The 43,657-nt window shown below is 46.2% G+C and carries 39 protein-coding genes, 2 rRNA genes and 2 pseudogenes (1 of these 43 only partly in view); 20 read left to right on the forward strand and 23 right to left on the reverse strand.

Features of this window, described 5'->3' with window-relative positions:
- Nucleotides 1-831 carry a formate dehydrogenase accessory sulfurtransferase FdhD gene (gene fdhD / locus HYN51_RS15200; protein ID WP_108900793.1) on the forward strand — a complete coding sequence of 277 codons (831 nt, stop codon included), beginning with the start codon at nt 1-3 and terminating at the stop codon, nt 829-831.
- 187 nt (nt 832-1,018) lie between these two features.
- On the opposite strand, the gene HYN51_RS15205 is transcribed toward fdhD, so the two are convergent.
- Together HYN51_RS15205 and HYN51_RS15210 are read right to left on the reverse strand one after the other, a co-directional pair.
- Nucleotides 1,019-1,204: a hypothetical protein gene (locus HYN51_RS15205; RefSeq protein WP_108900794.1), complete on the reverse strand. Its 186-nt coding sequence runs from the start codon at nt 1,202-1,204 to the stop codon at nt 1,019-1,021.
- 87 nt (nt 1,205-1,291) lie between these two features.
- Entirely contained in the window at nt 1,292-1,624 is a 333-nt protein-coding gene (locus HYN51_RS15210) for a hypothetical protein (RefSeq protein WP_329958622.1), read from the reverse strand.
- Between the two features lie 388 nt (nt 1,625-2,012).
- On the opposite strand from HYN51_RS15210, the gene HYN51_RS15215 reads away from it, so the two are divergent.
- The 4 genes from HYN51_RS15215 (at nt 2,013) to HYN51_RS15230 (ending at nt 7,685) form a co-directional block, all read left to right on the forward strand.
- A protein-coding gene (locus HYN51_RS15215; RefSeq protein ID WP_108900795.1) for an IS3 family transposase occupies nt 2,013-3,117 on the forward strand; the annotation gives its coding sequence in 2 pieces (ribosomal slippage) (nt 2,013-2,266 and nt 2,265-3,117; 1,107 coding nt in all).
- 216 nt (nt 3,118-3,333) lie between these two features.
- On the forward strand, nt 3,334-4,968 hold the full coding sequence (locus HYN51_RS15220; protein WP_108900796.1) for a coiled-coil domain-containing protein: 1,635 nt from the start codon (nt 3,334-3,336) through the stop codon (nt 4,966-4,968).
- A gap of 15 nt (nt 4,969-4,983) precedes the next feature.
- A complete protein-coding gene (locus tag HYN51_RS15225) occupies nt 4,984-7,113 on the forward strand; it encodes an AAA family ATPase (RefSeq protein WP_108900797.1) in 2,130 nt (709 codons plus the stop codon).
- Between the two features lie 11 nt (nt 7,114-7,124).
- Complete coding sequence (locus HYN51_RS15230; RefSeq protein WP_157953059.1) at nt 7,125-7,685, forward strand: hypothetical protein; 561 nt, start codon at nt 7,125-7,127, stop codon at nt 7,683-7,685.
- Nucleotides 7,686-7,773: 88 nt separating this feature from the next.
- Here HYN51_RS15230 and HYN51_RS15235 read toward each other — a convergent pair whose 3' ends face one another.
- Nucleotides 7,774-8,706: a LysR family transcriptional regulator gene (locus HYN51_RS15235; protein ID WP_108900799.1), complete on the reverse strand. Its 933-nt coding sequence runs from the start codon at nt 8,704-8,706 to the stop codon at nt 7,774-7,776.
- A 157-nt stretch (nt 8,707-8,863) separates the two neighbouring features.
- On the opposite strand from HYN51_RS15235, the gene HYN51_RS15240 reads away from it, so the two are divergent.
- On the forward strand, nt 8,864-10,309 hold the full coding sequence (locus tag HYN51_RS15240; protein ID WP_108900800.1) for an MFS transporter: 1,446 nt from the start codon (nt 8,864-8,866) through the stop codon (nt 10,307-10,309).
- Nucleotides 10,310-10,385: 76 nt separating this feature from the next.
- On the opposite strand, the gene deoD is transcribed toward HYN51_RS15240, so the two are convergent.
- From deoD to deoC, 4 genes are all read right to left on the reverse strand, one after another.
- Nucleotides 10,386-11,099: a purine-nucleoside phosphorylase gene (gene deoD, locus HYN51_RS15245; RefSeq protein WP_108900801.1), complete on the reverse strand. Its 714-nt coding sequence runs from the start codon at nt 11,097-11,099 to the stop codon at nt 10,386-10,388.
- A 40-nt stretch (nt 11,100-11,139) separates the two neighbouring features.
- On the reverse strand, nt 11,140-12,363 hold the full coding sequence (gene deoB, locus HYN51_RS15250) for a phosphopentomutase (protein WP_108900802.1): 1,224 nt from the start codon (nt 12,361-12,363) through the stop codon (nt 11,140-11,142).
- A gap of 71 nt (nt 12,364-12,434) precedes the next feature.
- Nucleotides 12,435-13,199 carry a DNA-binding transcriptional repressor DeoR gene (gene deoR, locus HYN51_RS15255; protein ID WP_108900803.1) on the reverse strand — a complete coding sequence of 255 codons (765 nt, stop codon included), beginning with the start codon at nt 13,197-13,199 and terminating at the stop codon, nt 12,435-12,437.
- A 16-nt stretch (nt 13,200-13,215) separates the two neighbouring features.
- Nucleotides 13,216-13,893, reverse strand: a complete 678-nt coding sequence (gene deoC / locus HYN51_RS15260) for a deoxyribose-phosphate aldolase (protein WP_108900804.1) — start codon at nt 13,891-13,893, stop codon at nt 13,216-13,218.
- Nucleotides 13,894-14,170: 277 nt separating this feature from the next.
- On the opposite strand from deoC, the gene HYN51_RS15265 reads away from it, so the two are divergent.
- The 12 genes from HYN51_RS15265 (at nt 14,171) to HYN51_RS15320 (ending at nt 26,878) form a co-directional block, all read left to right on the forward strand.
- On the forward strand, nt 14,171-15,460 hold the full coding sequence (locus tag HYN51_RS15265; RefSeq protein WP_108900805.1) for a NupC/NupG family nucleoside CNT transporter: 1,290 nt from the start codon (nt 14,171-14,173) through the stop codon (nt 15,458-15,460).
- Nucleotides 15,461-15,550: 90 nt separating this feature from the next.
- Complete coding sequence (locus HYN51_RS15270) at nt 15,551-16,852, forward strand: pyrimidine-nucleoside phosphorylase (RefSeq protein ID WP_108900806.1); 1,302 nt, start codon at nt 15,551-15,553, stop codon at nt 16,850-16,852.
- A gap of 42 nt (nt 16,853-16,894) precedes the next feature.
- Nucleotides 16,895-17,290, forward strand: a complete 396-nt coding sequence (locus HYN51_RS15275) for a cytidine deaminase (protein WP_108900807.1) — start codon at nt 16,895-16,897, stop codon at nt 17,288-17,290.
- Nucleotides 17,291-17,801: 511 nt separating this feature from the next.
- Nucleotides 17,802-18,425, forward strand: a complete 624-nt coding sequence (gene sodA / locus HYN51_RS15280; protein WP_108900808.1) for a superoxide dismutase [Mn] — start codon at nt 17,802-17,804, stop codon at nt 18,423-18,425.
- 306 nt (nt 18,426-18,731) lie between these two features.
- Nucleotides 18,732-19,070, forward strand: coding sequence for a zinc ribbon domain-containing protein YjdM (locus HYN51_RS15285; RefSeq protein WP_108900809.1), 339 nt, complete (start codon nt 18,732-18,734; stop codon nt 19,068-19,070).
- Nucleotides 19,071-19,226: 156 nt separating this feature from the next.
- Nucleotides 19,227-19,907, forward strand: coding sequence for a 6-hydroxyaminopurine reductase (yiiM, locus tag HYN51_RS15290; protein ID WP_108900810.1), 681 nt, complete (start codon nt 19,227-19,229; stop codon nt 19,905-19,907).
- 97 nt (nt 19,908-20,004) lie between these two features.
- A complete protein-coding gene (locus HYN51_RS15295; RefSeq protein ID WP_108900811.1) occupies nt 20,005-20,739 on the forward strand; it encodes a FadR/GntR family transcriptional regulator in 735 nt (244 codons plus the stop codon).
- Between the two features lie 97 nt (nt 20,740-20,836).
- Complete coding sequence (locus HYN51_RS15300) at nt 20,837-21,733, forward strand: 2-dehydro-3-deoxygalactonokinase (protein ID WP_108900812.1); 897 nt, start codon at nt 20,837-20,839, stop codon at nt 21,731-21,733.
- The gene (locus HYN51_RS15305) at nt 21,730-22,380 is read left to right on the forward strand and encodes a 2-dehydro-3-deoxy-6-phosphogalactonate aldolase (RefSeq protein WP_108900813.1); all 651 of its coding nucleotides are present in this window, start codon (nt 21,730-21,732) and stop codon (nt 22,378-22,380) included. The genes HYN51_RS15300 and HYN51_RS15305 overlap by 4 nt, the downstream gene beginning before the upstream one ends.
- A gap of 340 nt (nt 22,381-22,720) precedes the next feature.
- The gene (locus tag HYN51_RS15310; protein WP_108900814.1) at nt 22,721-24,064 is read left to right on the forward strand and encodes an MFS transporter; all 1,344 of its coding nucleotides are present in this window, start codon (nt 22,721-22,723) and stop codon (nt 24,062-24,064) included.
- A gap of 202 nt (nt 24,065-24,266) precedes the next feature.
- On the forward strand, nt 24,267-25,976 hold the full coding sequence (gene ilvD / locus HYN51_RS15315) for a dihydroxy-acid dehydratase (protein ID WP_108900815.1): 1,710 nt from the start codon (nt 24,267-24,269) through the stop codon (nt 25,974-25,976).
- Nucleotides 25,976-26,878 (forward strand): dihydrodipicolinate synthase family protein, encoded by a 903-nt coding sequence (locus HYN51_RS15320; RefSeq protein ID WP_108900816.1) that lies wholly within the window; start codon nt 25,976-25,978, stop codon nt 26,876-26,878. The genes ilvD and HYN51_RS15320 overlap by 1 nt, the downstream gene beginning before the upstream one ends.
- Nucleotides 26,879-27,120: 242 nt before the next feature.
- Here the strand turns inward: HYN51_RS15320 and HYN51_RS15325 are convergent, their stop codons facing one another.
- The 14 genes and pseudogenes from HYN51_RS15325 to nrfA form a co-directional block, all read right to left on the reverse strand.
- Nucleotides 27,121-27,480: a YibL family ribosome-associated protein gene (locus HYN51_RS15325; protein WP_108900817.1), complete on the reverse strand. Its 360-nt coding sequence runs from the start codon at nt 27,478-27,480 to the stop codon at nt 27,121-27,123.
- Between the two features lie 196 nt (nt 27,481-27,676).
- Nucleotides 27,677-28,393: a DUF3053 family protein gene (locus HYN51_RS15330; RefSeq protein WP_108900818.1), complete on the reverse strand. Its 717-nt coding sequence runs from the start codon at nt 28,391-28,393 to the stop codon at nt 27,677-27,679.
- A 406-nt stretch (nt 28,394-28,799) separates the two neighbouring features.
- On the reverse strand, nt 28,800-29,501 hold the full coding sequence (dsbA, locus tag HYN51_RS15335) for a thiol:disulfide interchange protein DsbA (RefSeq protein ID WP_230513989.1): 702 nt from the start codon (nt 29,499-29,501) through the stop codon (nt 28,800-28,802).
- A 23-nt stretch (nt 29,502-29,524) separates the two neighbouring features.
- The gene (locus HYN51_RS15340) at nt 29,525-30,511 is read right to left on the reverse strand and encodes a serine/threonine protein kinase (RefSeq protein WP_108900819.1); all 987 of its coding nucleotides are present in this window, start codon (nt 30,509-30,511) and stop codon (nt 29,525-29,527) included.
- A gap of 59 nt (nt 30,512-30,570) precedes the next feature.
- On the reverse strand, nt 30,571-30,840 hold the full coding sequence (locus tag HYN51_RS15345; protein WP_108900820.1) for a YihD family protein: 270 nt from the start codon (nt 30,838-30,840) through the stop codon (nt 30,571-30,573).
- A gap of 65 nt (nt 30,841-30,905) precedes the next feature.
- A complete protein-coding gene (gene ccmI / locus HYN51_RS15350; protein ID WP_108900821.1) occupies nt 30,906-31,760 on the reverse strand; it encodes a c-type cytochrome biogenesis protein CcmI in 855 nt (284 codons plus the stop codon).
- Nucleotides 31,761-31,831: 71 nt separating this feature from the next.
- Nucleotides 31,832-32,215: pseudogene (nrfF, locus tag HYN51_RS15355) on the reverse strand (heme lyase NrfEFG subunit NrfF); the annotation flags it as partial.
- Nucleotides 32,215-32,766 carry a DsbE family thiol:disulfide interchange protein gene (locus HYN51_RS15360; protein WP_108900823.1) on the reverse strand — a complete coding sequence of 184 codons (552 nt, stop codon included), beginning with the start codon at nt 32,764-32,766 and terminating at the stop codon, nt 32,215-32,217. The gene HYN51_RS15360 and the pseudogene nrfF, both read right to left, overlap by 1 nt.
- Nucleotides 32,763-33,743 carry a cytochrome c-type biogenesis CcmF C-terminal domain-containing protein gene (locus HYN51_RS16670; RefSeq protein WP_407936356.1) on the reverse strand — a complete coding sequence of 327 codons (981 nt, stop codon included), beginning with the start codon at nt 33,741-33,743 and terminating at the stop codon, nt 32,763-32,765. Before HYN51_RS16670 ends, HYN51_RS15360 begins: the two co-directional genes overlap by 4 nt.
- A 111-nt stretch (nt 33,744-33,854) precedes the next feature.
- Nucleotides 33,855-34,678: pseudogene (locus HYN51_RS16675) on the reverse strand (heme lyase CcmF/NrfE family subunit); the annotation flags it as partial.
- A 23-nt stretch (nt 34,679-34,701) separates the two neighbouring features.
- Nucleotides 34,702-35,658: a cytochrome c nitrite reductase subunit NrfD gene (nrfD, locus tag HYN51_RS15370; protein ID WP_108900824.1), complete on the reverse strand. Its 957-nt coding sequence runs from the start codon at nt 35,656-35,658 to the stop codon at nt 34,702-34,704.
- Nucleotides 35,655-36,326 (reverse strand): cytochrome c nitrite reductase Fe-S protein, encoded by a 672-nt coding sequence (nrfC, locus tag HYN51_RS15375; RefSeq protein WP_108900825.1) that lies wholly within the window; start codon nt 36,324-36,326, stop codon nt 35,655-35,657. Before nrfC ends, nrfD begins: the two co-directional genes overlap by 4 nt.
- Nucleotides 36,323-36,883 carry a cytochrome c nitrite reductase pentaheme subunit gene (nrfB, locus tag HYN51_RS15380; RefSeq protein ID WP_108900826.1) on the reverse strand — a complete coding sequence of 187 codons (561 nt, stop codon included), beginning with the start codon at nt 36,881-36,883 and terminating at the stop codon, nt 36,323-36,325. The genes nrfC and nrfB overlap by 4 nt, the downstream gene beginning before the upstream one ends.
- A gap of 46 nt (nt 36,884-36,929) precedes the next feature.
- Nucleotides 36,930-38,291: an ammonia-forming nitrite reductase cytochrome c552 subunit gene (nrfA, locus tag HYN51_RS15385; RefSeq protein ID WP_108902092.1), complete on the reverse strand. Its 1,362-nt coding sequence runs from the start codon at nt 38,289-38,291 to the stop codon at nt 36,930-36,932.
- A gap of 556 nt (nt 38,292-38,847) precedes the next feature.
- Here nrfA and mobA point away from each other — a divergent pair.
- Together mobA and mobB are read left to right on the forward strand one after the other, a co-directional pair.
- Nucleotides 38,848-39,423, forward strand: a complete 576-nt coding sequence (mobA, locus tag HYN51_RS15390) for a molybdenum cofactor guanylyltransferase MobA (protein ID WP_108900827.1) — start codon at nt 38,848-38,850, stop codon at nt 39,421-39,423.
- 3 nt (nt 39,424-39,426) lie between these two features.
- Nucleotides 39,427-39,960: a molybdopterin-guanine dinucleotide biosynthesis protein MobB gene (gene mobB / locus HYN51_RS15395; protein WP_108900828.1), complete on the forward strand. Its 534-nt coding sequence runs from the start codon at nt 39,427-39,429 to the stop codon at nt 39,958-39,960.
- A 596-nt stretch (nt 39,961-40,556) separates the two neighbouring features.
- Here the strand turns inward: mobB and rrf are convergent.
- Together rrf and HYN51_RS15405 are read right to left on the reverse strand one after the other, a co-directional pair.
- Nucleotides 40,557-40,672, reverse strand: a 5S ribosomal RNA gene (gene rrf, locus HYN51_RS15400).
- Nucleotides 40,673-40,794: 122 nt separating this feature from the next.
- Nucleotides 40,795-43,657 (reverse strand): 23S ribosomal RNA (locus tag HYN51_RS15405) (it continues 43 nt past the right edge of the window).

Below are 43,657 nucleotides of genomic sequence, written 5' to 3' on the forward strand. Positions count from 1 at the left end.
GTGAAAACCGATATCCCTGTGCAAAACGACTGTTCTCAATCTGTTGTTGGCGTTAAGCAACTCGCTGTTCGCCGGCACAACGCTTTAAAAACATCAGAGCCAGACTGGGTTGCAGAGGAGGTTCCTGTTGCATTGAGCTATAACGGTATCGCTCATGTGGTGATGATGGCCACGCCAAAAGAGCTAGAAGAATTTGCTATTGGTTTCTCTTTGGCCGAGGGAATTATCGAATCACCGCAAGAGATTTACGGTATTGATGTCCGCAACGGTTGTAACGGTATTGAAGTCGAGATAGAGCTGGCTACCCGCCGCTTTGTGGGGCTGAAGGAGAGGCGTCGTGCGATGGCCGGTCGTACCGGTTGTGGCGTATGCGGCGTTGAGCAGTTGGGTGAGGTTTTACGTCCGCTTAAGCCGTTGCCGTTTACTCAACGGTTCGACCTGAGTTTGTTGGATGGTGTGTTGCCGCAGTTGAATAAGGTGCAAATCGTGGGTCAGTTGACCGGTTGTACTCACGCTGCGGGTTGGGTTTCTCCTGAAGGGCAGATGCTGGGCGGCTGTGAGGATGTGGGTCGTCACGTGGCACTGGATAAGCTGTTGGGTGTGCGGGCGAAGCAGGGTTGGCAGCAGGGTGCGGTGTTAGTCTCTAGCCGTGCCAGTTATGAGATGGTGCAGAAAGCGGCGATGTGTGGGGTTGAGATTTTGTTTGCGGTTTCGGCGACGACGTCGCTGGCGGTGAAGGTGGCGGAAGAGTGTAATTTGACGTTGGTGGGGTTTAGTAAGCCGGGGCGGGCGACGGTTTATACCTGTCCGGAGAGGATTATTGTTAGTTAGATTTTGTGGATATTCCGGCCGTAAATGCAATACGGACATATAACCATTGTGCTCGGCCGGTAGGGCCATGTACTTAGCTTTGGAGTGCGTCGGGCCTACCTTTCCTAGGGGCACTTCGTTGGCTTACGCCAAGTCGACCCCAACGGAAAGCTCTCCCGACGATTGGCTTTTAGGGCTAATAAAACCGTTATAGTTTGCCCTGAACTGTCAGCGTTTTTAGGGTATCCATTTGCTGGGTCATTTCATCATTATTAATAAACTCTGCCTTCCCTTCATCGTAGTAGCTGAATGCCTGATTTATCTGTTGTTCCAGCCAGTTATCATTAGTGCTGCTTTGTAGTTCTTCATCTATACGAAAATGTATTGTCGCCATAACACTTTTGCCTTTGTTGTTTCACTGGGATATCTGCATTTTGTTCTATTTAAAGGGATAGCTATGGCGATCCCTTTTTCGTATTGATTAACCGTGATTCACGTTTTGGTTCTGCATCTGAAATAGCTGGGTGGTTGATTGTTCGTATAGCTCAAGCAGTATGGGGATGATATGGGCGGAGGCTTTTAGCCATGCGCCGAGTTGTCCGAGGTTTTGTGGTTGGGGTTGAATTCCGTTTTCCAGTGACTCTCCTGTATGTAACAGCCCGTGGCATAACCCTTCGATGGATTCGGCGGCGATGCTGCTAAGGTCGTGTAGTTCGATGTCGCTAAGTTGAGTGTATTGCAGATCGGCGATTAGGGTGCGGAGGATGGTGATTGAGGTGTCGGGGGTGGTTTGGGTAAGGGTGTTAGTCATCATTAATATCTCGTGTAAGTAAGATTCAGATAACCACCCAAGACGCTAAACTCGGGTGGTAGCTCAGACAGGGTTAGCGTACCGGCTTACACGAATCCGGCGCTTCTTTCGAAGCCCCTGCCTGAGCCACCATTATTCGGGGTGAATCAAAGCGCATGACATTATCACATAATGTCATCGTGTAAGTCTCGGAACGCTAACTCCGGCTACGGATTTTGCCGTAGCGAGGTGACTATATTCCTGAGTTTTTGTGAATGAAATAGGTTGGGGGGATTTACATGGAGTTGTATGCGGGTATGGAATGTGTATCGCAGGAAATGGGGTGTCCACTTCCCTTAAAATGAGACAATTATAATTAGACTTTCTGCCTTACTTAACTGCAGGAGTATTTATGAAAAAGATCCGTTTTACTGAGACCCAAATTGTTAATATCTTAAAACTCGCTGATTCTGGGGTAAAAGTGGATGATATTTGCCGTCAAAATAGCATTAGTAGCGCAACCTATTATAACTGGAAGTCAAAGTATGGTGGGATGGAAGCGGCTGATATAAAAAGAATTAAAGAGCTTGAAGAAGAAAATACTAAATTGAAAAAGATGTTTGCTGATGTCAGTCTGGAAAATCATGCTATGAAGGAGCTCTTTGCAAAAAGGGTTGGTGATGACAGAGAAAAAATCCTGCGCAAAAATACTCGTTACCTCAGGATTATCTGTCATAAAAGCTTGCAAGATGACGGCATTAACACGCTCAGTTTATTATCGACAATGCATTGATTGGAAAGAAAAAGATAGTCAGGTGATTACAGCGATTCAATCAGTTTTAGCTAAATCGCCTCAAGCTGGTTTTTGGAAATGTTATTTTCGACTTCGCTTTCAAGGCTATTATTTTAATCATAAACGCGTTTATCGGGTTTATTGCCGTTTAGGACTGAATTTACGACGCCGGGTTAAAAAGATTCTGCCAAAACGAGAAAAACAGCCATTGTCAGTCGCTAAAATGGCAAATGCTCAATGGGCGTTGGATTTCATGCATGATGCTTTGCATTGTGGAAAACGCTTTAGAACATTAAATATTTTGGATGAAGGAACTCGGGAATGTTTAGCTATCGAAATTGATACATCGTTACCCGCAGAACGAGTTATTCGGGTTCTTGAACGTTTAAAAGAAGAGCGTGGGTTACCAAAGCAAATTAGGGTTGATAATGGCCCCGAGCTTATTTCTATTAACTTATTGAATTATTGTGAAGAAAACAATGTGAAATTAGTTCACATTCAGCCTGGGAAACCCACGCAAAATGGTTTTATTGAGCGATTTAATGGTTCGTTTCGTCGCGAATTTTTAAATGCCTATTTATTTGACTCATTAAGCCAAGTACGGGAAATGGCTTGGTTTTGGCAACAAGATTATAACGATGAAAGAACACATGAAAGCTTAGGAAATATGCCACCAACAGCTTATCGGAAACAACTGGAAAACTCTAATAACTTACTGTCCTAAATATAGGGAAGTGGACAATACACCCACGGTTGGAACAATACTGCTTTGATTTCTTATCTAGCCACACAAGCTTGATAAAAAGGCCATCTGATAACATAATGCGCGGCATTATCGTGTGAATGTGGCGTCTGAGGGACAACCTTCATCAGGTGAACTGTAACTATCTATTTTTAAGGCATATCTCATTGTGTCTAATATCTTCAAGGAAACGAAAATATGACCGAAGCTACAAGTAAAAAATTGGCATCTTCCGAGAAAGATGAGCTCTCAACCAGACCCCGAGTAAAAAACGCCCGATCAGAAACTACCTCTGCTGATATTAATGAAAACTCTTTCTTTAAGGTTGTTTTTTCAGATAATTTATCGCTTGAAAATAAAGTAGAAGAACTGACAAAAATACTGGAATTCACCAACGATAAAGAAAGTGACAGAGCCAGAATACAAGAATTCGATGCTTTCAAAGAGTATTTGCAATCCATTTCTGAGGAAATGTCCAAACAGCGCATTCAGATGACGGACACCGAAGTTTTCGCAGAATTACAAAAAGTCTATTCTGACTTTAATGATGATTTGAATAACTTTATTGAGCAAATTACTCCTCTCACAGAAATTACAGACGCTTTATATAAATTACGCCAAAGTGGTGAAACAAGAAATGCTCTGGCGCAGATCAAAGCCGATAAAGAATGGGAGACTGCAAAAAACGAACTCAAAAAGACACTAACCGAAGACATTGCGGCTATTGAAGTTCAGATAACTGAGCTACAAAATTCTATTTTTAGCCTGTCTCAGGATAAAAGCTTTTTCGGTTTTGGCCAGATCAAACCAACATCTAAAGCCCAGATTCTGTCCAATGAAGCTCTAATTGAAAAACTTCAGGCCGAAAGCGCAAGCAAACGAGCTGAACTTAACGCTCTTACTCAAGAAATCGCAGAACATATCTCTTTACGCTCCCAGTCCTTCGAAACTGAGAAACTGAAAGAATTATTGAACCTGACCTCTGATGAGCATACTCAGCGTCAGGCCAAAATGGTGGACTCTGCACTTAAGTTCGTCAATCAAGGTAAGGAGCGCTTCGGAACCATCAGAGGCCATTTAGAAAAAATGGTAAAACAGATAGAAGGCCTCGGAGACAACAACGGAAATATGGTTCAGATTTACGCCGTAATGAATGAAGCAACCAAAAAAGTAGAAGATATCCATCGGGAACGCAGAAAAGAGTTAGCCGAAGTTGATGCTGGTGACAATCTACTGGTATCCATGAAGCACGAAGAAACGTGCCGGAATCTGGATGAACACATTGATACGGTATCCACTGCAACCGTAGATACGATGCAGACTTATGGCGAGCTAACGACTGAAGCGATTAAAATCAGAAACATGCAGGCCTCAACCAAGAAGCAGGTAGAAAGCGCCAGAGCAATGCACTCCAGAGGTATTGCATCGGTCGCTTCCCAGCTCAGCGTGGTGGTTACCGCAGTAAACTCAGCAGCAATCAACGAAGCCCAATCGATGGCTGGCAATACTCTGGCGGAAATGGCCAAAGTAACCAATGATATTGCTAAAAATGAAGCTATCCGTATTGCTACGGGCCGTGATGATATTAATTACGATCTGGAAGCAATGCTGCAGAACTTGGCTGAATTCGGTGATACCCAACGTGAAGCGACTGAAATTACCCGCACAGCTCTTGAAACCATGAGAGCAAATCTCGAAGAAATAGAGAAAATGGCCAAAGATGTTCAAGCGGACACCAGAGACTTTGTAGCCGTAACGGGTGATGTTCTGTCTCAAAAAGCAGAGCCAGCAAAAACGACATCAACAGGTAGTACTTCTCCATTCAAGCTGTGATAAAGGGAATTTAGCATGCATTTAATAAGGGGACGTGAATATCTGGCCAGAATACAGAATTTTAAACTGTTGGGCCGGGAGCACGATCTTGAAAGAATTTCCTCTATTCTTATCAGGAAATCATCAAATTCTTTGCTGCTAACCGGGCCTGCTGGCGTGGGAGTTTCAATACTCCCACTTGGTTTGCAGGCAGCGAAAGAGTTACCAGATACACCTTTTGACATCATCGTAAAAAAACTATTCTGGTTAAACACCGACTCTTTATTTTCCAGCGGTGACAGCAACAAGATTAATGATGAATTCCAGAGGATGCTAAAAAAGCTGGTGCAAACACCAGAGTCTGTACTGATCATCACAGATACATACAATTTTTTAGAGGCGGCACATAACACTGGGAATTCCCACTTTATGAACGCCATAAATAATGCTGACAAATCTAAGGATTTTCAGGTCATTCTTGAGGTACGCGACGAGCATTTGAGTTCGGTGTTTAAATGGAACTCTGTCATTTCCGAGATGTACACGCTCTATGATGTGGCAGAGCCTGTCGGCGAAAATTTAACGCTGATTGTCAATCACGTATCTGAGTCACTCTCCATTCATCATAAAATTGCAATTGATGCGACGGCCATTGAAGAAGCTATTCACCTAACCAGCAAATATAGAGACAGCTTAGGTTTAGGCGGAGCACAACCACAAAGAGCCATTTCGTTGCTTGACCGCGCACTGGCAAGCTATCGTCAGTATGCGCATAAGCATCATCCTAAAATTGCCGATCTCACTGCTCGTATTGCCAATAGTACGGATGAAACGCAACGTCTGGAGCTGCAAAACCAGCTTAATATCTGGGAAAGAGACTGGGGAAATCTGAAAGCAGAAATCAGCAAAACATATCAGTACCAACGTGATGCAGAAACCTTACGTTTTCAGTTACAAGATGAGTTAGCTACCCTGCAAGAAGAGGAAAGTAACAACCTTTGTCCTGAATCATCTGCGGTCAAAACATTTGCACAATTAACGTCCAATGGTTTTGATTCTCCTGCGCAAGCCAATATTAAAGAGAAGATCCACCAGATAGAAAAAGAGATCGCGACCAACGCTGAACAGCATAAAAAGCTGGTTGCCTTGGCGAATAAAGATCTGATGCTAACCAGACAAGAAATTATTACAGAATTTAGTCAAATCTCAGGCATTCCTTCAACCAAATTGGATGAGAATGAAGTTGAGAATTTGATTAATCTGGAAGCAAATTTGTTATCTCGGATTTTTGGTCAAAATGATGCGGTAAAACATGTCGCTAACTCAGTCAAAGTGGCCAAAGTAGACACCATGCAAGAGTCTGGCCCGGCCGTATCGTACCTGTTCCTCGGTCCTTCTGGGGTAGGTAAGACAGAGATGGCCAAAGCGTTAGCTCAAAATATTTTTGGTGATGAAAAATCCCTGATCAGATTCGATATGTCTGAATACATGGAAAAGCATGCGGTGGCGAAACTCATTGGTGCACCGCCGGGCTATGAAGGTTTTGAAGCCGGTGGGATCCTAACTAACTCGGTCAGAAAAAATCCTATCGGTATTTACCTGTTCGATGAAATAGAAAAAGCCCATCCAGACGTATTCAATATTTTTCTTCAAATACTGTCAGATGGTCGGCTTACCGATAATATCGGTCGTACCGTAGACTTTTCAGACATCATTATCATCATGACGTCCAATATCGGTCAGCCTTATTATCTGAATCCAGGGTTATCGGACGAAGAAGCAAATAATCTGGCGACGGAAGAGCTTAACAATACATATCGCTCCGAATTACTTAACCGCTTTAATGGCCGCGAAAATATCCTTCATTTCAAGCGATTGCCACCAGAAGTCATTGAGAAGATTATTCGTAGAGAAATAACTAAGTTGAATGATTCCTATCAGACCAGAGGTCTGGAAATAGAGATGAAAGATTCATGTATTACCTGTTTCTGTAAGGATCATTATGACCTGATACGCGGAGCCAGAGGTTTGCCAGGTTATATCAAGACGAATATAAGACCGGTTATCGTGAATCACATTCTTAACAGTCCTAATGAGAAAGGAAAGTTTTGTGCCGTCTATAATACTGAGCGGAAAAACTTTGAAATATCCTTTATCAAGAAATGAGATAGGTGCATGTGAAAAGCAATAACAGTTTTTCTCAGAGAATAATCGCGGTGATTTCTTTTATAGGAACAAAAATCCGCAAGCTTTTTTCTTGGTATAAGGATTTATGGGTCAAATTCACACATAATAAATATGATGAATTTGTCTATAAAAGAGGGATTACTATGGCTGCCTCCACATTGGCGGTCATGGTGATCGTGCCCGTATTCATATGTCTTATTTTACAGACCACCTATTACTGGACGACCTATAAAAAAGAGACTATTTATCTGAGCCAGTCGGAAGAAATTTATCCGGATGATAATATTTGGGGCGTCAGGGGCTGCTATACCCGACATTGTGATAGCGACTCTTCCATCTATTTTAGAATCAAGCCGTCCTTGTTTCATCACCTTTGGAACCTTGGACATAACGGAAATGTATTCCTGCCCGATGTAATAGGCTCTAGCGTGCCTACAGGCTTAACACAGTGTGAAGTCATTTCTTATGGTATTCGTATGCGAATGACGATGTTGTTTAATGTCTACCCTAATATCTTAAAGGTCACTTGTGCAGGTGTAGAACCAAACTAATCGCATTTATGGGTTCCCAAACGAGGCCGTTTCAACCAAATAATGTTGGCGGCCTCAGTCATCCTTCCGTTTTTGCCTTATGAATTGATTACTCTGAACCACACCCCAACACCTGCCCCCGACAAACCCCCAACACCTCCCCCCGCAACCAACGATGCCCCGGATCCACCTCTGCCCGAGGATGCCACATCTGCGACACCGTGATGCCTTTGGTTTTTACCGGCAGCTCAAAAGCGCTGAGTGTCGCTGTCGCGCCGGTCATTGACTGATTAAGCAAAAAAGAAGCCGGAACCAACGCCACCAGATCCGACGCCTTAGCCACCGCCAACGCCGCCGGAAAACTGGGAACCACAGCCGCAACTTTGCGCTTTAAACCTGATTCCGCCAGCGCTTCATCCACCGGCCCGCTGATATGTTCACGGCGGGAAGCAACCACATGCCCGAAAGCCACATACTGCTCGACGCTAACGTTGGCTTCCATCTCAAGGGGATGCCCCTTTCTGACCACGCCCACAAACCGGTCTCTGAATAGCGCCTGCAAACGAATCTCTGGCCCCATCGCCCCTAATACGCCGATTTCAAGATCCACCAGCCCTTCACGTAAATATCGGGAACTCTTCTCTGGCTTGGCGACAAAACGCAGGCACACCAGAGGAGCAGCCAACGCAGCGGCGGCAATCAACGATGCGCCAAACGCCTCCACAAAACCATCGTTAGCCCGAATGGTGAAGGTGCGTTCCAGCGTGGATAAATCCAGTTCCGCTGACGAGGGGCGAAGTAATCCCCGCGCTTCAAATACGGCATTTTGAGTGCGCCCGCGAATCTGTTCAGCATAAGGGGTTAATACCATCTGACGCCCGGCCCGAACCAATAAGGGATCTCCGGTAGCGGCACGAAGGCGGCTGAGGGTTCTGCTCATTGCCGAAGCGCTTAGCCCTAGACGACGGGCAGCACTCGCCACGCTCCCTTCAGCAAGAAGCACATCAAGCGCAATGAGTAAATTAAGATCGGGTTCATTCATGCAGGCATAGTACTCTGAGCAGAGGGATAAGAGAAGGCGTCTGGTGCAGGTTATAAATGCAAATGCTGCGTCTTCCGCCATATCTCTAACAGGGTTATATTTCCTAAACTCATCTCAACTAACCCGCCAAAATGGCATTAACAAGAGCAACGCCTGAATGGAATTATTTTCTAACCAGCCTGATGATGAAGGGCTTCCCGGCCGCGAACGTTGTTTAGCCATGATGGCGGTCATGACCATGACGACCATGGCCGTATTCGACGGTTCGATGATTAATATCGCACTGCCGCAAATAGCGCATACTTTAGGTGTTTCCTCCAGTGAGGCTGTCTGGGTTTCTAACGGTTATCTGCTGTCGGCAGCGATGACGCTGGCGATATTTGCCGCGATTGCCAGCCAGATTGGTTTTCGGACACTGTTTGCCATCGGTTTAAGCGTATTTACGCTGGCATCGGTAGGCTGCGCCTTTTCGTCATCGCTGGAAATGCTGATTGTTATGCGGGTACTACAGGGCATTGGCGGCGCTGCAACATTGAGTATTGGCCCGGCAATCTTGCGATCTATTTTTCCCAACCGTTTATTGGGGCGAATACTGGGGCTGAATGCCTTACTGGTTGCCGCCAGCACCGCTATTGCTCCCGTTCTTGGCGGTACCATTTTATCCACCCTGAGCTGGCAGTGGCTGTTCGCCATTAATATTCCGTTAGGCATCATTGCCGTGGTGCTTACCCTGCGGGTTATTCCCGGCAAATACACCACCACGCGGGAGCCATTCGATATTGCCGGCGCGGTGCTGTCTGCGGTGATGTTAGGAGCGCTTATTATGGCTGCCGGGGCTTTTTCACGCCCTGAGGGTGTGGAATATTCATTTAGCCCACTGATAACCTCTATGGCCTACGGGCTAACCGCCATTGCTGCCGGGTTGGCTTTTATCTGGCGTCAGCGCCGTGCACCAAAGCCTCTGCTTCCCCTTGATATGTTTGCCTCTTCACGGTTTTCACTGGCGGCGTTAACTTCTCTGGCCTCTTTTGTCAGTCAAGGAATTACCTTTGTTGCGCTGCCGTTCTTATTCCAGAGCGTTTATGGCTACAGTGCATTTGTATCAGCGCTACTTTTCACCCCTTGGCCTATCGGTATTATTCTGGCTGCACCTTATGCAGGGCGACTGGCGGATCGCTATCCCGCCGCCATCATTTCTACCGTGGGGCTGTGCCTGTTCGCTGTCGGGCTTGCGCTGCTGGCATTGCTGCCCACTCATCCACAAGAATGGGATATTGGCGCTCGCAGTTTGCTGTGTGGTATCGGCTTCGGTTGCTTCCAAAGCCCGAATAATCGGGAAATGTTGTCGAATGCATCCCGAGAGAACAGCGGTTATGCATCCGGTGTACTGGCAATAATGCGGACTTTCGGCCAGTGTCTGGGGGCGGCGTTTGTGGGAGCCATTTTATCGGCCTATGCCCAATCCGGCAGCGAACCGCTAACGCTTGCGGTGCATGAGGCTCAGGCGGTGCGATTGAGCCTTTGGGTCGCGGTGGCTGCCACGATGTTGGCCATTATCATTAGCTACATGCGAAATGTTAACCGCTCTGAAAAGAAAGTCTAAATTCGAACCATATCAACAAAAGAAATAAGCATCGAGCTTTATGTCGTTCAGTAAAGCCCGGTGCTTAAACCCACGGTTAATCCCCTAACAGCACCGAATCCATCGCGATTTCTACCATCTGATTAAACGATGTTTGACGCAGTTCAGATGACAGTGCTTCTCCGGTACGGATATGGTCGGATACCGTGCAAATACATAGTGCTTTCGCGCCATATTCTGCGGCCACGCCGTAAATACCCGCCGCCTCCATCTCGATACCCAAAATGTTATATTTTTCCATTACGTCAAACATCTGCGGGTCTGGGTTATAGAACAAATCGGCGGAAAATATATTGCCAACGTGAACCGGCACCTTTTTCGCTTCCGCTGCTGTAACCGCATGGCGTAATAAATCGAAGTCGGCAATGGCAGAGAAATCATGGCCCTTGAAGCGGATTCGGTTGACGTTAGAATCAGTGCTGGCACCCATTCCTATCACGATATCCCGCACTTTTACCTGCGGTAACAGCGCACCACAGGAGCCAATACGGATAATCTTATCCACCTGATATTCGGTAATCAGCTCTTTGGTATAGATGGAGCAGGAAGGGATCCCCATGCCGTGCCCCATCACGGAAACGCGTCGCCCCTTATAGGTGCCGGTATAACCGAGCATATTTCTGACATCGGTGACTAATCGGGCATCTTGCAGCATGGTTTCTGCGATATGTTTGGCTCTGAGCGGGTCGCCGGGCATAAAGACAACATCAGCAAAATCACCCGGGTTAGCATTAATGTGTGGCGTCGCCATATCCATTTCCTTTCACAAAGTGGTTAACTGGTTAAGATTATTAAAATAATGTTTTGCCGTAATCCATTGCAGACAAATTGAAGTGCTTCGCTACTGTTTGTCCGATATCAGCAAAGGTATGCCGCAGCCCCAACGGGCCTGGCTTCACTTTCGGGCCATACACCAATACGGGGATATGCTCTCGGGTATGGTCACTACCAGCCCAAGTAGGGTCACAGCCGTGATCGGCGGTCAGAATCAGTAAATCGTCTTCACCCATCAGCGGCAACATTTCCGGCAGGCGACGATCGAAGTGCTCCAGCGCAGCGGCGTAACCGGCAACATCACGGCGATGGCCGTAAGAAGAGTCAAAATCAACGAAGTTGGTAAACACGATGGTGTTATCACCCGCCTGTTTGATTTCTCTTAACGAGGCGTCAAACAGCTCATCAATGCCGGTGGCTTTAACCTTTTTGGTAATGCCTTCATCAGCATAAATATCGGCAATCTTACCAATCGAGACAACCTGCCCCTGCTTCTCTTCTACCAGTTTGTTCAGTACGGTGGGTGACGGTGGTTTTACCGCATAGTCATGGCGGTTGCCGGTACGTTTGAAATTCTCCGGCTTATCACCAACGAAAGGACGGGCGATAACCCGGCCAATGTTATAGCCACCTTCCGTCAGTTCTTCACGCACCAAGGCACACAGCTGATAGAGGTTTTCCAGACCGTAGGTCTCTTCATGGCAGGCGATTTGAAAGACTGAATCCGCAGAGGTATAGAAAATCGGCTTACCGGTTTTCATATGCTCAACGCCCAGTTGTTCGAGAATGGCGGTGCCAGAAGCATGGCAATTACCCAAATAGCCCGGCAGTTTTGCCCGTTCTACCAGCCGCTGTAATAGCGCGGGTGGGAAGCTATTGTTCACATCGCTGAAATACCCCCAGTCGAACAAGACCGGTACCCCAGCAATCTCCCAATGGCCGGATGGGGTGTCTTTACCGGAAGAGAGCTCTTCTGCGTAACCATAGGCTCCAATAATCTCTGCCTGTGGGTCTAGCCCTGTGGGAAACTGGCCTGAAGCCTGTTCATTAGCCTTACCTAAACCCAACTGACTTAAATGCGGTAAGGTTAACGGGCCGCTGCGCCCAATATCCGCACTACCCTGTTGGCAGGCCTGTGCAATGTGGCCCAGCGTGTTTGAACCCACATCACCAAATTTATCAGCATCTCGCGTAGCGCCAATACCAAATGAATCGAGAACCATAATAAAAACACGTTTCATTGTTCATATCCTTCAGATAGTCGTCACTGGCGTTTTGACAAAAACCAGCCGTATGGCAGAGGCGCTCCGTGTTAGTACAGGAGTTTAGTTCCCTGCTGTTTAAAATAATGCAACCAATCGCTGTCAGGCTGACGGTCAGTTACCACACAGGTAAACGCATCTAGGGAAGCAAAGCGCCCTACTCTCACCTGCTCAAATTTATTATGGTCGGCAACCAAAATACTTTGTGAAGCCACCGCCATTGCCTGAGCCTTTAAAGCAATTTCATCGAGAATAAAGGTGGTAACCCCTTGCGTTAACGAAACGCCAGCGGCAGAAATAAAGGCCTTATGGGGGCGTAGATAATCCAGCTCATTATGACCACCAACGGCGGTAAAAATATGGGTGCTGATTTTAAATTCGCCCCCGCACAAGATCACCTTACAAAGCGGTTTTTCCTGCAGGGCCATAAAGGTATTCAGTGAGTAACAGATTCCGGTGAAATGGCGCTCATCCGGGATACTTTCAATGATAAACGGCACCGTGGTGCCCGAATCGAAAAGTATCACTTCGTCATCGGTAATCAGTTGAGCAGCGAGTTGACCAATGTGGCGCTTTTCATCAATATTCTTAAGCTGTTGTTCACAAAAGAAATATTGATTAGCGCCATTCATCTTCGGGTCGGTAACAATATATCCACCCAGTAATATAAGCGATGAAGGCTCTGCGCTCAGGTCACGGCGAATGGTCATTTCCGATACATTCAGCTGTTGAGCTGCATCACGCACATAGACTTTATCGGTATCTCTTAAAATCTGGGTAAGTTTATATATTCGCTCCGTCCGACGACTGCTCATTTATACTCCTGTCAGGTTAATAATCTTTCTTTTCGCCAGCCTGCCCCGACACAATACTGACACCCGAGCTGGTACCAATCCGAGTGGCGCCAGCATTGATCATCATGGTGGCCGTTTCCCGTGAACGTATACCACCAGATGCTTTCACACCCATCTTCTTCCCGACAGTGTTACGCATCAGAGACACATGTTCAACCGTTGCACCACCGCTACTGAACCCGGTTGATGTTTTGACGAACTCCACTTGCAAATCGCGACAAATTTCGCAAACTTTGACGATTTCTTCATCGCTGAGCAGACAGGTTTCCAGAATCACTTTTAGTGTGACCTCGCCACAGGCCTGTTTAACCGCGTTGATATCCGTAGTTACGTCATCAATCCAGCCACTTTTGAGCCAGCCCACATTGATAACCATATCAATTTCCTGCGCCCCGGCTTCAATCGCAGCTTTGGCTTCATATGCTTTCACCCAGGTCAGACTGGCACCTAATGGAAAGCCAATAACACTACACACTTTTACCGAGCTTCCGGTTAATTGACTGAACACTAATGGCACATAGCCTGAATTAACACACACCGAAGCAAAGTTATATTCCAACGCTTCGCGACAAACCTGAATAATTTGTTCTGCCGTCGCATTCATTGCCAGCAATGTATGATCAATATATTGCTCATAACGTATTGATTGACTCATTATTTTTACCTTTTTTATTCAGCCTGACAGGAGGGTTTTGCCAACATAACAATAAAATGTTATTTAAATAACATCACACAAAATCATTAAAATCAATAATATTGATATTTTCATATTGAGACAAATGTCACAGTAAAAGCATTTGTGAATAATTAATGTTACGCCACAAACAATAGACCATTTTAATACCGAGATCTCAATTTTCATTTATTGTGAAAATGTACCTCGGTGCTTATTCTACCCGCTTTATTGGCTATCGAGAATTACGGAGTGTTCTGTGAAATATCTTATTGGAATAGCAGGTATTATTGTTATTTTAGCGTTAGCGCTATTAGCCAGCAATAATCGTAAAAAAGTCAGATATCCCTATATTTTTATTATGCTTGGCCTGCAATTCTTATTGGCCTTTCTGCTGCTGAATACTAGCGGCGGCAGTATTCTTATTGGGGGAATCGCCAGTGTTTTTGATAAATTATTGAAATATGCGGCGGAGGGAGCGAATTTTGTTTTTGGCGGGTTGCTAAACGATAAGCAGTTTTCTTTCTTTATCATGGTATTAATGCCTATCGTCTTTATTTCTGCGTTAATTGGTATCATGCAATACATCCATTTACCGAACCGGATAATTCTTATTATCAATGCGTTAATGAGAAAATGTGGCTTAATTAAAAATAATGAATCCGCTTCTTTTTTAGGCCAGTCATTTCTGACGATGATTATTAAAGGGATCGGTATTTTATTAAGTAAAGTAAACGGCATGGGCAAGCTGGAATCTTATAATGCCGTGGCTTCTGCCATTCTCGGTCAGTCCGAAGTTTTTATTTCATTAAAAAAATCATTAGGCCTTCTTCCGCAACATCGTCTTTACACGCTCTGTACATCGGCAATGTCGACCATTTCCATGTCCATCGTCGGTGCCTATATGACGCTGTTAGATCCGGTTTACGTGGTAACCGCGATTGTATTAAACCTGTTTGGTGGATTTATTATTGCTTCCGTGATTAACCCGTATCGGGTCGATCCTGAGGAAGATGTTTTGGAGGTGGTTGCTGAAGAGAAACAGAGTTTCTTTGAAATGCTGGGGGAATATATCCTTGATGGTTTCAAAGTTGCCGTGATCGTGGGTGCCATGTTGGTTGGTTTTATCGCCATCATCGCCATGGTTAATGCTATCTTCAGCTATTTGTTTGGTATTTCTTTTCAGGATTTTCTGGGCTACGTTTTCTCACCTTTAGCCTTTTTAGTTGGCGTGCCATGGGATGAGGCAATTAGCGCTGGCAGCCTGATGGGTACCAAGCTGGTAAGTAATGAGTTTGTCGCGATGGATCAGCTTAAGCAGGGCTTAACCAGTGGAACCTTCCTGTTTTCAGAACATACTAAAGCTATTATTTCGGTGTTCTTGGTCTCTTTTGCTAATTTCTCGTCCATTGGCATTATCAGCGGTGCTATTAAAGCGCTGAACCCTCAACAGGGGAATGTAGCATCGCGCTTTGGTTTGAAATTGCTGTATGGTGCAACATTAGTTAGCTTCCTGAGCGCTGCCGTTGTAGGGCTGATTCACAATTAAAACGCTGTATTTTTGCCGGCCTAATAGCCGGCATTTGAATAATGTTAAACCGGTGTGTTAACCGTTTTACTGAACAAGAAGGTAAATACTATGAGAATCGTTGATCTGATTGCTAAAAAACGTGACGGCAAGGAACTTTCTACCCAAGAAATCGAATTCTTCGTCAAAGGCTATACCGAAGGCGCGATCCCTGACTATCAGGCCAGCGCCATGATGATGGCAATTTACTTTCAGGATATGACCGATCGCGAGTGTGCAGACCTGACGATGGCGATGGTTAACTCCGGAGACACCATTGATTTATCGGCGATTGACGGTATTAAAGTAGATAAACACTCCACCGGCGGCGTTGGTGATACGACGACGCTAGTGCTGGCTCCGTTAGTTGCCGCGCTTGATATTCCGGTGGCAAAGATGTCGGGTCGTGGCTTGGGGCATACGGGTGGTACTCTGGACAAGCTGGAGTCGGTAAAAGGTTTTCATATTGAAATCAATAAAGAAGAGTTTATCGATTTAGTCAATCGCCACAAGGTGGCGGTTATTGGTCAGTCGGGCAATTTAACCCCGGCAGATAAAAAGATGTACGCCCTGCGGGACGTTACCGGCACCGTCAATTCTATTCCCCTAATCGCCAGCTCGATTATGAGCAAGAAAATTGCCGCAGGTTCTGACGCCATTGTGTTAGATGTTAAAACCGGCGCGGGCGCATTTATGAAAACCGATGAAGATGCCATTGAGTTAGCCAAGTCGATGGTTCGCATTGGTAATAATGTGGGTCGGCATACCATGGCGGTGATTTCTGATATGTCACAGCCGCTTGGCTTTGCTATCGGTAACGCACTGGAAGTACAGGAAGCCATTGATACGTTGAGGGGCAAAGGCCCGGCAGACCTGACAGAGCTGACCTTGGTGTTAGGCAGCCAAATGGTAGTATTGGCGAAAAAAGCCAATACGCTGGAAGAAGCGCGCCAGATGCTGCTTGAAGTCATTAACAACGGCAAGGCGCTGGAGAAATTCAAAGCGTTTCTAGCCAATCAGGGCGGTGATGCCTCGGTTGTCGATCATCCAGAAAGATTACCTCAGGCTAAATATAAAATTGAAGTACCTGCCAAAACCTCCGGTGTAGTGGCAAATATTATCGCTGATGAAATTGGCGTTGCCGCAATGTTGCTGGGCGCAGGCCGCGCCACTAAAGAAGACGATATTGATTTAGCCGTTGGGCTGATGCTGCATAAAAAAATGGGTGATAGCGTTAAGGCCGGTGATTCACTGGTCACCATTTATGCCAACCGGGAAGACGTCTCTAGCGTGATGGATAAGATCTATCACAGCATAGCGATCGCCGAACACGGGCAGGCACCTAAACTGATTCATACGGTCATTACCCAGTAAGCCGCTGGTTTATCCGCCACCTTATATCACAAGGAAATCACCATGACTGATAATGAACTGATCGAATACGCTAAAAAAGCCCGCCAGTCGTCCTACAGCCCCTACTCTAAGTTTGCGGTTGGCGCAGCGCTGGTTGCCGATGACAATCAGGTATTCCTCGGTTGTAACGTTGAGAATGCCTCTTATGGTTTAACTAACTGTGCAGAAAGAACTGCCATATTCAAAGCGGTATCGGAAGGCAAGCGCCAGTTTAAAAAACTGGTGATTATCGGCGATACTGAAGGCCCAATTTCCCCTTGCGGTGCTTGCCGTCAGGTGATTAACGAATTCTGCGCTCCGGATATGCCGGTTTTGATGGTCAATATGAAGGGTGAAGTAAAGCATACGTCGATAGCCGAGCTACTACCTTACTCGTTTGGGCCAGAAGACCTAAGTTAACGCAGTGCCCTTGGCAGTTGCAGTTGGCAGTTGGCAGTTGGCAGTTGGCAGTTGGCAGTTGGCAGTTGGCAGTTGGCAGTTGACCTTATTTTTGCCCTTCTATAGAGCACTGGAATTCAGTTGACGATTGAGAGAGGCTAGCACAATCCGCAGGGATGCGGATTGAGGCGCAGTGACGCCGGGAGCGGCTCTGCGCCGGTGCGTTCAGGCCGAACGAATGAGGAAGGAAGTCGCCTAAGCGACCTGGATTCGGGTGCGAAGGCGCGGGGGTGCAGGGGGCGTTCGCCTTTTAACGCCCCTTGCTCGGCCACTCGCACAGTAGCCAATTCAGTCTCAGCACGATTAGTGGACGAAACTTACCCCAGACTAAACCATCTATCACACCAATCGGCAATACCCCCACAAATGATAATGATTATCAATTGATATTCAATGCTATACTGATAGCCCACCATGAAATTGAAATGAGCTGTCTTATACACAGCGTTAATGTCCTTTGAGGAGTGATACGATGAGTTATACCCTTCCTACCCTGCCTTATGCCTACGATGCTCTGGAACCTCACTTTGATAAACAAACCATGGAAATCCATCACAGTAAGCACCATCAGGCTTATGTGAACAATGCTAATGCTGCGTTGGAAACGCTGTCTGACGATCTGAAAAGATTGTCTGCTGAAGAGCTGATAGCTCAGTTAGATAAAGTGCCTGCGGAAAAGCGTACCGTATTAAGAAACAACGCCGGCGGTCACGCAAACCATAGCCTATTCTGGAAAGGTCTGAAAAAAGGTACCGCTCTACAGGGCGATCTGAAAGCGGCTATCGAACGTGATTTCGGTAGCATTGATAGCTTTAAAGAGAAGTTTGAACAAGCGGCGGCTACCCGTTTTGGTTCTGGTTGGGCCTGGTTGGTATTGAAAGAGGGCAAGCTGGCCGTGGTTTCTACCGCTAATCAGGACAGTCCTCTGATGGGCGAAAGCGTATCTGGTGCATCAGGCTTCCCGATTGTCGGTCTGGACGTATGGGAACATGCTTACTATCTGAAATTCCAAAACCGTCGTCCTGACTACATTAAAGAATTCTGGAATGTGGTGAACTGGGACGAAGCTGCCAAGCGTTTTGCTGACGCAAAATAATAGGCTAATTCTCTAATTTTCATATAAATAGCGGAGACCATAGTGAGTAACTCGCTATGGTCTCCTTAATAAACATTTCGTTATCAGCCTCTCAATTAAATTTCTTCACTTTTGTCCTGAAAAGATAATTATTCTTTCGATAAAACGTGAAATTTTTATCATGAAAAGTGATTTCTCTGATGATAACCCCTCTCTCTCCCGCTATCACCTTCATAAGCCGATGGTTTATCCATGTGATAAAAGTGGTCATTTGTAGTAGAATAGCGCCCTGATTTTATTCACATTCTATTTTTTAGGGAAATTGACATGAATTCTATTCCAGCCTGCCCGGTCTGTTCATCAGAAAATACCTATCCGGACGGAGACATGTTCATCTGCCCTGATTGTGCTCACGAGTGGAACTCTTCAGAGCCCGTGTCAGCAGATGGTGATGTAAGAGTAGTGAAAGACAGTAATGGTAACGTATTAGCTGACGGCGACTGCGTAACCCTGATTAAAGACCTGAAGCTGAAAGGCTCTTCAACCGTACTGAAAGTGGGTAGCAAATCTAAACCTATCCGTCTGGTTGATGGCGACCATGAAATCGACTGCAAAATCGATAACACCAGCATTATGCTGAAAGCCTGCTTCGTTAAGAAAGTCTGATAAGCAGAAATAAAGCCACCGTTTTCTGAAAGCCGTGGCTTTTTTCTCCATCACCGCAGGTTCCAAATTCACTGTCCCTAAATCAAAAACTGGATACACCTTGCCACAGTCAGTATGCTGAAATGACTTAGTTACTCAGTGAAACTGGCGGTTACCATGATCTATCCTTTCGTCTATATCGGCAAAATCAAACCCTACGATGACCACTCTCCCAGTGCCATAGACAAACGTGCAGTGGATGGTGAGCTGTTACTTACGCCGCTGGGTTTTGAAGGCGACCAACAGGCCGATACGCGCTATCACGGCGGTGCCGATCGCGCTTTATGCCACTATCCACAGGAACATTACGACTACTGGAAGCTACGCTTCCCTGAACAGGCCGATCGGTTTGCTGCACCACTGTTTGGAGAAAACCTCTCTACCCAGAGCCTAACCGAAGAAACGGTTTTTATCGGTGATATCTTCCGTTGGGGGCAAGCACTCATTCAGGTCACTCAGCCCCGTTCCCCGTGCTATAAACTGAATTATCATTGTAATATTAATAAGTTCGCTCGCATCATGCAGGACAGTGGACGCTGTGGTTGGCTCTATCGTGTGGTTTCAGCCGGTAAGGTTAATCCGAACCAACCACTTGAGCTGGTCAGCCGCAATAGCGATGTTTCCGTCGCCGAGGCGATTTCTATTGCTTTTAACTCACCGTTTGACGAAGAACAGTATCGTCGCCTGCTCTCAGCCAGTGGTCTGTCCGCCAGTTGGAGCAAAAATATGCAGATGAGAATACTGACTAAACATATTGAAGATATGGAGCGTCGCTTGGTGGGTGCTTCTACTGATTAACGAATGCATAATCCGTGTTACGATAGAGTGTATGGTCAGACTGCCAATGCCCTTTCGGCAGTACCCTATCTCTTTGTAACTGATGATGGATATGTTGATGACGAAAACCACTGCGCCTTCTATGGCTGAATCTCTGACGCGCGACCTTGCTATTCGGATTATGCGCGGTGATTTGTCTCAAGTGCCGTCTCTGCCGGGAGAAAACGAGCTGGCGCTGCAATATCAGGTTTCACGCACCACCATTCGAAATGCACTACAGGTTCTTTCGGCCAAGGGTATGGTCTCTATTCAGCCGAAGCGTCGTAGCGTTGTTACTCCCCGCGAGCATTGGAACTTCCTTGACTCAGAAGTCCTGCTCTGGCTGACGGAAGGCGGAATGGAGCAGGAGATGGTTGAACAGTTGATAGTGACCCGCCTGATCTTCGAGCCTAATGTCGCTGCGCTGGCGGCAACCAATGCCACCGGTCGAGATTTAGCCGCTATGGAAGATGCCTGCCATTTGATGTCCGATGGCCAGCAACAAAATTCTCGTGAATTATTTGAACGTGGCGATCTGGCTTTCCATCTTGCGCTGCTACGCGCCAGTCACAACCCTTTCCTGTTATCACTGAGTAATGCGCTCTCTTCTGCTATGTCGCTTTCTTTTAAACAGACTCTGGAAGATGATGTTCGCCTGACCAAAGAGGCTGTCACTCAACACGTTGTTTTACTGGATGCTATTCGTCTTAAACAGGTTGATACCGCTAAACAACGAATGCGTGACATCCTGTTAAAAGCAGCACGGAAACGACTACAAAGCCATCAACCAGAAATCTTTACTCATATCGACTGATTCCTAAATTTTTTCACAATAAGATCTGCCTCACAGATCGTAATTTCCTTTTGCTCTACGCTTCTTGTATTACAAGATTACAAAGGTTGTAATACTAATGAAGAAATGGATTGCTGTTGATTGGGGTACTACTAATTTCCGTGCATTTTTAATGCAAGGAAAAGACTGTATTGATCGTTGTGCTCAGGGACCGGGCTTACTGCAGATTGAACAAGGAAATTTCGAACAGGAGCTGCTGCGTTTATTGCAGCCATGGTTTGATGTTGCTCCTTATCCGGTTGTTATGGCCGGTATGGTTGGTTCACAGCAAGGATGGCATGAAGTGCCCTATGTTGAAGCGCCCTGTACATTCTCGTCACTGACAGAGCAGGCTTACGCTTTCACTACCCGTTGGTCAAGCCCGATATGGATCATTCCCGGCGTTCGTTGCTATAGCCCTTACCAGCAACCTGATGTCATGCGTGGGGAAGAAGTACAATTAGCTGGGCTTTCAGCTATCAATGGCCCTGGCGAGTATCAGGTTATTTTACCCGGCACCCACAGCAAACATGTATTGATGGATAACCAGTCCATTTCTCACTTTTCTACCTATATGACGGGTGAACTGTTCGCTTTACTGAGCCAGCACTCTATTCTCGGCAGAGCACTACCTCCACAAGAGGATAGCTTGGAAGTTTTCAATTCCGCTATTGAAGTCGCCCAGCGTAAAACACCGCTCAGTCACCAGCTGTTTTCTGCTCGTACTTATCGTTTAAACAAAGAAATAGCAGAGCAGCATATTCACAGTTACCTTTCAGGCTTGCTGATTGGCGCTGAATTGGCTACCTGCACATCGACACAGTCGATATGGTGCGTGGGTTCAACCAAGCTCACAGAAAACTACTCACGGGCCGCAAAATACCTAGGAATTAACCTCCATACCATTGATGGTGATGAGTGCTTTATCCGAGGAATTAGTCATCTGTACCAACATATCGCAGGAGAAAAGCAATGACCGCTGAACAATTTCACAATCAATTACGCCAGAGCGAATTACCGCTGATCGCCATTTTGCGTGGTATCACACCGGATGAAGCTCATGATGCTGCCCAGTTGCTAGTGGAATGCGGTTTTCGCTTCCTTGAAGTTCCGCTTAACAGCCCACAGCCGTTAAAGACGGTGAAGATCATGCTGGATGCCGTAGCCGGAAAAGCGCAGGTGGGGGCCGGTACCGTGTTAACGTCTGAGCAGGTTAAGCAAGTCCATGACGTTGGTGGTCAGCTCATCATTTCACCAAATTTTTCTCCTGCCGTCGTCAAAGCCAGCGTGGAACTCAAGTTAACCAGCTTGCCTGGCGTAGCAACACCGTCAGAAGCTTTTGCTGCCATTGAGGCCGGGGCTTGTGGTTTGAAACTCTATCCCGCTGAAATGATCCCTGCCTCAGTGATGAAAGCAATGCGTGTAGTACTGCCTAAAAACATTGCTTGCCTGCCGGTTGGTGGTATTCAGGCTGATGCCATACAAATGAAAACGTATTGTCAGGCCGGTGCCGATGGCTTTGGCTTGGGTGGCGGGCTTTATCAGGCAGGAATGACAATGAAAACGCTGGAAGCTAATGCATTACGTTATCGTGATGCTTGGGTAAACAGTCTAAAGATGTAATCAGTATTTTGGCTAATGAGAAAAATAAAGTGTTTACCGCTTTATAACAGATGAAGTGCCTTCTGAGGTTTAACAGAAGGCAATATCCAAAATAATTCAAATTGCATCATGGCGGCAAGTGAATGAATCCCAATGAGCTTATATAAGTCAGTGAGTTGGGTGAGCAAATGCAACCAACAAAGAGGCGAATTGAAGTATGACGGATATATTTATCTTATTGATATGACGTAGTAATAAAAACAAACGATTCGTTTCTTAGATCTTAAGAAAAAAGGGCAACCGTTTTTCTTTTTTAGGCAGGAATCGTAATATTTAACTAAAAATACAACAAGGACAACCTATGTCTGAAATCACAATAGAACAGACGCAATCTGCTGCTTTAGCAGAAAAAAGCGTTTACCAAAAAATAACCCGAAGGCTAATCCCTTTTCTGATTTTATGTTATTTCTTTGCTTATTTAGATCGAGTCAACGTCGGTTTTGCTAAATTGCATATGCAGGATGCCCTAAACTTCAGCAATACAGTTTATGGCTTAGGTGCAGGTATATTCTTTCTGGGTTATTTTTTATTCGAATTACCCAGCAACCTATTAATGCAGAAATATGGGCCACGTTTTTGGATTGCCAGAATTATGGCAAGTTGGGCCATCATTTCAGCCGCAATGATGTTTGTTAATACACCAACATCATTCTATGTTTTACGTTTCCTACTGGGTATCGCAGAAGCGGGCTTTTTTCCTGGCATCGTTTTCTATCTCACACTGTGGTTCCCATCATGGCGTTCAGCTAGAACCCTTGGCCTGTTTATTCTGGTAACACCACTATCGACTATCATTGGTAGCCCGCTATCCGGTTTGATTCTCAAACTGTTTGAAAACGTTGGTGGCCTGCATAACTGGCAGTGGCTGTTCTTGGTTGAAGCAATTCCTTCTTTCCTGCTGGCTTTTGTTGTGTTGCGCTTTTTAGATAACGACGTGAAGTCTGCCAAATGGTTAACTGATGCAGAAAAAGCCATCGTTATACGCGACTTAGCCAAAGATCAGGAAAACAAACGCATCGCGAACCATGGTAAAGTCGATAGCAGCCTGAAGAGTATGTTAAGTAACCCGTATATCTGGCTGCTGTCATTAATTTTCTTTAGCTTCAACATTGGCTACTACGGAATTAACTTCTGGTTACCATCCATCATTAAAACCTCTGGCGTCACCGATGACCTTCACATTGGCTTGCTGACCGCACTACCTTATGTGTTTGGTGCTTTTGTCATGGTGTGGAACAGCCGTCATTCTGACCTGAAAAATGAACGCCGCTGGCATATTGCCATTCCAGCCATTATTGGTTGTATTGGTCTAGTACTCAGTACTTACTATAACGGTTCTACATTCTGGATGATGGCCTGGATTTGCGTAGCCATGTGCGGAACATTGGCGCTGATTCCAACTTACATCAGCCTTCCGGGTTCAATTCTGTCAGGAACCGCGGCCGCAGCGGGGATCGCCGTGGTAAACTCGATTGGTAATCTGGCGGGATTCTTCGGTCCTACCGTTCTGGGCTGGCTGAAAGACCAAACTGGTCGTACTGATATGGGGTTATACATTCTGGCAGGGTTCCTGCTACTTTGTGCACCACTGATATTCACGCTCCCAGCCCGTCTGGCTAATCCACAGAAAAAGATTCAACAGTAAGTTTTGTTCGGGCACGACCAACAGGTCGTGCCTTTAATACAGAAAACAGAGGACTTCCGGCTAACCACATAAGCGATATATTCACAGCGCTATTGCGGCCGAAATATCCACTGAACCAAGATAAACAAGTTTGTCAGTAATCATCAGCATGTCTGATAAGGCATACCTGATAACCAGAAACAATAAACACAGAGAGTTTACTATGAGTCAATGTGGAGGCTGTTCCAGCTGTGGTTCTCATTTTAACCCAGTACTGGAAGGTGATGATGGCGCACTAAAGCGCGCATTATATAAATCAATGGGACACACCGATGAACAATTACGCAAACCGGTGATTGCGGTCGTCAACAGCTATACCAATGCCACTGCTGGCCATGCCAACCTGAATGACCTGACAGCAAAAGTGCTGGAAGGCATTGAAGAAGCGGGTGGTGTAGGAATGGTATTCGGCACTATTGCTCCCTGTGATGGTATTGCCGAAGGTCACTTAGGTATGCGCTATATTCTGGCGGCGCGTGAAGTTATCTGTGCATCGATTGAAGTCATGATGCGGGCACACCGCTTTGACGGCATGGTCATGCTCGGTTCCTGTGACAAAATTGTACCCGCTATGCTGATGGCCGCTGCCCGGCTGGATGTTCCCGCCATTTTAGTGAATGGTGGCCCTATGTATCCTGCAGAATACAAAGGCAAACACTGGGACGGCAATATCGTTACCGAAGCCATTGGTTGGAAAAGACGCGGTGAAATCAGTGAAGAAGAGTTCGCCCATATTGAAAACATCGCCGAGCCTGGGGTAGGTTCCTGCACCATGTATGGCACGGCGAATACCATGTGCTGTATTGCAGAAGTTTTAGGTATGAGCCTGCCGGGCAGCAGCACCCACCCAGCGATTTCACAAGCCCGACGTGATGTTGCCGTTGAGAGTGGAAAAACTGCGGTTGACCTAGTTAAGCGCGGCGTTAATGCCCGACAAATCTTAACGCCAGCGGCAATTCGCAACGCCATCATCTATCTGTTGGCAACCGGCGGTTCAACTAACGCGATTCTTCACCTACAGGCGATTTACTACGAGGCCGAGTTAGGCCATCTGCCACTCTCTACTTTTGATGAATTGAGCCATCAGGTACCTTTAGTTGCCTCGCTGTATCCTGCTTCAGAATATGACATGATCGATTTCTGGGAAGCCGGTGGCGTACAGTCAGTAGAGTATGAAATTAGTCGATTAATGGATACCAGTGCCCTGACGGTCAGCGGACAAACCAAAGCGGAAATATTGAGCCTAGCCCAACGGACTCCTCGCCCTGAAGTAATCCATACTCTGGCGATCCCTGTACGTAACGAGTCTGGCGTTGCGGTATTACACGGTAATATCTCTCCGTTAGGTTGCGTAGTAAAACCTGCTGCTGTACCGGACCATTTGATGAAATTCACCGGTCCTGCCGTCATATTTAACAGCGAGCAGGAGTCAGTAGACGCCATCATGTCAGGGGAAATTAAACCCGGTAGTGTATTAATCCTGCGCTATGAGGGCCCTAAAGGCGGCCCTGGCATGCCAGAAATGTATAAGCCAATGAAAAGCCTTGAAGGAATGGGGCTGTCAGATAGCTGTGCGCTGATTACCGATGGTCGTTTTTCGGGTTCCAATCGTGGCCTGTTTGTCGGTCATATCTCACCAGAAGCCAGCGATGGCGGCATATTAGCGCTGGTTGAAGAAGGCGATCTGATCACCATCGATATTCCTGAACGTTTACTGAACCTGCACGTGGATGAAACCACACTGGCTACCCGCCGTACACATTGGAAGCCAGTAGAGAAGCAGGTACCGCGCGGTTTCCTTCGCCTTTATCGCCGTTGGGCATTACCTGCTGCACAGGGTGCCGTGTTGGCAGACAGAGAGGATGATGAATAATGGCTCGCTATAATTCAAACGATATTTATGGTGTAAATCCTATTGCAGCAATGCCTTTCACGGCGGATGGCGAGGTGGATGAAAGCAGCTTCACTCATATGCTGGGGCATCTTGCCCAAAGTGGTGCCAATGGCGTCACACTGTTTGGTATTGCCAGTGAATTTCCCAAACTGGAAGATTATGAGCGCCAGCGTTTGGCTGAAGTTTTTATTAATACTCTGCGGGGTAGTTCGCTGTATCGGGCCATCTCCGTCACTGCACACAGTACTGAAGTAGCAGTAAAATGGGCCAAACGTTATCAGGCAATGGGTGCGGATGCATTAATGCTGCTACCACCATTCTTTTTACAGCCGAGCCCACAGGCAATACAACAGCATATTTTCAGCGTACTTGAAGCGGTAGATATTCCGGTGCTGGTACAATATGCACCGGGCGAAACCGGACTGCCGATTACACCACAGCAGCTTGCTGATGTGTCGAAGCGCTATCCTCATGCGGTGTTTAAGATTGAGTGTAATCCTCCGGTAGACTATACCCGTGAGTTTTTACAACTGGCACCACAGGCTTCCGTACTGAATGGCTATGCTGGTTTATATATGCTGAAGATGCTGGCGGCAGGCGGTAAAGGCGTCATGCCGGGCTGTTCGTTTACTGAAATCTATGTGCGTATTTATCAGCACTGGAAGCAAGGAGAAGTAGAAAAAGCAGAAGCGTTGCATGCTGCATTACTTCCTTATATTCAACAATGGATGACCCACTGCGAATATATTATTCAGGTGGAAAAAACTATCCTGATGAAACGTGGAATAATCAGTAACGATTATTGCCGCCTCCCTGGCTGGTCATTGACTCAAGAAGACCACCAGCGCATCGAACAGTTTATTGAGCAGTTTCAGTTGTAATCCAGAACATTACAGGCCGCGTAAAGCGGCCTGTAATTGATAACAAAATCTGATGAGCTAATGGTGATACCTAAAAATAGCCAATCGAAGGGAGCGCCCCTAGGCGGGCCAGGCCCGACACACTCCCAACTCAAGTACAGATTGTCTTCCGACCGCACGCTATGTCAATTTAGGCACATTGTTTTTACGGTCGGAATATCCGCTAATGCTAATTTATCAGCATCCCAAAACATTCTATTACCTTAAAACTTACTCTTGGCATACCCCGTGACTTCCTTCAGCCCCATCTCACGCCCCAGCGCCGTCATCGGGTGAACCACTTCCAGACCTTTCACCGTTTTCTTTAATGCTCCCATATCGGCCTGTTCAGCCTTGGTAATAGGACGGTTAAACGGCATCTTTTGTATCTTTTGAGCTTTGACGCTCAGAACCTGACTCTTTTCTTGTCGAAGTCTTTCAATTTCAGACTGCAGCGTGATTTTTTCAGCATCAATCTCGCTGAGATCGGTATCTAGCCCTTTGGTTATAATCTCTTTTTCTTTACGATTCAGCGCATCGAGACGGTCGCTCAACCGCTTAATTTCTGCCGCCTGTTGTTTCATAACTCGACCTTAAATTCTGGCTTTAAATAGTGAGGTATCCCGCGATACGGGATGGTCTGACAGGGAGTATAAACGTAACCTAATCTCAGTACTAATCCTGCGTGTAGAATCATGACTTATCTGGATAGATAACAAAAAAACGGGCCACCATAATAAGTGACCCGTTCTGTCTTTTTCACTGAAATTTCAGAGAAAATTACATGATTTGTGCAATTTTACGTGCAATGTCCATCAGCGCTTGCTGATTTTTTTGCAGAGACTCATTCATTTCATTGAATTTATTCAATCCCGCCTGTTCAGTAAATTGAACTACCGGACCGTTATATTGAATTTTATCGCCCTGAGCTTTCAGGAAATCAGAAATCGTCAGAATGTCGCCAAAAGTAGAATCCAGCAGCGTTAAGGTTTGTTGGCTTAAATCACCTTGCTGGGTAACCACTTTGGCATAAGCTTTGTCGTAAACAGCTTTTAAATCTTCTGGCTGTTTCATTGTTGCATAGCTATCAGCGGCTTGCTTAACGATGCCGTCCAGTTTAGCCTGAACCGCTTTAGTTTCTGCCTGAGCTTTTTCAATTTTCTCGCGATTCTCAACCATCGCTTTCATGCTGTTGAGCGTTCTTAACTCAGTCATTGAAGACTGCATAGCACCTGAAAATGCACCATCCAGTTGCTTGGTAAAGCCGGTTAACACCGCATAATCTTTGGTGTAATTACCAAAAGCTTTCTCTTGGTCCTTACTCAATTCCGGTAAACGGATTTTAGTGCCATCAATCACTTGCGTCTGTAGAAACTCGCTGAACGCTTTACGCTGCTCTGGCTCATTATCACCACAACCCGCTAATTGAAATACCAGACCCAAAGCAAACAGAGGGGCTAAAAAGCGAACCCATGTTTTTTGTTTAACTAAAGACATACATGCTCCTGAAATTTATTCACTAAAATCCATTAATTACTCTGCGGAAAGCGAACCCTTCGTTCACACATCGATATACCGCAGAAACTGGCATACGTTAGCATTCGGTGTTAATGGAATAAAGCGATTAAACTAAAATGCCGAATATAATTGTATAGTTAATTGAAAATTATAAGATTGTTTAATAACGCAATAAGCCTAGTTTAGAACATGGAGCAATAGTTAAACCCAAAGCGGGGGGGCGGTTTATTCGTTTTCTACTTAAAGTGTATTTAAGAATATAACTTGTCGGAATATTGCTGATCGTAGAGCTCGATATAATGAATAAATGAACGTTTTATTGGGTATAAAAAAAGCCTCACCAAACTTTTTGATGAGGCTTTTTATCACTAAACTCGCAGGTGAATTACTTCTGACCCAGCAGGTACTTAACAACCTGACTGTATTCTTGAATGAAGCCTTCGACACTTTTAGCGTCCAAACCATCATTCTTAACCATATATTTTCCATTAACAATAACAGAAGGTACACTTCTTAAGTTAACGTCCTCTGCCAGCTTACGCTGTTGAGCAGTCAGCGATTTAACAATGAAACTGTTCCAAGCACTGTCAAACTCTTCACCGCTTACGCCAGCTTCAATAAATGCCTGACGAATACCATCCAGATTGCGGATAGTCTGCGTTTTTTGGATGCCGTTAAAGATCAGTGGAGCAACTTTATCCTGCACGCCTAAAGTCATCGCCACGGCCCATGCTTGGGTCAATTGAGAACCTAATTCGCCACCCAAAAAATCAACGTGGTATTTAACCAGTTTTCCGCCTTCTGGTAGCTGCTTCTTAAATTCGTCACTCATGTGGTAGACGTTTTCGAAATCATAGCAATGCGGGCAGAAAAATGAGAAAAACTCTAGCACCTGCGGCTCTTCTGTTGCGCTTCTATCTAATGCCTCAAACTGCTTACCGTTTTGGAAACTGGATGCCACCACAGCTGAGCTGCTAACAGCGGTAGGCTTAGAATCCGCATTTACCGGGGTAGAAGAATTTGACCAAATAAAAAAAGCACCGACAGCAACAACCGCACACACCAGCACCAACCACATCTTTTTCATAACAATACTCCGTAAAACAATAATCAGTACATTGGCATCAGTTGCAGCGGTGGAACCTGTAACAACTTAGCCTGTTCAGTAAACAGTGATGGCTGCGCCTGCCAAAAATCATTATCTGCAATCCAAGGAAAGCTTTTTGGAAATGCGGGATCCTCCCAACGGCGAACCACCCATGCAAGGTAATAAACCATCCGCATACAGCGTAATGGCTCAATCAGTGCCAGTTCCCTCTGATCGAAATCAGCAAACTCACTGTAGGACTCCACAAACAAATCCAGCTGCATCAGCTGTTCTGAACGCTCGCCCTGCAATAGCATCCAAATGTCCTGCACCACCGGCCCATTACGGGCATCGTCCAAATCAACAAACATTGGACCATCGCGCCACAGAATATTCCCCGGATGACAGTCACCGTGCAGACGGGATAACGCCCAATCCGTATGCCAGTGTTGTTCCACGGCTTGGATTAACTCATCCAATACCGGTAATAATAACGGTTTGATGCTGGCAGGTACCAAAGAACTCTCTTCCAGTACCCGACGAGGTTGATAAAGATACTCATCCAGCCCCATAGTTGATCGGACAACAAACGGCTGTTGTCTGCTAATCTGATGAATTCGCCCCAAAAAGCGAGCAACCCATTCTAAATGATCAAGATTATCCACTTCATACTGCCGCCCACCCATACTGGGAAACACCGCAAACATATATCCCTGATGGTGATGTAACGTCTGCTTATTTATTACCAGCGGGGCAACAACCGGGATCTCTGCTTCAGACAACGTCAAAGAGAAATCATGCTCTTCTTGTATCTGCTCCGGTAACCAACGCTCTGGACGGTAAAATTTTGCCACGTAACGTTTACGGTCTTCATCCATAAACTGATATACGCGATTCTCATAACTGTTCAGCGCGGTGAGTCCCGAATCCACACGCAGCCCTACACTTTCCAGTGCATCCAGTATCATATCGGGCATTAAGGTATGGAAAGCAAATGCTGCTGAGTTCATAAGAAATTCATATCACCACAGGGTTATTCGAGCCACCAACGGGTTATCATACACAGGGTTTAATCTTTTAAAATACCACGTGCACGTAATAAGGCGGTTTTAAAGTCTTCTTCATAATCTTTCTTTAAACCGGGAATCACTTCAGTACGATCGCTATTACGCATCTTAAGATGGTAAATCAGCACATCGTCAGTTAATTCACTCAGCGGACCGGTAAAGCCTGCTTCTGTAGCTAATTTTTGTAGAAACTGAACCAGATTCAGGTCCGGGTCTTTCTGCCAAGCAGGATGGATAAGTTCTATCAGTTCATTGACGCGATGGCATTTCATAACGCCTCTCCCTTTTATTCAAAAGAGTCACACGGTATCAGGGTTAATCGAATTTTAACAGCTTGTTATTTCATCATGCGAGCCATATTAATCGCTTCGATTAACTTAGCCCGATTAATTTGCGGATTGTTGCTGTCCAGCAGTTGCTGCCAGATATCAATCGCCTGCTGATATTGTGCATTTAAGAAGCGATCCGATGCCAAAAGCATCAAGGCCGTTACTTGATTAGGCTCTTGAGCCAGTGCCTGATTGATTAAGGCCTGTGCCTGAGGCGTCATGCGCTGACCGGCCTGATAATAGAACGTGGTAGCTTTCGCGGTGAGTACTTCCGCATCGCTACCGCGCAGCTGTATTACTCGGTCAAAGGCAATCAAGGCATTTTCGAACTCATTGCTGTTGAGATAGCGTTGCCCAAGCAAGAACCAAGCTTCTGTATCGCTTGGAGATTGGCGGATACGTTGTTGAAGCTCCGCCGCTACCTTATCCTGAATTTGGCTGATATCCATGCCAGAGAAAGGATCGGTATGGTCTTCACGGCTGTATTGTACGGATTGTTGATACTGACCAACGTATCCATATCCCACTGCGGTAATCAGTACCACGACTACCGTCATCACGACGGGAGTGATTTTCGATATCTGGTTGGATAGAGCCGGTGCCGTTTTTTCCATCGTCGCCATATTCTGCAATAGGCTCAGAGAGAGTTCCTGCTGAAATTCGTTTGACAGACCATTCGCTTTTTCCTGTTCGGAAAACAGCTTTCCGGCTAACGCCAACTGCTGTTGATAAAGGGCGATGTTGGTATCATTACGTAAATCTCGATCGCTGGCAGTTGTGGTATTCGAACGAATCGCCGGTAGCCAGACAATCACTAGAATCAGACAGACCATCAGCCCGGCCCCACACCAGAAAATCATCATGATTTATTCTCCAGCCATTTATCTAACTGGCGCTTTTGCTCTTCGGTTAACGCTGGAGGTGGTGACTGGCGGCGTTTCTTCACGTAGTGCCAGATAACCAGTAACCCAAATAACAACAGCACCAGTGGGCTGCACCACAGCAGCGCAGTCTGGCTATTAAAGCGAGGTTTATATAACACGAAATCGCCAAAACGCTGGGTCATAAAGCTGACAATTTGCTCATCAGATTTACCTTGGTCCACCATACGGTAAACTTCCAGACGTAAGTCGTGAGCAATAGGAGACGTGGATTCAACCAGATTCTGGTTCTGACACTGTGGGCAACGTAACTGCTTCGCCAGCGTAATCGCCCGTTGTTGATCCTCTGGCGTTTTGAACTGCCAAGTATCGACCATTTCGGCCCGCAGTGGCAATGTCATGAACATCAGTAAGATCAGACGACAAAACAGATGCATTATGAAGTGCCTCCCGATGCCATGCTTTGCAATATTTCAATTTTGGGCTGAAACTCTTTTTGCCAGATTTCCTGATTCAACTCACCAGAGTGGCGGTAACGAATGATGCCCTGACTGTCGATCAAATAGGTTTCCGGCGTACCATACACGCCCAACTCCAGCGCCAGTTTGCCGTTTGGATCATAAACTGAACGAAGATACGGATTGCCCAACTTATTAAGGACTTCCAGCGCTGCCGGGCGGTTATCTCGATAATTCAAACCATAGAGCTTAAACTCGGGGCGCTCACGCAGAATTTGTAAAAATGGAAACTCCGATTTGCAGGAAGGACACCAACTGGCCCAAACGTTTAATACCGTGATATGCCCAATAAAATCTTGCTGGCTAAAGGTTTTATTACGCAGCAGCAAATCTTCAGCCACAAATTCAGGCATCGGCTTGTCCTGCTGAGTTAATCCCAACTGATGGGGATCTTGCTTTAAGCCAAAGTAGAGGGCGATGCCCATCAAAAGCACCAAAAACAGAGGTAAAAACAGCTTCAGCCGGTTCATATTGCCACTTCATCCTGATGACAGTTAAAAGATTTACCTTTCCTGTTGCGTTTGCTCCACAGGCTAAATCCGCTGCCCAGTACCATTAATAACCCGCCGCCCCATACCCAGCGAATAAACGGCTTATGGTGAAAACGCAGAGCGTAGCTCTGTTTATCAACTTTCTCCCCCATTACCACGTACCAATCAGCGAGCAGGTTCCAAGATATCCCCGGTTCGCTCATCAACATGGTTCGAACCGTATAGTGACGGCGTTCCGGCATTAATCGTGCGACCTCGTTACCTTCACGAGTAACGCGAATTACCGCCTGCTCCGCCGTATAATTAGGGCCAACCAACAGGTTGGTTTCATCATAATGAAACTGATAGCCACTCAACGCACGTTGACTTCCCGGCCCCATTTTTACGCCGATTTCTGTTGAATAGTAGCTGGATAACGTAATTCCTATCGTGGTAACCGCCACGCCACAGTGAGCTAACAACACGCCCAAACGCCGTAACGACAACTGCCTGACAAAAGCAAGATGACTGGCAATGACCCATAGCGACAGCACCAGAGCAGCAGCCACCATCGGATAGAAACGATCGAACATCAGGGCAGCCGCACCGCCAGCAATCAGCGCCAATAGCGCTAAAGCGGCAAGCCATTTGATCTGGCCTGATGCCATACTTTTCCAACGACTCAGAGGAGAGAGTCCCATCACCATCAGAATAAGCAACACGGGTGGTACAACGGTGCTGTTAAAGTAAGGCGCGCCCACCGAGATAGAACCTAATCCCAACGCGGTAAACAACATAGGGTAGAAAGTGCCAATCAATACAATCAAGGTCGCAATGCTCAGCAGTACATTCGCCATCAGCAACAGCGCTTCGCGAGAAAACAGACTAAAACGGGCAACGGAAGGCTGGGTATTAGCTCTGAGGGCAAACAGCGTTAATGCGCCAACAATCGCCACACCTAACAGTAGCAACAACATAATGCCGCGATCGGAATCAACAGCAAAAGCATGAACTGAAGTTAATACGCCGGAACGAACAATAAAAGTACCTAACAGGCTCAGGGCGAAGGTAAAAATCGACAGCAGCAAACTCCAATAACTGAAGGTGCCGCGTTGTTCCGTCACCATCAGCGCATGCAGTAGCGCCGTTCCTAACAACCAGGGCATTAAAGAGGCATTTTCAACCGGATCCCAGAACCACCATCCCCCCAACCCAGTTCATAATAGGCCCACCATGAACCTAAAATAATACCGGCAGTTAAACAAATCCATGCGGCTAATGCCCACGGGCGACTCCAGTAAGCAACCGCAGCATCCATGCGTCCGCTTAACAGCGCCGCAATGGCAAAAGCGAAATTAACCGCAAACCCCACGTAACCGAGATACAGCAACGGAGGATGAAAAATCAGGCCGACATCCTGCAGCATTGGATTGAGATCCCGCCCTTCCATTGGCGCAGGGAATACTCTCTCAAAAGGATTAGAATACAGCAGGATAAACAAACAAAAACCCACCATAATCAGGCCAAGAATTGCCAGTACGGTGCTATTGATCTGTATATCCATTCGGTGGCGCAATGCAGCAACCAGCGCGCTCCATATAGAAAGAGAAAACAGCCAGAACAGCATGGAACCTTCATGTCCACCCCACACGGCTGCCACTTTAAAAAACAGCGGTAGCTGGGAGTTAGAATGCTGGGCGACATACATGACGGAAAAGTCATCGGTTGCAAAGCTGTAACCGAGTAACGAAATAGACAGGGTAATCAGCAGGCAGACACCGTAACTCAGGGGAGCTGCGTAACGAATGAGTAATGTCCGCCGACAATAAATACCTGCCAGCGGAACAATACCCAGTAATATCGCAAGTGCTAAAGCACCTGACAGGGATAGCAGCCCCAAATCAGGGATCATGCTATATCCTTTTTATCAAACATTCAGGCGACCGTCATTTGACCGGCATACAGGATAAAGAAACGTAGTAGCAGTATGCCGGAGAGTCCCATACATGCGACCGCTATCATATAACTTTTACTGTGCTGAACGCGCTTGCTACATACCATACTCATGATCAGCGGCAATAATATTCCCAAGCCGATCACACCAAACCAGAAAACGTTCGACCAGAAGCCACCGCCTATCGCCGCAATTGCTGCGGCTTCTCTCTGACCACCGCCAAAGAACAGGCCAACAAACAGTGCCAGAAGCAGGAATAGCTCAAACAGCACAACTGGTTTTTCAATTTGATGAACAAAATGAACTGACGGGCTATCTATCGGTTGCTTAAACCAAGTAATACCAAACAGCACAGCCGCCGCCGCCCCGGACGAAATACCGGAGAACAGGAACAGCACAGGAAGTACCGGGTTGTTCAGCATTGGATAGGTTTTCAGTGCCGACAGTAGGAAGCCGGTATAAGCGCCCAACGCTACCGCTAGGAAAATCATTAACGGCTCAAGCACCCGTTCAAAGCGGGCAAGCACCGAAATAATGCCATTAATCCAGCGAAACGCTTTAAAACGTTGTTCCAGAAAGCTAGCAATCTCCTGACGAAACAGCACCGCCAACCAAGCGAGCAGGACTAGCATATACACCTGAAACAGCATAACGCCCATCGACATAACCGATGTTGGGCTATAGAAAATCATCAGGTGCCAGAAAGTCCACGGACGCGTCAGGTGGAAAATCAGAATCACTAGACCAACAATCACCGCCAGTGGAGCAATAATTGCTGTCGCTTTAATGATGCCATCACGGCTTGCGCCATCAACTAACACTCGACGTTTAAGAAACACGGCAATGGTAGTCATACCGGCAGAAACGCCGATTAGAAACAGATAAATGGCGATTGGCCAGTCCCAAACTAGGGATTCAAAATGGAAAGCACTGCTCATCCTTTAATCTCCCCATGTTTGCTTGGAATACGATACATTTTTGGCTCTGTGCCCAAATGTACCTTCGCACGGTAAGTGGTTCTATTCTCAATCAGTTTCACAATTTCGCTATTTGGATCGTCTAAATTACCAAAGGTTAATGCCTTAGTAGGACAAGATTCCACACAGGCAGGTAATTTGCCCTGAGCTAAATTGGTGTCGCGACAGAAGTTACATTTGTCTGCGGTTTTTCTTACCGGATGAATAAAACGCACACGGTACGGACAGGCAGCAATACAATACTGACAACCAACACAGCGGTCCGGATTCACATCAACAATACCCGTGGCAGCATCTTTATAAGAAGCCCCTGTCGGACAAACATCGACACAAGGCGGGTTATCACAATGCTGACACGAGTGACGATAAAACTGATATTTTGCCTCAGGAAACTCTCCTGTCGGGCCAGAACGGATAATATTTAGCCGCGATACCCCTTCAGGAACTTTATTCACCTCCCGGCAAGCATCCATACACGCGGTGCAGCCAATACAACGAGTTTCGTCATACACCATGCCGTAACGAATACCGTTAATCGACATAGTCTGCGCCAGCGTACGGTTGACCGGGCCGGTCATAAAGATTACTGCTCCCATACCGGCAATAAAATGACGGCGTGAGCAACTCATGGTGTTTCCTTCTCTTTATGGTATTGCTGCTGTTGTTTACTGTGGCAATCAACACATAGCTTGATCTGACCTTTTTGATCCAATCCTTGTACCGGATCTTTAGTCGGATGCAACTGGTGACAGCTGGCACACGAGGTCTTCAGGATATGGACATCATGCGCCCATAACGCGGTGCGTAATTTCTCCGGTTGGTGACAAGTCATACAAACCTGATTCTGCTTATCAACCGGGAACATATCTTCGTTAAAACGCATCGCATCCGCAACGCCATTACGGTGTTCTGGCGTGATTTTGCCGTGACAGTTAGTACACGTCACTGGCAGTTGGTTATTCGGGTTAATCGCTTTTGAGTGCGCGCCGTGCATGCCATCTTTAGCGTCTTTGTGACACTGGGTACAGGCATAGTCAGGATTGCGCTGTAACTCTACTTTATATTCGGACGACACTTCTGTTTTCTGCTCCGGTACCGGTTCTGCGGATGACGACATGGCCGTCAGCGCAAACATTGATACCAGCATTAACAGTCCGCCCTTAAATAATGAACGTAAACTGCCCATGATAATTCCACCTTATTTAGGCCCCAGTATACCGGGGCCGATAACTTTATTTGCTTAACAAGCGCTCTTCTTTCTTGGCGTTTGCGTCCCATTCCGCTACGCGGGTTTTCAGGAACTCTTGCTTGTCGCTCTCAAGTTTTTGCATATCCATGCCTAATGCTTTTTGAGCATTCGCTTTAGTGGAAAGATCGGGTAATGCGATTTCGTGAGTAATACCTTTAGTTGCTAATAACCGAGCCAGTTTGGTACGGGCATCAGCCGCTTTATCTAACGCAGTACCCAGAATTTTCAGACCAACTTCAGGAGCGTGCATATGGATACCATGCGAGGCAATCGCATAGTCCCAACGCCATTGCGCATGGCGGATATCCATCAGAATTGGTTTCATTTCTTCTTCTGTTGCACCGGCATCCCATGCCGCTTTAGCTTCGAAGTGAGCATGTACTAACTGAGCTTCCGTTTTCTTCTTCAGCTCTCTAACCGCTTCTTTTCTAGACGCTACGATATCCTGTAATTGCTCTTTAGTTTGGGTGTGGCAGCTGGCACAGGTTTCATTGAATCGATCAAAAGGATTACCAATTTTATGATCGGTATACAGTTTACCCTCTGCGTTTTGTACCTTCGGCATATGACAGTCAATACAGGTCACATTGTTTTTACCGTGGATACCTTGGCTCCAGGTTTCATACTCTGGATGTTGCGCCTTCAGCATTGGTGTTTTAGATAACAGATGAGTCCAGTCAGAGAAAGCAATGTTGTCGTAGTACTCTTCCATTTTCTCTACGGTTATTCCTTTATCCCAAGGGAATTTAACCGCTTTGTTTTTACCATCAAAGTGATATTCAACGTGACAGTTACTACAAACCATTGCCTGCTGGTCCAAATGGCTAGCTTTATCAAACGGTTTGCCAATAGCTTCCAGCGCACGAGCAGTATAAGGGCGAGACATATAAAGCGCTGGCTTACCCTCAGCAAAATCTTTAGATGCCGTGTCATGACAGTCTGCACAGCCGATTGGGTTAACAATCTGTGCACCGCCTCTTGACCACATACCCTCAAAGTATTTGTCTTCACCACCTTCATCAATTAGACGCGCCACATCCGGGCTTTTACAGCTCCAACACGCCATCGGTAGCGGACCATCGGTATCTTTCATGGGCGCCGCTGTACGTAGAGATTCGCGCACATCAGTAATGGCATAGAAATGACCACGTGCTTTTTTATAATCTTTCGCGAATGGATAACCGGCCCAAAGAATAACCATATCAGGATATTCGTCCAGACCACCGCCTAATTTGTTTAACTCGCTGGTTGCACGCCATGAATCGTATTGATCCGCATGGTCTTTTGCAAAGACCTCATTGCGGGCCTCTACGTTCGGTTTGTTAGCTAATGCTGTATTGCCCATCAGAAATGATGCAAACAATATCAGTAAGCCAGCTGATAACTTTGCCTTAATCTTGCCCACGGTAGTACTCCCATTTATTATAAGTTCGGCGTTCGTTGAGCCGATTACCAAGATATTAATATCTTTTATGTGCGTGTTCCTGTGCACTCAAATTACTACTCAGGTAGTATTTTATGATCCCCCTAAATATAACGATTTAGAATATGAATAAATATTTGTCTGAATATTGGTTGTTTTAGATCAATGAATAATGCAAGCAAAAATCATTTTCTTGATAAGGTTCAAATATTATTTTTAGTAACGAATTCAATGTACTCATAAATGGTTATATGAATAATTACCTATTTATAGGTATAAACTCGCTATGATATCGAATAGACATACCCAATACGAGTTAGTATTTATTTTAAAATGAATATAAAAGAATAATGTAAATAACGAAATTCAATTTAATACTTGAATGAAAACTATTATCAACAAAGAGAATAAACAGGACTATTTAACGATGAACGCGTTAAAATAGATCCCCTTATGAGTTGGTTAAAGGGAAAGTGCAATGTCGATACCTTCAATTACCGGCGCTATTCTGGCCGGTGGACAAGCAACCAGAATGGGTGGTACAGATAAAGGTCTGGTCGCCGTTGATGGTACGCCACTATACCTGCACGTTCTCGCTCGTCTGAAACCTCAAGTTGAGAACATTATTATCAGCGCTAACCGCAATACAGAAGAGTATAAAAAAAGCGGCTATCCGGTATTCCAGGACTCAATTGATGGCTTCAAAGGCCCTTTAGCAGGCATATTAACCATACTGGAAAATAGCCCGACAGAATGGGTTCTGTTTTCACCCTGCGATACACCACTAATTCCTAATAATCTGGCTGAAAGATTGTGGAATAACCGAAATAATCAGCCCATAGCTTATGCCGATGATGGAGAGCGAGCACATCCTACTCTATCACTGATGAATACTTGCCTGATTACACCGCTGCGTAATTATCTTCAGGGAGGAGATCGTAAGCTTATGATCTTCCTATCCCAACAACAGGCTACTGCTGTTGATTTTAGTGATATACCCTTGGCTTTTAAAAATATCAATACGCTGGATGAATGCCATAACTGGAATAAATAAAATATGACAATAACCGCTAAACAACGCATTCCTCTATTAGGCATAACCGCATACAGCGGCACAGGGAAAACGACGTTGCTCAAACAGTTAATTCCCATCTTATCTAACATGGGAATTAACTGTGCGCTTATCAAACATTCTCATCACAATATGGATATCGATATACCGGGAAAAGATAGCTACGAATTACGAAAAGCCGGTGCATCACAAACTATTGTGGCCTGCGATCAACGCTGGGCTTTAATGACAGAAACACCCGATAGATCGATAAGTCTGGCAGAACTGGCAGATAAGTTTGATGCTAATCAGATCGATTTAGTATTGGTTGAAGGCTTTAAGCATGAGCCTATTAATAAAATAGCTTTATTTCGCACCTCGGTGGGTAAACCGCTGGAGGGATTAATTGATAACCATGTTATTGCATTAGCCACGGATGAGGATATATCCGTTAATATTCCGCTACTGGATATAAACAATCCCCAGCAATTAGCTGATTTTATTCAGTGCTGGTTAAATGATAAAAAGCATTCTTGCTAATTAACAATAGCGTTAATTACATCAGGGAAAATTAATCTATATAAAGCGTTGAAATATTATTACTAAAGCGTTTCATCAGCTTGATTAAGAAAAAAGAAATAATTTTTACTCATTATTAATACTAAATAATAATACGGAATTATTAATTTTTTGACATCTTCGATATTTATTTTTGCCTACTGGCAGAAATACTCTCTCTTTGGTATCAGTCTATTCACATGATGTAAACAGTAATCTGAACTCATGGTTTCAACCTGCCGACTGCTGACAAACCAGACAAATTGGCTTTAGCGGATATACTGACCATAACAAAATATGCTCATATCACTCAAGTGCCCGGCCGGGAAGGTCGATGTTTAAGCGATTGGCTTAATATTTCACAATCTGCACAAAGCAAAAAACCTCAGCTTGTCGGCTGAGGTTCTTCTTAATAAAGCTTGGTAGTTTATGAACGACGCCGTCATTCGCCCTTCGGGCCAACGCTTTGCGTTGCTCAAACCTGTTTCGCCAGTTTGTCCTACGCTCTCGAGTAACGAACGGTATCTGCACCAAAGCAAAAAACCCCCAGCTTTCGCTGAGGGTTTCTCTAATTTAAAGCCTGGCAGTTCCCTACTCTCGCATGGGGAAGCCCCACACTACCATCGGCGCTACGGCGTTTCACTTCTGAGTTCGGCATGGGGTCAGGTGGGACCACCGCGCTATCGCCGCCAGGCATATTCCGTTTCATGAACCGTTGTACTCCGATATCGCTATCCCGCACAACCATCCATTCCAATCCTGAACATTCGCTGAAATTTAAATTCGTCTCTCTCATCAAAACACCTTCGGTGTTGTAAGGTTAAGTCTCACGGTTCATTAGTATCGGTTAGCTCAACGTATCGCTACGCTTACACACCCGACCTATCAACGTCATAGTCTTTAACGTTCCTTCAGTGGACTCAAGGTCCAAGGGAAGACTCATCTCGAGGCAAGTTTCCCGCTTAGATGCTTTCAGCGGTTATCTTTTCCGCACGTAGCTACCGGGCAATGCCATTGGCATGACAACCCGAACACCAGTGGTGCGTTCACTCCGGTCCTCTCGTACTAGGAGCAACCCCTCTCAATCTTCCAACGCCCACGGCAGATAGGGACCGAACTGTCTCACGACGTTCTAAACCCAGCTCGCGTACCACTTTAAACGGCGAACAGCCGTACCCTTGGGACCTACTTCAGCCCCAGGATGTGATGAGCCGACATCGAGGTGCCAAACACCGCCGTCGATATGAACTCTTGGGCGGTATCAGCCTGTTATCCCCGGAGTACCTTTTATCCGTTGAGCGATGGCCCTTCCATTCAGAACCACCGGATCACTATGACCTACTTTCGTACCTGCTCGAGCCGTCACTCTCGCAGTCAAGCTAGCTTATGCCATTGCACTAACCTCACGATGTCCGACCGTGATTAGCTAACCTTCGTGCTCCTCCGTTACTCTTTGGGAGGAGACCGCCCCAGTCAAACTACCCACCAGACACTGTCCTCAACCCGGATAACGGGTCAAAGTTAGAACATCAAACATTAAAGGGTGGTATTTCAAGGTTGGCTCCACGCAGACTGGCGTCCACGCTTCTAAGCCTCCCACCTATCCTACACATCAAGGCTCAATGTTCAGTGTCAAGCTATAGTAAAGGTTCACGGGGTCTTTCCGTCTTGCCGCGGGTACACAGCATCTTCACTGCGAGTTCAATTTCACTGAGTCTCGGGTGGAGACAGCCTGGCCATCATTACGCCATTCGTGCAGGTCGGAACTTACCCGACAAGGAATTTCGCTACCTTAGGACCGTTATAGTTACGGCCGCCGTTTACTGGGGCTTCGATCAAGAGCTTCGCTTACGCTAACCCCATCAATTAACCTTCCAGCACCGGGCAGGCGTCACACCGTATACGTCCACTTTCGTGTTTGCACAGTGCTGTGTTTTTAATAAACAGTTGCAGCCAGCTGGTATCTTCGACTGACTTCAGCTCCGAGAGCAAGTCTCTTCACCTAACGTCAGCGTGCCTTCTCCCGAAGTTACGGCACCATTTTGCCTAGTTCCTTCACCCGAGTTCTCTCAAGCGCCTGAGTATTCTCTACCTGACCACCTGTGTCGGTTTGGGGTACGATTTAATGTTACCTGGAGCTTAGAGGCTTTTCCTGGAAGCAGGGCATCAACTACTTCACCACCGTAGTGGCTCGTCATCACGCCTCAGTGTTAATAGTCAACCGGATTTACCTAATCGACCCACCTACACGCTTAAACCGGGACAACCGTCGCCCGGATAGCCTAGCCTTCTTCGTCCCCCCTTCGCAGTAACACCAAGTACAGGAATATTAACCTGTTTCCCATCGACTACGCCTTTCGGCCTCGCCTTAGGGGTCGACTCACCCTGCCCCGATTAACGTTGGACAGGAACCCTTGGTCTTCCGGCGAGCGGGCTTTTCACCCGCTTTATCGTTACTTATGTCAGCATTCGCACTTCTGATACCTCCACCAGACCTCACAGTCCAGCTTCACAGGCTTACAGAACGCTCCCCTACCCAACAATACTTTCGTATCGCTGCCGCAGCTTCGGTGCATGGTTTAGCCCCGTTACATCTTCCGCGCAGGCCGACTCGACCAGTGAGCTATTACGCTTTCTTTAAATGATGGCTGCTTCTAAGCCAACATCCTGGCTGTCTATGCCTTCCCACATCGTTTCCCACTTAACCATGACTTTGGGACCTTAGCTGGCGGTCTGGGTTGTTTCCCTCTTCACGACGGACGTTAGCACCCGCCGTGTGTCTCCCGTGATAACATTCTTCGGTATTCGGAGTTTGCATCGAGTTGGTAATCCGGGATGGACCCCTAGTCGAAACAGTGCTCTACCCCCGAAGATGAGTTCACGAGGCGCTACCTAAATAGCTTTCGGGGAGAACCAGCTATCTCCCGGTTTGATTGGCCTTTCACCCCCAGCCACAAGTCATCCGCTAATTTTTCAACATTAGTCGGTTCGGTCCTCCAGTTAGTGTTACCCAACCTTCAACCTGCCCATGGCTAGATCACCGGGTTTCGGGTCTATACCTTGCAACTTGACGCCCAGTTAAGACTCGGTTTCCCTACGGCTCCCCTATTCGGTTAACCTTGCTACAAAATATAAGTCGCTGACCCATTATACAAAAGGTACGCAGTCACCCAACAAAGTAGGCTCCCACTGCTTGTACGTACACGGTTTCAGGTTCTATTTCACTCCCCTCGCCGGGGTTCTTTTCGCCTTTCCCTCACGGTACTGGTTCACTATCGGTCAGTCAGGAGTATTTAGCCTTGGAGGATGGTCCCCCCATATTCAGACAGGATGTCACGTGTCCCGCCTTACTCATCGAACTCACAACTTGTGCATTTTGGTGTACGGGACTATCACCCTGTTCCGTGCGACTTTCCAGACGCTTCCACTAACACACAAACTGATTCAGGTTCTGGGCTCCTCCCCGTTCGCTCGCCGCTACTAGGGGAATCTCGGTTGATTTCTTTTCCTCGGGGTACTTAGATGTTTCAGTTCCCCCGGTTCGCCTCATAACACTATGTATTCATGTTATGATAGTGCAACGGATTGCACTGGGTTTCCCCATTCGGGTATCGCCGGTTATAATGGTTCATATCACCTTACCGACGCTTATCGCAGATTAGCACGCCCTTCATCGCCT

Source organism: Limnobaculum parvum, assembly GCF_003096015.2.
Lineage (GTDB): Bacteria > Pseudomonadota > Gammaproteobacteria > Enterobacterales > Enterobacteriaceae > Limnobaculum > Limnobaculum parvum.

Coding starts and splice junctions, on each gene's coding strand:
- HYN51_RS15295 (WP_108900811.1), top strand. CDS start 20,005: ATGACGAAAACCACTGCGCCTTCTATGGCTGAATCTCTGACGCGCGAC.
- ccmI (WP_108900821.1), bottom strand. CDS start 31,760: ATGATGATTTTCTGGTGTGGGGCCGGGCTGATGGTCTGTCTGATTCTA.
- HYN51_RS16670 (WP_407936356.1), bottom strand. CDS start 33,743: ATGTTGTTGCTACTGTTAGGTGTGGCGATTGTTGGCGCATTAACGCTG.
- yiiM (WP_108900810.1), top strand. CDS start 19,227: ATGATCTATCCTTTCGTCTATATCGGCAAAATCAAACCCTACGATGAC.
- HYN51_RS15235 (WP_108900799.1), bottom strand. CDS start 8,706: ATGAATGAACCCGATCTTAATTTACTCATTGCGCTTGATGTGCTTCTT.
- HYN51_RS15210 (WP_329958622.1), bottom strand. CDS start 1,624: ATGATGACTAACACCCTTACCCAAACCACCCCCGACACCTCAATCACC.
- HYN51_RS15225 (WP_108900797.1), top strand. CDS start 4,984: ATGCATTTAATAAGGGGACGTGAATATCTGGCCAGAATACAGAATTTT.
- mobB (WP_108900828.1), top strand. CDS start 39,427: ATGACAATAACCGCTAAACAACGCATTCCTCTATTAGGCATAACCGCA.
- dsbA (WP_230513989.1), bottom strand. CDS start 29,501: ATGAAAAAGATGTGGTTGGTGCTGGTGTGTGCGGTTGTTGCTGTCGGT.
- deoD (WP_108900801.1), bottom strand. CDS start 11,099: ATGGCGACGCCACACATTAATGCTAACCCGGGTGATTTTGCTGATGTT.
- HYN51_RS15270 (WP_108900806.1), top strand. CDS start 15,551: ATGAGAATCGTTGATCTGATTGCTAAAAAACGTGACGGCAAGGAACTT.
- nrfD (WP_108900824.1), bottom strand. CDS start 35,658: ATGAGCAGTGCTTTCCATTTTGAATCCCTAGTTTGGGACTGGCCAATC.
- nrfB (WP_108900826.1), bottom strand. CDS start 36,883: ATGGGCAGTTTACGTTCATTATTTAAGGGCGGACTGTTAATGCTGGTA.
- HYN51_RS15305 (WP_108900813.1), top strand. CDS start 21,730: ATGACCGCTGAACAATTTCACAATCAATTACGCCAGAGCGAATTACCG.
- HYN51_RS15310 (WP_108900814.1), top strand. CDS start 22,721: ATGTCTGAAATCACAATAGAACAGACGCAATCTGCTGCTTTAGCAGAA.
- HYN51_RS15345 (WP_108900820.1), bottom strand. CDS start 30,840: ATGAAATGCCATCGCGTCAATGAACTGATAGAACTTATCCATCCTGCT.
- HYN51_RS15320 (WP_108900816.1), top strand. CDS start 25,976: ATGGCTCGCTATAATTCAAACGATATTTATGGTGTAAATCCTATTGCA.
- nrfC (WP_108900825.1), bottom strand. CDS start 36,326: ATGAGTTGCTCACGCCGTCATTTTATTGCCGGTATGGGAGCAGTAATC.
- HYN51_RS15240 (WP_108900800.1), top strand. CDS start 8,864: ATGGAATTATTTTCTAACCAGCCTGATGATGAAGGGCTTCCCGGCCGC.
- HYN51_RS15275 (WP_108900807.1), top strand. CDS start 16,895: ATGACTGATAATGAACTGATCGAATACGCTAAAAAAGCCCGCCAGTCG.
- deoR (WP_108900803.1), bottom strand. CDS start 13,199: ATGAGCAGTCGTCGGACGGAGCGAATATATAAACTTACCCAGATTTTA.
- mobA (WP_108900827.1), top strand. CDS start 38,848: ATGTCGATACCTTCAATTACCGGCGCTATTCTGGCCGGTGGACAAGCA.
- HYN51_RS15340 (WP_108900819.1), bottom strand. CDS start 30,511: ATGAACTCAGCAGCATTTGCTTTCCATACCTTAATGCCCGATATGATA.
- nrfA (WP_108902092.1), bottom strand. CDS start 38,291: ATGGGCAATACAGCATTAGCTAACAAACCGAACGTAGAGGCCCGCAAT.
- HYN51_RS15360 (WP_108900823.1), bottom strand. CDS start 32,766: ATGAACCGGCTGAAGCTGTTTTTACCTCTGTTTTTGGTGCTTTTGATG.
- HYN51_RS15300 (WP_108900812.1), top strand. CDS start 20,837: ATGAAGAAATGGATTGCTGTTGATTGGGGTACTACTAATTTCCGTGCA.
- deoC (WP_108900804.1), bottom strand. CDS start 13,893: ATGAGTCAATCAATACGTTATGAGCAATATATTGATCATACATTGCTG.
- HYN51_RS15205 (WP_108900794.1), bottom strand. CDS start 1,204: ATGGCGACAATACATTTTCGTATAGATGAAGAACTACAAAGCAGCACT.
- HYN51_RS15220 (WP_108900796.1), top strand. CDS start 3,334: ATGACCGAAGCTACAAGTAAAAAATTGGCATCTTCCGAGAAAGATGAG.
- ilvD (WP_108900815.1), top strand. CDS start 24,267: ATGAGTCAATGTGGAGGCTGTTCCAGCTGTGGTTCTCATTTTAACCCA.
- sodA (WP_108900808.1), top strand. CDS start 17,802: ATGAGTTATACCCTTCCTACCCTGCCTTATGCCTACGATGCTCTGGAA.
- HYN51_RS15330 (WP_108900818.1), bottom strand. CDS start 28,393: ATGTCTTTAGTTAAACAAAAAACATGGGTTCGCTTTTTAGCCCCTCTG.
- HYN51_RS15325 (WP_108900817.1), bottom strand. CDS start 27,480: ATGAAACAACAGGCGGCAGAAATTAAGCGGTTGAGCGACCGTCTCGAT.
- deoB (WP_108900802.1), bottom strand. CDS start 12,363: ATGAAACGTGTTTTTATTATGGTTCTCGATTCATTTGGTATTGGCGCT.
- HYN51_RS15285 (WP_108900809.1), top strand. CDS start 18,732: ATGAATTCTATTCCAGCCTGCCCGGTCTGTTCATCAGAAAATACCTAT.